The sequence below is a fragment of the Phytoactinopolyspora limicola genome, from assembly GCF_011320225.1.
GTDB lineage: Bacteria > Actinomycetota > Actinomycetes > Jiangellales > Jiangellaceae > Phytoactinopolyspora > Phytoactinopolyspora limicola.
Map to the genome: position 1 here is coordinate 1 of NZ_JAAOEN010000009.1, position 57,671 is coordinate 57,671.

Annotated in this window: 52 protein-coding genes, 1 tRNA gene, 2 pseudogenes and 1 CRISPR repeat array (1 of these 56 running past the window's edge); of the genes and pseudogenes, 39 read left to right on the plus strand and 16 right to left on the minus strand. The window is 66.2% G+C overall.

The annotated features are described in order from the left end of the window. Positions 1–644: IS30 family transposase (locus G8760_RS19350; protein WP_166354221.1), on the minus strand; the 644-nt coding region annotated here is incomplete at its 3' end. A 1,223-nt stretch (positions 645–1,867) separates the two neighbouring features. On the opposite strand from G8760_RS19350, the gene cas3 reads away from it, so the two are divergent. From cas3 to cas2e, 8 genes are read left to right on the plus strand one after another with little or no spacing between them, the layout of a single operon-like run. Further along, positions 1,868–4,732 (plus strand): CRISPR-associated helicase Cas3', encoded by a 2,865-nt coding sequence (cas3, locus tag G8760_RS19355; protein WP_207782520.1) that lies wholly within the window; start codon positions 1,868–1,870, stop codon positions 4,730–4,732. After that, a complete protein-coding gene (gene casA, locus G8760_RS19360) occupies positions 4,719–6,401 on the plus strand; it encodes a type I-E CRISPR-associated protein Cse1/CasA (protein ID WP_207782521.1) in 1,683 nt (560 codons plus the stop codon). Before cas3 ends, casA begins: the two co-directional genes overlap by 14 nt. Continuing rightward, a complete protein-coding gene (gene casB, locus G8760_RS19365) occupies positions 6,398–7,066 on the plus strand; it encodes a type I-E CRISPR-associated protein Cse2/CasB (RefSeq protein ID WP_166354223.1) in 669 nt (222 codons plus the stop codon). Before casA ends, casB begins: the two co-directional genes overlap by 4 nt. Positions 7,067–7,077: 11 nt before the next feature. Next, entirely contained in the window at positions 7,078–8,196 is a 1,119-nt protein-coding gene (gene cas7e, locus G8760_RS19370; protein ID WP_166354225.1) for a type I-E CRISPR-associated protein Cas7/Cse4/CasC, read from the plus strand. Continuing rightward, positions 8,196–8,954 (plus strand): type I-E CRISPR-associated protein Cas5/CasD, encoded by a 759-nt coding sequence (cas5e, locus tag G8760_RS19375; protein WP_166354227.1) that lies wholly within the window; start codon positions 8,196–8,198, stop codon positions 8,952–8,954. Before cas7e ends, cas5e begins: the two co-directional genes overlap by 1 nt. 1 nt (position 8,955) lies before the next feature. Continuing rightward, on the plus strand, positions 8,956–9,636 hold the full coding sequence (gene cas6e / locus G8760_RS19380) for a type I-E CRISPR-associated protein Cas6/Cse3/CasE (protein ID WP_166354229.1): 681 nt from the start codon (positions 8,956–8,958) through the stop codon (positions 9,634–9,636). Beyond that, a complete protein-coding gene (cas1e, locus tag G8760_RS19385) occupies positions 9,633–10,586 on the plus strand; it encodes a type I-E CRISPR-associated endonuclease Cas1e (RefSeq protein WP_166354231.1) in 954 nt (317 codons plus the stop codon). Before cas6e ends, cas1e begins: the two co-directional genes overlap by 4 nt. Further along, positions 10,583–10,993, plus strand: a complete 411-nt coding sequence (cas2e, locus tag G8760_RS19390) for a type I-E CRISPR-associated endoribonuclease Cas2e (RefSeq protein ID WP_166354233.1) — start codon at positions 10,583–10,585, stop codon at positions 10,991–10,993. The genes cas1e and cas2e overlap by 4 nt, the downstream gene beginning before the upstream one ends. Positions 10,994–11,070: 77 nt before the next feature. After that, a CRISPR array of direct repeats spans positions 11,071–13,721; the repeat unit is 28 nt; unit sequence GTGCTCCCCGCGGACGCGGGGATGATCC. 628 nt (positions 13,722–14,349) lie between these two features. Here the strand turns inward: cas2e and G8760_RS19395 are convergent. Beyond that, positions 14,350–15,132 (minus strand): metallophosphoesterase family protein, encoded by a 783-nt coding sequence (locus G8760_RS19395; RefSeq protein ID WP_207782522.1) that lies wholly within the window; start codon positions 15,130–15,132, stop codon positions 14,350–14,352. A 160-nt stretch (positions 15,133–15,292) separates the two neighbouring features. Here G8760_RS19395 and G8760_RS19400 point away from each other — a divergent pair, with 160 nt between their 5' ends. The 3 genes from G8760_RS19400 to xerD all read left to right on the plus strand — a co-directional run bounded on the left by G8760_RS19400 (position 15,293) and on the right by xerD (position 18,299). Beyond that, positions 15,293–15,928, plus strand: a complete 636-nt coding sequence (locus G8760_RS19400; protein ID WP_207782523.1) for an NUDIX domain-containing protein — start codon at positions 15,293–15,295, stop codon at positions 15,926–15,928. 326 nt (positions 15,929–16,254) lie between these two features. Then, a complete protein-coding gene (gene ald / locus G8760_RS19405) occupies positions 16,255–17,370 on the plus strand; it encodes an alanine dehydrogenase (RefSeq protein WP_166354237.1) in 1,116 nt (371 codons plus the stop codon). Beyond that, positions 17,367–18,299, plus strand: a complete 933-nt coding sequence (gene xerD, locus G8760_RS19410; RefSeq protein ID WP_166354607.1) for a site-specific tyrosine recombinase XerD — start codon at positions 17,367–17,369, stop codon at positions 18,297–18,299. Before ald ends, xerD begins: the two co-directional genes overlap by 4 nt. A 36-nt stretch (positions 18,300–18,335) precedes the next feature. Here the strand turns inward: xerD and G8760_RS19415 are convergent, their stop codons facing one another. Beyond that, on the minus strand, positions 18,336–18,692 hold the full coding sequence (locus G8760_RS19415; protein WP_166354239.1) for a hypothetical protein: 357 nt from the start codon (positions 18,690–18,692) through the stop codon (positions 18,336–18,338). 69 nt (positions 18,693–18,761) lie between these two features. After that, entirely contained in the window at positions 18,762–19,502 is a 741-nt protein-coding gene (locus tag G8760_RS19420) for a dTMP kinase (protein ID WP_166354241.1), read from the minus strand. Positions 19,503–19,588: 86 nt separating this feature from the next. Here G8760_RS19420 and G8760_RS19425 point away from each other — a divergent pair, with 86 nt between their 5' ends. Next, positions 19,589–20,104, plus strand: coding sequence for a pyridoxamine 5'-phosphate oxidase family protein (locus G8760_RS19425; protein WP_166354243.1), 516 nt, complete (start codon positions 19,589–19,591; stop codon positions 20,102–20,104). Positions 20,105–20,123: 19 nt separating this feature from the next. On the opposite strand, the gene G8760_RS19430 is transcribed toward G8760_RS19425, so the two are convergent. Both G8760_RS19430 and G8760_RS19435 read right to left on the minus strand, forming a co-directional pair. Then, positions 20,124–20,663: a GNAT family N-acetyltransferase gene (locus G8760_RS19430; RefSeq protein WP_166354245.1), complete on the minus strand. Its 540-nt coding sequence runs from the start codon at positions 20,661–20,663 to the stop codon at positions 20,124–20,126. Between the two features lie 44 nt (positions 20,664–20,707). After that, positions 20,708–22,300, minus strand: coding sequence for an MFS transporter (locus G8760_RS19435; RefSeq protein WP_166354247.1), 1,593 nt, complete (start codon positions 22,298–22,300; stop codon positions 20,708–20,710). Positions 22,301–22,448: 148 nt separating this feature from the next. Between G8760_RS19435 and G8760_RS19440 the strand changes: the two genes are divergently transcribed. Next, positions 22,449–23,312, plus strand: a complete 864-nt coding sequence (locus G8760_RS19440) for a LysR family transcriptional regulator (protein ID WP_166354249.1) — start codon at positions 22,449–22,451, stop codon at positions 23,310–23,312. Positions 23,313–23,507: 195 nt separating this feature from the next. Continuing rightward, positions 23,508–24,329 (plus strand): SDR family NAD(P)-dependent oxidoreductase, encoded by an 822-nt coding sequence (locus tag G8760_RS19445; RefSeq protein WP_207782524.1) that lies wholly within the window; start codon positions 23,508–23,510, stop codon positions 24,327–24,329. 5 nt (positions 24,330–24,334) lie between these two features. Here G8760_RS19445 and G8760_RS19450 read toward each other — a convergent pair whose 3' ends face one another. Continuing rightward, positions 24,335–26,281, minus strand: coding sequence for a propionyl-CoA synthetase (locus G8760_RS19450; RefSeq protein ID WP_281355170.1), 1,947 nt, complete (start codon positions 26,279–26,281; stop codon positions 24,335–24,337). Positions 26,282–26,385: 104 nt separating this feature from the next. Between G8760_RS19450 and G8760_RS19455 the strand changes: the two are divergent. Beyond that, positions 26,386–26,868: pseudogene (locus tag G8760_RS19455) on the plus strand (GNAT family N-acetyltransferase); the annotation flags it as partial. Between the two features lie 101 nt (positions 26,869–26,969). Next, positions 26,970–27,443 (plus strand): GNAT family N-acetyltransferase, encoded by a 474-nt coding sequence (locus G8760_RS19460; protein ID WP_166354253.1) that lies wholly within the window; start codon positions 26,970–26,972, stop codon positions 27,441–27,443. An 84-nt stretch (positions 27,444–27,527) separates the two neighbouring features. On the opposite strand, the gene G8760_RS19465 is transcribed toward G8760_RS19460, so the two are convergent. Then, the gene (locus G8760_RS19465; protein ID WP_166354255.1) at positions 27,528–29,045 is read right to left on the minus strand and encodes a CBS domain-containing protein; all 1,518 of its coding nucleotides are present in this window, start codon (positions 29,043–29,045) and stop codon (positions 27,528–27,530) included. 263 nt (positions 29,046–29,308) lie between these two features. Here G8760_RS19465 and G8760_RS19470 point away from each other — a divergent pair, with 263 nt between their 5' ends. The 5 genes from G8760_RS19470 (at position 29,309) to G8760_RS19490 (ending at position 33,986) form a co-directional block, all read left to right on the plus strand. Beyond that, positions 29,309–30,880, plus strand: coding sequence for a hypothetical protein (locus G8760_RS19470; RefSeq protein ID WP_166354613.1), 1,572 nt, complete (start codon positions 29,309–29,311; stop codon positions 30,878–30,880). Continuing rightward, complete coding sequence (locus tag G8760_RS19475) at positions 30,877–31,512, plus strand: TetR family transcriptional regulator (protein WP_166354257.1); 636 nt, start codon at positions 30,877–30,879, stop codon at positions 31,510–31,512. The genes G8760_RS19470 and G8760_RS19475 overlap by 4 nt, the downstream gene beginning before the upstream one ends. 171 nt (positions 31,513–31,683) lie before the next feature. After that, positions 31,684–32,292, plus strand: coding sequence for a dihydrofolate reductase family protein (locus G8760_RS19480; protein ID WP_166354259.1), 609 nt, complete (start codon positions 31,684–31,686; stop codon positions 32,290–32,292). A gap of 92 nt (positions 32,293–32,384) precedes the next feature. Next, the gene (locus tag G8760_RS19485) at positions 32,385–32,732 is read left to right on the plus strand and encodes a YciI family protein (protein WP_166354261.1); all 348 of its coding nucleotides are present in this window, start codon (positions 32,385–32,387) and stop codon (positions 32,730–32,732) included. A gap of 33 nt (positions 32,733–32,765) precedes the next feature. After that, positions 32,766–33,986, plus strand: a complete 1,221-nt coding sequence (locus G8760_RS19490) for an RNA polymerase sigma factor (protein ID WP_166354263.1) — start codon at positions 32,766–32,768, stop codon at positions 33,984–33,986. Positions 33,987–34,064: 78 nt separating this feature from the next. Here the strand turns inward: G8760_RS19490 and G8760_RS19495 are convergent, their stop codons facing one another. After that, positions 34,065–35,021, minus strand: a complete 957-nt coding sequence (locus G8760_RS19495) for a DNA polymerase domain-containing protein (protein ID WP_166354265.1) — start codon at positions 35,019–35,021, stop codon at positions 34,065–34,067. A gap of 103 nt (positions 35,022–35,124) precedes the next feature. Continuing rightward, positions 35,125–36,369 (minus strand): acyltransferase family protein, encoded by a 1,245-nt coding sequence (locus G8760_RS19500; protein WP_166354267.1) that lies wholly within the window; start codon positions 36,367–36,369, stop codon positions 35,125–35,127. A gap of 178 nt (positions 36,370–36,547) precedes the next feature. Between G8760_RS19500 and G8760_RS19505 the strand changes: the two genes are divergently transcribed. The 16 genes from G8760_RS19505 to G8760_RS19580 all read left to right on the plus strand — a co-directional run bounded on the left by G8760_RS19505 (position 36,548) and on the right by G8760_RS19580 (position 50,237). Then, on the plus strand, positions 36,548–37,480 hold the full coding sequence (locus G8760_RS19505; protein ID WP_246222618.1) for a ParA family protein: 933 nt from the start codon (positions 36,548–36,550) through the stop codon (positions 37,478–37,480). Continuing rightward, on the plus strand, positions 37,477–38,358 hold the full coding sequence (locus G8760_RS19510) for a segregation and condensation protein A (RefSeq protein WP_246222619.1): 882 nt from the start codon (positions 37,477–37,479) through the stop codon (positions 38,356–38,358). Before G8760_RS19505 ends, G8760_RS19510 begins: the two co-directional genes overlap by 4 nt. After that, positions 38,351–39,112, plus strand: coding sequence for an SMC-Scp complex subunit ScpB (gene scpB, locus G8760_RS19515; protein WP_166354271.1), 762 nt, complete (start codon positions 38,351–38,353; stop codon positions 39,110–39,112). Before G8760_RS19510 ends, scpB begins: the two co-directional genes overlap by 8 nt. Next, positions 39,105–39,845 (plus strand): pseudouridine synthase, encoded by a 741-nt coding sequence (locus G8760_RS19520; protein ID WP_166354273.1) that lies wholly within the window; start codon positions 39,105–39,107, stop codon positions 39,843–39,845. Before scpB ends, G8760_RS19520 begins: the two co-directional genes overlap by 8 nt. A 390-nt stretch (positions 39,846–40,235) precedes the next feature. Beyond that, complete coding sequence (gene aroH / locus G8760_RS19525; protein WP_166354617.1) at positions 40,236–40,604, plus strand: chorismate mutase; 369 nt, start codon at positions 40,236–40,238, stop codon at positions 40,602–40,604. Next, positions 40,604–41,725: a prephenate dehydrogenase gene (locus tag G8760_RS19530; protein ID WP_166354276.1), complete on the plus strand. Its 1,122-nt coding sequence runs from the start codon at positions 40,604–40,606 to the stop codon at positions 41,723–41,725. Before aroH ends, G8760_RS19530 begins: the two co-directional genes overlap by 1 nt. 81 nt (positions 41,726–41,806) lie before the next feature. Beyond that, complete coding sequence (cmk, locus tag G8760_RS19535) at positions 41,807–42,508, plus strand: (d)CMP kinase (protein WP_246222620.1); 702 nt, start codon at positions 41,807–41,809, stop codon at positions 42,506–42,508. Then, a complete protein-coding gene (locus G8760_RS19540; protein WP_166354281.1) occupies positions 42,505–43,170 on the plus strand; it encodes a lysophospholipid acyltransferase family protein in 666 nt (221 codons plus the stop codon). Before cmk ends, G8760_RS19540 begins: the two co-directional genes overlap by 4 nt. A gap of 24 nt (positions 43,171–43,194) precedes the next feature. After that, entirely contained in the window at positions 43,195–44,556 is a 1,362-nt protein-coding gene (der, locus tag G8760_RS19545) for a ribosome biogenesis GTPase Der (RefSeq protein ID WP_166354283.1), read from the plus strand. Between the two features lie 46 nt (positions 44,557–44,602). After that, positions 44,603–45,916 carry a hypothetical protein gene (locus G8760_RS19550; protein ID WP_166354285.1) on the plus strand — a complete coding sequence of 438 codons (1,314 nt, stop codon included), beginning with the start codon at positions 44,603–44,605 and terminating at the stop codon, positions 45,914–45,916. A gap of 207 nt (positions 45,917–46,123) precedes the next feature. After that, positions 46,124–46,540 (plus strand): GntR family transcriptional regulator, encoded by a 417-nt coding sequence (locus tag G8760_RS19555; RefSeq protein WP_166354287.1) that lies wholly within the window; start codon positions 46,124–46,126, stop codon positions 46,538–46,540. Then, positions 46,537–47,418 carry an ABC transporter ATP-binding protein gene (locus tag G8760_RS19560; RefSeq protein WP_166354289.1) on the plus strand — a complete coding sequence of 294 codons (882 nt, stop codon included), beginning with the start codon at positions 46,537–46,539 and terminating at the stop codon, positions 47,416–47,418. Before G8760_RS19555 ends, G8760_RS19560 begins: the two co-directional genes overlap by 4 nt. Then, positions 47,415–48,170 carry a hypothetical protein gene (locus tag G8760_RS19565; RefSeq protein ID WP_166354291.1) on the plus strand — a complete coding sequence of 252 codons (756 nt, stop codon included), beginning with the start codon at positions 47,415–47,417 and terminating at the stop codon, positions 48,168–48,170. Before G8760_RS19560 ends, G8760_RS19565 begins: the two co-directional genes overlap by 4 nt. A 57-nt stretch (positions 48,171–48,227) precedes the next feature. Next, a complete protein-coding gene (locus tag G8760_RS19570; RefSeq protein ID WP_166354293.1) occupies positions 48,228–49,160 on the plus strand; it encodes an ABC transporter ATP-binding protein in 933 nt (310 codons plus the stop codon). A 5-nt stretch (positions 49,161–49,165) separates the two neighbouring features. Then, the gene (locus tag G8760_RS19575) at positions 49,166–49,957 is read left to right on the plus strand and encodes an ABC transporter permease (protein WP_207782527.1); all 792 of its coding nucleotides are present in this window, start codon (positions 49,166–49,168) and stop codon (positions 49,955–49,957) included. A 206-nt stretch (positions 49,958–50,163) separates the two neighbouring features. Further along, a tRNA-Pro gene (locus G8760_RS19580) sits at positions 50,164–50,237 on the plus strand. Between the two features lie 41 nt (positions 50,238–50,278). Here G8760_RS19580 and G8760_RS19585 read toward each other — a convergent pair. The 4 genes from G8760_RS19585 to G8760_RS19595 all read right to left on the minus strand — a co-directional run bounded on the left by G8760_RS19585 (position 50,279) and on the right by G8760_RS19595 (position 55,663). Beyond that, positions 50,279–51,499, minus strand: coding sequence for a tyrosine-type recombinase/integrase (locus tag G8760_RS19585; RefSeq protein ID WP_166354298.1), 1,221 nt, complete (start codon positions 51,497–51,499; stop codon positions 50,279–50,281). Then, complete coding sequence (locus tag G8760_RS30620; protein WP_281355171.1) at positions 51,499–51,621, minus strand: hypothetical protein; 123 nt, start codon at positions 51,619–51,621, stop codon at positions 51,499–51,501. Before G8760_RS30620 ends, G8760_RS19585 begins: the two co-directional genes overlap by 1 nt. Before the next feature lie 1,098 nt (positions 51,622–52,719). Continuing rightward, positions 52,720–53,940 (minus strand): chymotrypsin family serine protease, encoded by a 1,221-nt coding sequence (locus G8760_RS19590; protein WP_166354300.1) that lies wholly within the window; start codon positions 53,938–53,940, stop codon positions 52,720–52,722. A 151-nt stretch (positions 53,941–54,091) separates the two neighbouring features. Beyond that, a complete protein-coding gene (locus G8760_RS19595; protein WP_166354302.1) occupies positions 54,092–55,663 on the minus strand; it encodes an IS1634 family transposase in 1,572 nt (523 codons plus the stop codon). A 194-nt stretch (positions 55,664–55,857) separates the two neighbouring features. Here G8760_RS19595 and G8760_RS19600 point away from each other — a divergent pair, with 194 nt between their 5' ends. Then, on the plus strand, positions 55,858–56,139 hold the full coding sequence (locus G8760_RS19600) for a nucleotidyl transferase AbiEii/AbiGii toxin family protein (RefSeq protein WP_166354304.1): 282 nt from the start codon (positions 55,858–55,860) through the stop codon (positions 56,137–56,139). Next, the gene (locus tag G8760_RS19605; protein WP_166354305.1) at positions 56,096–56,470 is read left to right on the plus strand and encodes a nucleotidyl transferase AbiEii/AbiGii toxin family protein; all 375 of its coding nucleotides are present in this window, start codon (positions 56,096–56,098) and stop codon (positions 56,468–56,470) included. The genes G8760_RS19600 and G8760_RS19605 overlap by 44 nt, the downstream gene beginning before the upstream one ends. A 508-nt stretch (positions 56,471–56,978) precedes the next feature. Here G8760_RS19605 and G8760_RS30920 read toward each other — a convergent pair. Beyond that, a pseudogene (locus tag G8760_RS30920) lies at positions 56,979–57,299 on the minus strand (hypothetical protein); the annotation flags it as partial. A 49-nt stretch (positions 57,300–57,348) separates the two neighbouring features. Beyond that, a protein-coding gene (locus G8760_RS19615) for a DUF6112 family protein (RefSeq protein ID WP_246222621.1) crosses the window boundary here: on the minus strand, positions 57,349–57,671 show its 3' portion. 10 nt of this gene lie beyond the right edge of the window; only the last 323 of its 333 coding nucleotides appear in the window; its start codon lies off the right edge, out of view — the gene reads right to left on this strand; the stop codon is at positions 57,349–57,351.

Here is a 57,671-nt window from a genome sequence, read left to right on the forward strand (position 1 = left end):
CCGGTGCCGCTGGCGCCAAGCACGCTGTCGGCCTCCCAATGACCGAACTCGGCTCGGTCCTCGATCACCGCGGGGCGCTGGTGGATCGGGATCCGGTAGCGGATCTGGGGTGCTCGGCGGACCTTGCGGGCGGGTCCTCGCTTGCGACGTTTGCGCTGTCCACGTGCCAGGTATTGCCACAGGGCCAGCCCACGTTGGACTGGTGAGTAGATCCACGCATAGAGGGTTTCGTGGCTGACCCTCATGACCGGATCATCGGGAAACGCCAGTGGTAGTCGCCCGGCGATCTCCTCGGGCGTCCAGCCTCGACGCAGGTGGTCGTGGACGTAGTCGACGAGCCGGTCATGGCGCATCCGTCGAGCCTGATGGGACCGCCGCGCAGCCCGGTCAGCATGACCTTGGGCGATCGTGGCCCGGTACTGACGCTTGGTCTGCTCACCAGCGCGCAGCGATGCCTGCCGGTAGGGCGTATAGGCCGCTGAGGTGTTCGAGGGACGCCATGACCGCCGCTTGACCTCCCGGCTGATCGTTGACCGAGACCGCCCCAGCCGACGCGCGATCTCAGCCTGGCTCCGGCCCAGATCGAGCAACTTCTCAATCTCTACCCGCTCCGCCAACGACACATGCTTGTACTGTTTGGACAAGGAAGCGCAGCTCCTTCTTCTCGGCGTGAACTAGACATCCACACCGTAAAGACCGGTGGCTGCGCTTCCGCGCATCTAACGGGCTACGTGTTGCGCTTCAGATTTGAACCCGGGTAGTGGTTGCTGGTCCGGCCGAAGTGTTAAACTCAATGATGCCAAGGGCAATAGCCCGTGGAAGTGGACCCCGCAGCCAGCCGGACGACTGGTGAGCGGGGTTTCGCGCATCTAGAGGGCCGTCTCGCGCGTGTATGCGCTCACCTGATCGCGCCAACGTCCGCCCTTTGCCCAACACCAGGCGACCGCGTCAGGTACCCCTAGCAACAGGTCTTCATGAGCTTTGAGATGCACGTACTCCAACTGTTGCGTGTGTGGGCGGATCAGACTTGCCAGAGTGCGTCGATCGAACTGGACCAGCGAATCGTCACGCTCGATAACGACCCTCCTTGCTCCCGTCGCGACCAGGTCTGGGACCATCTGAGTCAGACATGTTTCCCGCGCTTCTCGGCGATTCTTGGTGACGTACACGCTAGCGGCAAGGTCGAGCGTGGACATACTTGCCAGCACCTGAAGTTTCCGTTCGCTTCGCTCGTCGTTGAAGTGGATCCGGCGTTGACGCGGCCTGAGTATGCCCCGAAGTGCCGAGCGCGCGGGATTGACCTCGTTCGCTGGCACGAGGACGACAGCCAGGATGTAAGCGTCGGCGAACGACTCATCGACGAATGCGTGCTGCGGTCCACCTTGCCTCGCCACGCCGGCCCCTCTGTTCGTTCTCCGTCTTGTGCTTGTTTAGGGGTGGGGCAGCATCCTGCCCCACCCCTTTGCTGTCGCCCCGCCTGCGCGGGGATCACGAGAAACCTCTGAGTCGACGTGCGTGCGACTCTCGGGTCATCCCCGCCTGACATGCGGGGAGCGCGCCGATCTTTAACGCTCGCGATGGTAGCATCTCTCAAGAGAGTTGCACGTAAGTTCACTCAAAACACTCTACTTGACTTGAACGAAATGAGCTTGGCATGAGTGCCACGAAGCACGCAAGAGACCAGCGTCCCTTCCCTGACAACGTGATCATGGGCCAGGGTAGGGCGCCATCACGACCCGGATCGCGACGAACAGCGGGTTGTGTCCGGGGTGGGAGCTAGCTTTAGCACCGGGTCGTTTCGGGTGGGACCGAACGCGCGACCCGTGTGGGCCGCCAGAACGGCGGCTGGAGCGCGAGGAGGGGCAACGTGGCCGGTCAGTTGAGTGACGCAGCACGGTCGGCGTGGGCGAAGTCGCCGAACGACGAGCGAGCATGGCTGCCGTTGTGGCAGCACATGGACGATTCGGCGGACGTCGCCGACATGTTGTTCGACCAGTGGCTTTCGCCGAACGTCGTCCGCCTGATCGCGGCCGAGTTCGGTGGTGACGTCCGGTCAGCCCATACGGCAGTCCAGTTACTGGCCGGGCTGCATGACATCGGCAAAGCTACCCCGGCGTTCGCCGTGCAGAACACGGAGCTGGGCCAGCGCATGAGTAATCTCGGGCTCTACACGCCGCCTCACAAGAACGACCTTCCGGACCGCCAGAAGGCGCATCACACCATCACTGGCCACCACATATTCCAGCGCTGGCTGCTTTCGCAGGGGTGGGACCCCAAAGCGGTGAACGCGTGGGCGGTGGTGATCGGCGGTCACCATGGGGTGCCGCCGGATGCGATGATCCTGAGGGAGGTCACCCCGGACGGATACCCCGATCTCTACAGCTCGGCGCGCTGGGACGACGTCCGGAATGAACTGCTGGAACGCCAGGCCGAGCGCACGGGTGCTAGGCCCTTCTTCGGCTCCTGGTCCAGCATCAAACTGTCCCAACCGGTTCAGGTCTTGCTGACGGCCGTGGTGATCGTCGCGGACTGGATCGCAAGCAACGACTGGCTTTTCCCGTTCCATGCTGCCGAACTACCTGAGGTCGCTGATGATGGTTCGCGGGTGCGGCGTGCGTGGAAGATGCTGCGACTGCCATCACCATGGCGGGCGCGGGCGGATGGTGCAGACGTCGCGTCGTACTTCAGCGCCCGATTCCAGTTCCCTGACGGCGCGGCACCGCGGCCGGTCCAGAGTGTGGCCGTAGACGTTGCGGCCAACACCTCCACGCCCGGGCTCATGATCGTCGAGGCGCCCATGGGGGAGGGAAAGACTGAAGCCGCCCTTGCCGCCGCCGAGATCCTCGCCAGCCGGTGGGGCATCGGGGGGTTGTGTGTCGCCCTGCCGACGCAGGCGACGAGCGACGCGATGTTCACGCGTGTCGTCCGCTGGCTGGACGCGATAGGCGACGACGGCCAGCAGGTCGGCGGCTCGATCACACTCATGCACGGCAAGAAGCAGCACAACCGGCTCTATCAGGGCATGATGCCCGACGGCCGACCGACCGGCGTAGATCCGGAGCACGACGATGGCCACCAGCACGCTGTACTGGCGCACTCCTGGATCAGCGGCCGGAAGAAGGCGTCGCTGGCCAACTTCATGATCAGCACCATCGACCAGTTGCTCTTCGCGGGCCTGAAGTCCCGCCATCTCATGCTGCGCCACCTTGGCCTGGCCAGCAAGGTCGTGGTGATAGACGAGGTACATGCCTACGACGCGTTCATGAACTCCTATCTGACCAGGGTGCTGACCTGGTTAGGCGCTTACGGGGTGCCGGTGATCGCGTTGTCCGCGACGCTACCGGCTGATCGTCGCCGGGAGCTCGTGGCGGCCTACCAGCGCGGGTGGGCAACGACACCAACCGCCGGCGACGGGCACGACGACGGCGTAACAAGAGCTGACACAGCAGCCGACCTCGATGGAGACATCGGGTACCCGGTTCTGACCTGGACTGACGGCGGTCGCGTCCGTACCCGGGTGACTGAACCGTCAGGACGTGCGACGACGGTCCACCTTGACGCACTTGATGTGGACGAGAACGGCGACGACACCGACGCGTTAGTCAGCGTGCTACGCGATGCTCTCTCCGACGGTGGGACGGCGTTGGTAGTGCGTAACACGGTACGACGGGTCACCGAGACCGCGCAGCGGCTCGAGCAGGAGTTTCCCGGCGAGGTAACGGTCGCGCACTCGCAGTTCATTACCGCGGACCGGCTGCGCAAAGATCAGGAACTCTTGAACAGTTTCGGCCCGCCGGAGCGTGCGACGCGCCGCCCGCAGCGGCACGTCGTCGTCGCGTCGCAGGTGGTTGAGCAGTCGCTCGATGTCGACTTCGACGTCCTCGTCACCGACCTGGCGCCTGTCGACCTCGTGTTGCAGCGGATCGGCAGGCTGCACCGGCATCAGCGTGGCCCAAGTCAGGCAGAGCGCCCGTCCAACGTCAGAACCGCCCGTGCGTACGTCGGCGGGGCGGATTTCACCCAGAATCCGCCCGGTCTTGAATCGGGGTCGGAGCGGATCTACAAACCGCACGTGCTGTTCCGGGCAGCTGCCGTGCTGCGTGACTACTTCGGCGGCGCAGTCGAGCTGCCGGTCGATATCGCGCCGCTGGTCCAGCGGGCGTACGGGGCCGACGCCGTTGGCCCGACCGACTGGCAGGAAGCCATGACGGCGGCCGAGGAAGCGTGGCTGAAGAAGGCCGACGAACGGCGCGCCAAGGCCGACGATTTCCAGATCCGGGACCCGGCCAAACCCGGAAAAGCGATTGTCGGCTGGGTCAACGCGAACGTGGGCGACGCCGACGATGAGGCCCAGGGGCAAGGGCAGGTGCGTGACGGGGCGCCGACGCTGGAAGCGATTCTCGTGCAGGCGGCACCGGACGGGCGCTGGCATACACCGTCGTGGCTAGCCGACGGCCAGCGCGATCTGAACATTCCGCGCGACGAGGCACCGTCCGACGAGCTAGCGCTGATCATGGCGGCGTGCGGGATCCGGTTGGGCTTGAGGTTCTCTACAGAGGCAGCCGAAGACGAACTATGGGCCGCGACTCCGCCGGCGTGGGAGTCGTCGTCACTGATTTACCGCCTGCCGGTGCTCGTCGTTGACGAGGACGGGTGGGGTGAACTGGACGGCCGCCGTGTCCGCTACACGGCACAGAGGGGGTTGGAGGTGTTCAACGTTGACCATCAGTGAGGAGGATTTCAACCTGCTTGACGAGCCGTGGATCGTGGTGCTTACACCACACGGCGACGAGAAGCAGGTGTCCATCCTCGAACTATTCGAGAAAGCGCCGGACCTGGTGACCATCGGGGGAGAGGTCCCGACGCAAAGCTTCGCGATCACGAGATTGCTGCTGGCATTCCTGCACCGGGCGATCGACGGACCGGACGACGCCGAACAGTGGGCCGAGCTCTGGGAAGCCGACGCGCTGCCCATGGATCGAATCAACCGGTACGCCGATGAGGTACGGCATCGGTTCGGCCTGTTCGACGCGGTGGCGCCGTTCTTCCAGGTCCCGGGCTTGCGCACAGCAAAAGGTGAGGTCAGCGGCCTGGAGAAGATTGTCGCCGACGTGCCCAACGGTGCGCCATTCTTCACGACGCGTTCGGCGGCCAGTCTGGAACGGATCGACGTGGCTGAGGCCGCCCGCTGGCTGGTGCACACGCATGCGTATGACGCGTCGGGTATCAAGTCGGGGGCAGTTGGAGATCCGAACGTGAAGGGAGGCAAGGGGTACCCGATCGGCACCGGGTGGAGCGGCCAGATCGGCGGGGTCTTGCCGGAAGGGCGAAACCTGCACGAGACCCTACTGCTCAACCTCATCGCACGGGATGCTGAGAACTACGTGCGCATCAATGGTGAACACGATGCGCCGCCATGGGAACGCGACGTCGACGGACCGAGGTGGGAGGAAGACCGTCCACTCACCGGCGCGATCGACCTATACACATGGCAGACCCGGCGGGTGCGCCTGGCCGGTGACCGCCACGGCGTCACGGGTGTCCTGCTCGCCAATGGCGACAAGATTCTGCCGCAGAACCGGCACGTCCACGAACCACACACGGCGTGGCGCTACAGCGAGCCGCAGACGAAGAAGTACGGCCGCGACGTCTACATGCCGCGGATGCACGACCCGTACCGGTCGGTGTGGCGTGGCCTGGAGGCCATGCTGCCGTCGATCTCCGGGCGTGGCCGTGGCGACAAGCAGCCGTTCCTGGCGCCGCGGGTATTCGAGTGGATCAGCTCCCTGGTCTTGGACGGCCATCTCCCTGATTACTACGTCGTGCGCACGAGAGTGATCGGCGCCGAGTACGGCCCGCAAAGTGCGACGTTCGCGGAGATCGTCGACGACCGGCTGGCGATGGCGGCCGTCGTCATCAATGAGCAGAATGTGGCGCTCGGCAACACCGCCAAGGGAGCGGTTGACGACGCTGAACAGGCAGCCGGCGCGCTGTGGCGATTCGCTGAGAACATCGCGCAGGCAGCTGGGGCGGAGCCGAAGTCCGGTGCCGGTGGCCAGGCCCGGGAAACGCTCTATGCGGCCCTGGACAAGCCCTACCGCGACTGGCTGTTCAGGCTGCGATCCACAACAGATACGGCTGCTGCGCGTGCCGAATGGCAGCGGCGGGTCCGAGTCGACTGCCGCCCGATCGTCGCCGAGTTGATCCAGGCTGCGAGCCCGGCGGCGTGGCGCGGCCGGGAGATCAACAACCGCCTGGTCAACGTCGCGGTGGCGGAGGCCTGGTTCAACGCGAGACTGCGTCAGGTGCTGCCCGCGGCGTTCAGCAACGGTGAGCAGGCGCCGGACAGCCCTGCCGGTACCGACGCGGTAACCACGGTGAATGCGGAGGGACAGTCATGACAACCGAGACAACGCCCAAACCCGAACAGCGCAAGCGCCGCCTCGACCCGTTGGGCTTCGCGCTGGAGCGCAAGATCAAGAAACTTCAGGACGACTATCTGGCGAACAACTCCGCAGCCCGTGCGGACCTGGCCCGGCTGCGCCGCGGTCTGGGCAAGCCGGCCGGAAGTGTTCCGGAGATCTGGGAACGCACGGTTGGTGCCGTGCCCGCCTCCTTGAGCTGGGATCGCGACGATCCGAGCCCGGCCGAGCAGGCGGCGCACATCACGTTGACCCTGTACGCAGTGCACCAGCAGTCCCGGCCCGGCCCGATGCACGTCGCCGATGTGTCCTTCGGACAGGCGGTGCGGCGGCTGGCCCGGCGGACCGATGCCAGCGAGGACGCGGTGTCGCGGCGTTTCATGGCGGTGGCTACGGCGCAGACCGTCGACGAGATCCTCGTCCACGTCCGCGGATTGGTGACTCAGCTGAAGGCGAACCACATCAGCCTTGACTACGCGCAGTTCGCCGATGACGTGTTTGGCCTACTCACACCCGGCCGGGCGACGTCTGTCCGACTGCGGTGGGGCCGCGAGTTTTACCGCGTCGATTCATCATCCGACGACGTCGCGGCGGACGACGTCGCAGCAGACAACCACCCGTCCACGGACACCTCTGACGAGTAGGAGCATCCATCATGAGCCGCACCATCATCGACGTTCACATCCTGCAGACCGTCCCGCCGTCCAACCTGAACCGGGACGACACCGGCAGCCCCAAGACCGCCGTCTACGGCGGCGTGCGCCGGGCCCGTGTTTCTAGCCAGGCCTGGAAGCGGGCAACTCGAGTCCACTTCCAGGACACACTTGATCCGTCCGAGCTGGGGGTGCGCACCCGCCGCGTCGTCGACCTGTTGGCCGAAGAGATCGGCAGGCAGGCGCCTGAGCTGGGTGAGCGTTCCAAAGAGCTGGCGGTTGCGACGTTCAAGGCGATCGGCATCGTCGTCAAACCGCCGAAGAAGGACGAAACCGAGGAATCCGGATATCTCGTCTTCCTGAGTCGACGCCAAATCGAGAGCCTGGCGGCCGCCGCCGTCGAAGCCGCCGAGGCGGACGACGTCGTGAAGGCGCTCAAGGACGCCGACGCCAAGGCGCTGGCCGACCGCGACCACGCGATCGCCATCTCGTTGTTCGGTCGGATGGTAGCTGACCAGGCCGATCTCAACGTCGACGCGTCCGCGCAGGTGGCGCACGCCATCAGCGTCCACCCGGTGGAGACGGAGTTCGACTACTTCACCGCCGTCGACGACACCAATCCGGAGGAAGACACCGGTGCCGGCATGATCGGCACGGTCGAGTTCAACTCGTCCACGCTGTACCGGTACGCGACCGTCGACGTGAATCGGCTCGCGGACAACCTCGGTGACGTGGCGGCGACGTCGCGGGCTGTGCGGACGTTCGTCGAGTCGTTCATCCGGTCGATGCCCACGGGCAAACAGAACACGTTCGCGAACCGGACGTTGCCGGAGGCCGTCGTCGTCATGATCCGTGATACCCAGCCGATCAACCTGGTCGGAGCGTTCGAGAATCCAGTTCGGGAGTCGGAGATCGACGGCCGGATCAAGCGGGCGTCGGATGCGTTGCGCGACGAGGCAAAGGAGATCGAACGTGCGTACTCCGAGTCGCCGTTGACGGTCTGGGTGACGCGGGTGGGCGACGACACAGCCAGCCTTGACGACCTAGGCAGCAACGTCCCACTAGCGGACATGGTGGCAGGACTCGGCACACTGGTCGACTCCCGTCTCGGAGCGCAGTGATGGCCGTCGTCGCACTCAGGCTATCCGGGCCGCTGCAATCGTGGGGTTCGGGCAGCAAGTTCGTCCGACGAACCACCGAGACGGCGCCGACCAAGAGTGGCGTGCTTGGCCTTGTGGCGGCGGCCAAAGGGATCCGGCGTACCGAACCGCTCACCGAACTCCTCGGGTTGACGTTCGGAGTCCGGGTCGATCAACCGGGCCAACTGGTCCGCGACTTCCAGACCGCGCAGCGGCAACGGAAGGAACGGGACGGTTCGACCACATGGCGATCTCTGCCGCTGTCTTACCGCTACTACATGAGCGACGCTGCCTATGTAGCTGTGCTCGAAGGGGACCGGGCGTTACTCGACGGTATCGACGCCGCTGTGCGTAGCCCGGTGTTCCCGCTGTATCTGGGTCGGCGTTCGTGTCCGCCCGCCGGGCCGATCGCGCTCGGTGTCTTCGACTACGACGCGGCGACGGCGCTGGAGCAGCTGCCATGGCGGGCGAGCGTGCAGCACCAGCGTCGTCGGCGCGGTGAAGCCCAGGTGCCGTTGGAGACGGTCCGCGACGCGACGCCGGGGGAGCCGGAAGCAGAGACCATCCATGACGAACCGGTCAGCTTCGACCCCAACCGTCGCCAGTACGGGTGGCGGTCGGTAGTCCGGGGCACCGTCGTCGTCGACAATCCCCAGGCGGACGGTTCGGACCGGGCCGACGCGCCCGGGACCGGTGCGCCCGTCGAACACGATCCGATGTCAGTACTGCCGGGAGGCTGACATGTTCCTGACCAGAATGCCGATCAACCCGGCCCGTCGTGGCGCGCGTCGCCTCATGGCGTCGCCGCAGGCCATGCATGCGGCGGTGTTATCCGGCTTCGCCGACGACCCGAACCCGTCGGTGGGTCGAGTGCTGTGGCGGCTCGACACCTACGCCCAGCGCCGCGTGTCGTTGTTCGTCGCAAGCCCTGACAAACCCGACTTCACTCACATCATCGAGCAAGCCGGTTGGCCGACGACTCAGACGTGGGAGACCAGATCGTACGAACCTCTCCTCGACTCGCTCAAGCCCGGGCAGCGGTGGCAGTTCCGGCTGACCGCGAACCCGGTGCACTCAGGGCGCCGCGAGGACTGGGCCGACACGAAACCGCTGGGACACGTCACGGTGAAGCAGCAGGAGACATGGCTGCTCGACCGGGCAGACCGGTGGGGTTTCCAAGTGCGCCCGAGTCTGGTGGGCGACGACGAGCCGGATCTGGCCGTGGTCGACCGGTCGGTCCGTCGGTTCGACCGCAAGGGCGCCCAAGTGACGCTGGCGGTAGCGACGTTCCAGGGCCAGCTGGAAGTGCGAGACGCTGATGCGTTGCGGCACACGTTGACGCACGGAGTAGGCCGGGCGAAGGCTTACGGCTGTGGGCTGTTGACTCTTGCGCGGCCCCCGTCGAGTCCGTCGTCGTCGTGAACACCATCGGCTACCGGCCCACTGGGCCACGTGAGCTGGTCCGCGCCGTCGACCGGGTGTCGTTCATCTACCTGGAGCGGACCGTCGTCAACCGGGACAGCAACGCGATCACCGCGACCGACGAACGCGGCACCGTACACATCCCAGCCGCGTCAGTAGGTGCGTTGCTCCTCGGACCAGGGACGACGATCACCCATCAGGCGATCACGCTCATGGCCGACAGCGGATCCACCGTCGTCTGGGTGGGGGAGCGAGGCGTGCGGTACTACGCACACGGCTCATCTCTCGCCCGGTCGGCGCGGATGCTGGAGGCACAGGCGACAGCGGTAACGAACCGTCAAGCCCGGCTGCGCGTAGCGCGGGCAATGTACGCGATGCGATTCCCGGGCGAGGACGTGTCGCGAATGGCGATGCAGCAGCTCCGCGGTCGTGAGGGAGCCCGAGTACGGCGGGTATACCGCGACCACGCCGAGCGCACCGGCCTGGAGTGGACTCGACGGAACTACAATCCGGAAGACTGGGACGCTGGTGACCCGGTCAACCAGGCGCTGTCAGCGGCGAACTCAGCTTTGTACGGCGCGGTCCATGCCGTGATCGTGGCCCTAGGGTGCTCGCCCGCACTGGGATTCATCCACACCGGGCATTCGCGGTCGTTCGTCTACGACGTCGCCGACCTATACAAAGCCGAACTCACCATCCCGATCGCCTTCGACGTCGCGGCGGAGCAGGAAGGCGACATCGGCCCATTGACGCGGCGAGCTGTCCGGGACGCGCTGCACGACGGGAAGCTGCTGGAGCGATGCGCGCGAGACATCCGGACGCTGCTCTTGCCCGACGAGGATCCGTCGACCGACGAGATCACCAGCGGCCAGGATTTCGACGACGTGGCGCTGTGGGACGAGTACGTCGTGACCGTACGTGGAGGAGTGGCATATGGAGACGCATCATGACGGTCGTCATCCTCACCGCAGTACCGCCGGGACTGCGTGGCCATCTGACACGGTGGCTACTTGAGATCAGCCCAGGAGTGTTCGTCGGGTACATCTCGGCCAGGGTGCGCGAACATATGTGGGAACGCGTCGTCGAATTCGTGTCCGGCGGACGAGCACTGATGGTGCATTCGGTCCGTGGCGAACAGCGGTTAGCTTTTGAAGTGCACGGACACGACTGGGAACCAATCGACTACGACGGCATCACCCTGATGCGGCGCAGCACCGTGCCCGACTACGTACCTGCGCCGACCGCTCCCATCCGGAAGACCGGGGCGGGTGCGCCGTCGGAGGACGTGGTGTGGCGGCGACGCAACGCGCGAAAGAAGTTCCGGAAGAAGGAGGAAAAGCGGGGCGATGGTGGGTGATGGCGATTCTCGTTAGCGTCTTTGGAGAAGTGAACAAGATTCGCGGATCACCGAGGTAACTGCACTGGTCAACAAGCGTGCTCCCCGCGGACGCGGGGATGATCCTTAGTTGAATTAGCTGCTGACTACTATCAAGACGTGCTCCCCGCGGACGCGGGGATGATCCGCTCGCGAAGATCCTCGAAGACTCGAAGGTGTCGTGCTCCCCGCGGACGCGGGGATGATCCCAACCAAGGGGCAACGCGAAGCCTCTGGGCCTCGTGCTCCCCGCGGACGCGGGGATGATCCTTTTCTTCGGCATTTTATCGGGTGTGTTTTGGCGTGCTCCCCGCGGACGCGGGGATGATCCCCTCTCCCGCTCGACCCCAGAAACGAACACGCCGTGCTCCCCGCGGACGCGGGGATGATCCTGGATCGCTGGCCCGACGTCCAGGTGGACAGCCGTGCTCCCCGCGGACGCGGGGATGATCCGGTCACGGCGATGAACATCGTCCGCGCCACCCAGTGCTCCCCGCGGACGCGGGGATGATCCGACCGCGCGGTGCTGCGCAACCTCTACAAGGTCGTGCTCCCCGCGGACGCGGGGATGATCCGGAGACGCGCCGTGACTGACATCCAACTCTTCAGTGCTCCCCGCGGACGCGGGGATGATCCCACGTCACCACAATGAGCCCATGCTATCTGACAGTGCTCCCCGCGGACGCGGGGATGATCCGTGGGACCTGCCGTTCCGCGAGGCGGTCGCGACGTGCTCCCCGCGGACGCGGGGATGATCCCGACACTGCACCGTCGACCAACGCCGCCATCTCGTGCTCCCCGCGGACGCGGGGATGATCCTGTGTTTGTGCCGAGTCCGTTTTGCGGCTTCATGTGCTCCCCGCGGACGCGGGGATGATCCGCGGTGCAGCGAGTTCTTGTCGGCCGCCGTGGCGTGCTCCCCGCGGACGCGGGGATGATCCGGAGGGCCCGATGGCGGAGTGGATCACGGTCTACGTGCTCCCCGCGGACGCGGGGATGATCCCGTACCCAATCCCCGTACAACAGGTCGGGGTCGGTGCTCCCCGCGGACGCGGGGATGATCCCCGGGCATTGTGCGCCACGCGCTTGCCGAAGCAGTGCTCCCCGCGGACGCGGGGATGATCCGCGGCGGCGAGTGAGACACGGAATTTGAACTGAGTGCTCCCCGCGGACGCGGGGATGATCCTTCGGCACACCGCCAGAAGCGTTGACTCCTACCGTGCTCCCCGCGGACGCGGGGATGATCCCTCGCGGCACAGCTTCACGGCGAAGTTGAGAACGTGCTCCCCGCGGACGCGGGGATGATCCGTCGCCATGAATACAGAAGGGTTGTTTGAATAAGTGCTCCCCGCGGACGCGGGGATGATCCGCACATAGCCCGGTGGAACCCTGCCCGTGGTGCGTGCTCCCCGCGGACGCGGGGATGATCCTAGTCCCCTCCAGGGGGTTGTGGAGCCTGGCCAGTGCTCCCCGCGGACGCGGGGATGATCCGAATATGTCGAGCGGCTCGATCCGCTCGGAAGCGTGCTCCCCGCGGACGCGGGGATGATCCACGCCGCCCATCACCAACGAGCAGGCCGAGGCTGTGCTCCCCGCGGACGCGGGGATGATCCTAGCCACTGAGATGGAGGCCAGCATTAACGCCCGTGCTCCCCGCGGACGCGGGGATGATCCATCTGGACTCTGGCCGTCGCTGGGCACAGGTGAGTGCTCCCCGCGGACGCGGGGATGATCCCTCGGATTACAGTTTCTGATGACGAAGCCTCCGGTGCTCCCCGCGGACGCGGGGATGATCCGGTTAACAAGATCAACGCCATTCCATCTAATGAGTGCTCCCCGCGGACGCGGGGATGATCCCTTCTCGAACACGCCGGGGACGGTCTCGATGCCGTGCTCCCCGCGGACGCGGGGATGATCCTCAACCAACCGAAAGGGAGAGCACCATGACCATGTGCTCCCCACGGACGCGGGGATGATCCGGTCCGCGATCGCGTGATCGTCATTACCGGATGGTGCTCCCCGCGGACGCGGGGATGATCCGATCCGTGAGTGGACCTACGCCGCCATGGCGGCGTGCTCCCCGCGGACGCGGGGATGATCCCCACCACGCCCTGGTCATGCGGAACAACTCGAGCGTGCTCCCCGCGGACGCGGGGATGATCCCTCCTCCACCCACACGTCCCGGCCGAAAACGGGGTGCTCCCCGCGGACGCGGGGATGATCCCTCCTCCACCCACACGTCCCGGCCGAAAACGGGGTGCTCCCCGCGGACGCGGGGATGATCCTAACGATATCCGCTGCCGCATTTCCCCATGGCTGTGCTCCCCGCGGACGCGGGGATGATCCGACACACCCCCGCACTGCCGCCACCGCTCGCGGGTGCTCCCCGCGGACGCGGGGATGATCCCAGCGTCCGGGCGGATCCGTCAGGCAGCTCCACGTGCTCCCCGCGGACGCGCGGATGATCCTGTAAGCCAGAGCTTACATATGGTGCTACTGGTGCTCCCCGCGGACGCGGGGATGATCCTGCAGGTGCGGGCCAGTTGAGTTCCCGGTCGAAGTGCTCCCCGCGGACGCGGGGATGATCCCCTAGGCCGCGTCTCCCTCTACCTCTATGCGGTGTGCTCCCCGCGGACGCGGGGATGATCCGGGCAACGACACTAACAAGTTGTGGCATTAACAGTTCTCCCCGCGGACACGGGGATAACCCATATCGGCTGCCGTCATCTTGAACGGCGACGACTGTTACTTGCTCAGGCGAGTCGAGGCGGGTTCCGTCGGGCACGTGCTCGGGGTTCGATCGTCGGCTGTGAAGGACCATCCGCGCCGCCGACGGCCAACTGGTCGGTGGATCAGGGTGCTTGCTGGCTTGAAGTTGCGGATGTGGTGGGTTTGGGGGTGGTGGTGCGCAATTTGAGGCCAGGAAGTGGTGAGTGGGGTCGTTGTTCGGGTGGGTTCGCCGGTGGAGGTTGCGTGGGCCGTGCATGTTCGCGCCGTAGGCGGGTTCCGTTGGGTGTGGGCGGGGGTGTGGCGGGTCAGGTGCTTGCTGGCTTGAAGTTGCGGATGTGGTGGGTTTGGGGGTGGTGGTGCGCAATTTGAGGCCAGGAAGTGGTGGGTCGGGGCCGTTGTTCCGGTGGGTTGGCCCGTGGAGGCCGCCCGCGCCGCCGACGGCCAACTGCTAGGTGGATCAGGGTGCTTGCTGGCTTGAAGTTGCGGATGTGGTGGGTTTGGGGGTGGTGATGCGCAACTTGAGGCCAGGAGGTGGTGAGTCGGGCTGTTGTCCCGGCGAAGTTCGCCCATGAAGGCTGGCTGCGCCGCGTCACACGTATGTCGGCGCGTCAAATGGGCGCGGTGGTGTCGAGGGTCAGGCCGAGTTCGGCGTGTCGGCCTCGGTACACCGCCGTACGCAGCTCGACGGCATATTCAGCCAGCGCGGGCATGCCGAGCGACGTCGCCGCTGACACCTCGGCTTCGATGTCGTACGGCACTCGGACGAATTGCACCCCGAACGGGTCGGATAGCGTACCTCCGCGAACACCCTCCATGATCACGTATGACGCGGTCGGCTCGTCCAGTGGGTTTCCGACGCTGCCGACGTTGAACAGGGTCTTGCCGTCGGACACTTCGAGGTAGGCGTGGTGGATGTCGCCGTATCCGACGACGGACGGGGCCGGGCCGTCGCCGGTGAACTCCGTCGTCGCGAACATGCCGGCGAACTGATCCTCGGTGTGGCGGAAGAACACCCGGGTGTAGACGCTCTCCGCGGAGGCGTGAAAGAGCCGGATGTGTCGTCCGCTCAGCGTGAGGTCGTGCACCAGCGGTAGGTCCCGCAGCCATTCCAGATCGTTGCTGGTCAGCTCACGGCGCCACCATCGGACCGCCTCGTCGTCGGGCGCGGCGTTCTCGTTGGGTAGGAAGTCGTCCCAGTTGCCGAGGACGGTGACCGCGCAGCGCTCACGGGAGAGCCGCACACACTCCGAACCACGCGGCCCCTTCCCGGCGACGTCTCCGAGGTTGACGATCGTGTCGATTCCGCGGGCGTCGATATCGGCCAGGACCTGGTGGAATGCGGTCGCGTTGCCGTGGACGTCGGAAACGATCGCCAGCCGTTCGGTACTCACCGGCTCACCCCGCCCTCGTGCCACCCGCTCCGGCCGGCGCGCACCTCGTCGAACGTCTACCCTCCAAGAACTATCACGTGCAGGTGGCCCAACCACTGGCGGCGGGTGCGGCCGGCTGCCGGGCGGTGTGCGTGACCCCGCGGCGCATACAGTGTGGGGCGTGAGTGATGCGATCGCCGACCGCCGGGAGCAATGGCCCGTAGACACGTCCAAGACCATGTTCGAGGGAAAGGTGGTCGCGCTGCGGCAGGACATCGTCCGTTCGCCGGTCGACGGTGCGACGTTCGCCCGCGACGTCGTCGTACATCCGGGCGCCGTCGCCATCGTCGCGTTGGACAAGCAGGATCAGGTTTTGGTCGTGTCGCAGTACCGGCACCCCGTCGGGCATCGCCTCACCGAGCTTCCCGCAGGGCTGCGGGACGTCGAGGGGGAGCCCCCGTTGCTGGCCGCCCAGCGTGAGCTGTACGAAGAAGGGCATATCCGGGCCGCGGACTGGCGGGTTCTCGTCGACGTCTTCAGCTCGCCTGGTATGACCGACGAGGCGGTCCGGGTCTACCTGGCCCGCGGCATCACCCACGTACCCGACGACGAGCGGCATCAAGGGGAGCACGAAGAAGCGGACATGCCGACGTCGTGGGTGCCGCTCGCGGAGCTGGTGCGGGCCGTGCTGTCGGGGAAGGTGCAGAACGCCTTGTTGAGCGTCGGCGTGCTGGCGGCCTGGTCGGCCCATCACGACGGCGGCTACGACGCGTTGCGGGGGCCGGATGCGGCTTGGTCGGCCGTCGAGCCTTCCTGAAGTTCGACGGCACCGATGCGCCACAAGCGGTGGTGGCGCCTCGCCGCACCACATGCTCTGAACTGTGCGTCAGCACTGGATAACGCTGGGTGATGGGCGGCCACGACGCACCACCCGGCCGGGCGGTTGACGGTGTTCGAGACGGGTGGGAGGGCGTATCGTTGATGATCATGAACGTGGGGGTTCGTCCCGTTATCCGCGGCCGGCTGCCTGTGCCCGCCGCTCGGCCCGGCACGTCCTGTCAGCATGCTGTTCTAGACTTCGGCGCGAGGGCCTCCAGACAGTCGCGCGGCAGCGTCGCCGGGCGGGACAGTAAGGGGACATAAGTGCTGGTCGGCATTCCCACCGAGATCAAGAACAACGAGTATCGCGTGGCGATCACCCCCGCCGGGGTGCATGAGTTGGTCCGGCACGGCCACGAGGTGGTGGTCCAGGCGGGGGCCGGCCTGGGGTCGTCCATTCGGGACGACGAATATCGGTCGGCGGGGGCGCGTATCGCCGACTCAGCTGACGACGTCTGGGCCGACGCGGAGCTGATCTGCAAGGTCAAAGAGCCGGTGGCCGACGAGTACCACCGGATGCGACGCGGCCAGGTGTTGTTCACCTACCTGCACTTGGCGGCCTCGCGGGAGTGCACCAACGCGCTGCTGGAGCGGGGTGTCACCGCCGTCGCCTATGAAACAGTGCAGACACCCGACGGCCACCTTCCGCTGCTGGCGCCGATGAGCGAGGTCGCTGGCCGGATGGCCACCCAGGTCGGCGCACACGTGCTGGAGCGTGGCCAGGGCGGACGCGGTGTTTTGCTCGGCGGGGTACCGGGTACGCAGTCGGCTAAGGTGGTGGTCATCGGCGCCGGGGTAGCCGGCATGAACGCCGCGGTGATCGCCATGGGCATGCTGGCCGACGTGTGGGTGCTGGACAAGAACGTCGCCCGGTTGCGTGAGGTCGAGGCGATGTACGGCGGGCGCGTGCAGACCATCTCGTCGAACCTGTTCGAGGTCGAGAGCGCCGTGCGGGACGCCGATCTGGTCATCGGTGCCGTGCTGGTGCCGGGGGCGAAGGCGCCGACGCTGGTGTCGGATGATCTCGTGGCCCGGATGCGTCCAGGTAGCGTGCTCGTCGACATCGCCATCGACCAAGGCGGCTGCTTCGAGAGTTCGCGGCCCACCACCCACGACAACCCGACCTTCAAGGTCCACGAGTCGATCTTCTACTGCGTCACCAACATGCCCGGCGCTGTCCCGCACACGTCGACGTACGCACTGACCAACGTCACCCTGCCGTATGTCATCGAGCTGGCCAGCCGGGGCTGGCGGGACGCCATGCGAGCCGACGCGGCGTTGGCCAAAGGCCTGAACACGTACGACGGGCAGGTGGTGTATGCCCCCGTCGCCGACACCCACGAGTTGAGCGCGGTCGACCTGGACGAGGTGCTGAGCTGAGCGGAGACACAGGGCTGGAGAAAACGGCACGGGCCTACCTGGACCACCTCGCCGTGGAACGTGGGCTGGCGGCCAACACGTTGGCGTCTTACCGGCGAGACCTGCGTCGATACATGGGATTCTTGGTCCAGCGGGGACGGGTGGAGCCCACCGACATCGTCGAGTCGGACGTGACGGCGTTCCTGCGCAGCCTCCGTGAAGGCGACGACGAGTTCCCCGCGCTTAGCCCCAGCTCCGCGGCGCGCACGGTCGTGGCGGTCCGTGGACTCCACCGGTTCTTGTGCCGCGAGGGCATCACCGACGTCGATCCGGCCGGCGCGGTCCGACCACCCACTCCGCCGCGGCGATTACCGAAGGCGATCCCGGTGGATCAGGTGGAGCGGCTACTGTCGGCCGCTTCCGTGGGTGACGGGCCGCGGGTACTGCGTGATCGTGCGCTGCTGGAGTTGCTGTACGGGTGTGGGGCACGGATCTCCGAAGCGGTCGGTCTCGACCGTGACGACATCGATCTCGAGTCCGGGACGGTAGTGCTGCGCGGCAAGGGCGGCAAGACCCGCATCGTCCCGATCGGCACGTACGCCTGTGCCGCGGTCCAGGCGTATACGGTGCGTGGCCGGCCGGCCCTGGTGGCGGCTGGCGCCGGGACGCCGGCGTTGTTCCTCAACGCCCGCGGCGGCCGTCTATCGCGGCAGAGCGCGTGGACGGTCCTGCGCACGGCGGCCGAACGGGCCGGGTTGGGAGCGACGGTATCACCGCACACGTTGCGGCATTCTTTCGCCACACATCTGTTGGACGGCGGCGCGGACGTCCGGGTGGTGCAGGAGCTGCTCGGCCACGCGTCGGTCACCACTACGCAGGTGTACACGTTAGTGACGGTGGACCATTTGCGTGAGGTCTACGCCGCCGCCCATCCGCGGGCCCGCGGCTGAGCTTGCCGAGTTGTCCGACGTGACAGGTCGGCAAAGTTATTGGCCGTAGGAGAAGCGGAGGTCGGCGAAGAGCAGGACGTTGAGCCGTCGCCGCAGATGGCCGGTCTGGCTCTCGTCGGGGTACTCAGCAGCGGTCCGCAGGGTGAAGCGCAGCAGCGTCTCGTCGGCGACGGACTCGAGTTCGAGCAGTATCTCGTCGTCCGGGCGGTGCGGCCACAACGAGGACCACAACACCCGGGTGGGCTCTTGCGCCTCGAGCACACGTGGTGCGACCTCGTCGTCGAGCAGGTTGAGCCATGGCCGGGTTCCCGGGGCGTCCGGATGTACCAGTGACGCCCAGACGATATGTGGCGGAGCAGGTAGTTTGCGGGCTCGGGAACCAATCACGTTCACACCGTGAACTGTAGCGACAGCCGCACAGGGAGCACCCACGAATTATGTGGGGTTCCGCATCACGAGGTCTCAGTGCCGTGCGCGGTGGTCGGGGCGAGCCGGCGGGGCGACGGTGATCGCGTCGTAAATACGTTCGGCGACGACGGACGGTGGTGCCGCTGCGTCGATCCGGCGCACCACGGTCCGGTCCAGGCGTCGAGGCGGGTTGGCCAGCACATACTCGTACCGTCGGAGAAATGCCGTCAGTGCCGCCCTGTTCTCTTCCGGGCCGACGTCGCCCCGAGTCTCGACCCGGCGGATGGCCTCAGCGACTGGGACGTCGAGAAGAATCACCAGGTCGGGTGCATGTCTGGGTTCGACGAGGTCAAGGAACCACTCTGGCACGCGGCCGATGTGGCTGGCGTAACCGGTCAGGACCGACCGGTCCGACAGCAGAATGTCCGCCCTACGGTTGCGCCCGAGCAGGTTGGCCCTGGCGTTGACGGCAAAGACGATCGTCTGCAACGGGCGCCACCGCCGCAGCAGCGCCGACCACCAGCTCGGGGCGTGTTCGGGCTGGTAGAGCCGCCGGATGACAACACCCGAGAGCCCGGCGGGCGCCGTGTAGTTGACCGTGGTGACCGTCTGACCCGTTGCCCGAAGGGCCGCGGCCACCAGTGGTACGAGGGTGCTCTTGCCGCTACCGTCGATTCCTTCGAGGGCGATGTGCTGCGAGTTTCGCCCGACCAGCCGCAGCCTGGTTCGACGGAACTGAGCTGGCGGCGGGCATCGCCGGTCCGGAGCTGGCGGCAGGCGTCGAGGGTCTGTCATGTGGTCTCGCGGGTTCGGGCGATGAGTTTAGCCGCGCCGCCGGGTCTACACCGGTGACTGACGGATGAGAGCGAAAGGACACCCTGATGGGCACTGTTGCACCGGCGACGACGTTGGACGAGCGTTTCAGCGACCCGGACGCCCAACCGGTGACTTGGTCGGAGGCGCTGCGGGCGGTGGCCACCGCCGAGCTGTCGTGGATCTCCACAGTGCGTTCCGACGGCCGCCCGCATGTCACGCCGCTGCTGACCGTCTGGCATGAGGGTGGGCTGCATTTCTGTACCGGACCGGGCGAGCAGAAAGCGATGAACCTGCGCAAGAACGCCGCCGTCACGTTGACGACGGGTACCAACACCCTGCATGGAGGTCTCGACGTGGTGGTGGAGGGCACCGCGGTACGTATCACCGATCGGGCAACCCTGTCGGTGCTGGCGGAGGAGTGGGTCACCAAATACGGCGAGGAGTGGCGATTCGAGGCGGATGACGCCGGGTTCCGGCATCCGGCCGGCCCGGCGTGGGTGTACGTGGTGCACCCGGTGACGGCTTTCGGCTTTGCCAAGCAGCCGTACGGTCAGACTCGATGGCGGTTCGGCAGCCGCTGACCAGCGTCGTTCATGAAGGTCAGCGGGATGGGGCGGATCGTTGATGTTCCATCTCCAGCTCGGTATAGCGGGGATCGGGTGGGTACGACATGGTGCCTCCGGTAGGGGTGAACCCCATGCGCCGGTAGAAGGCCAACGCTCGGGTGTTGTCTTCCAGGACGAACAGCCTCACGCGATCGGCCCCGGCGTCGGAATAGGCCCACTCGACGGTACGGGTCATCAACTTCTCCGCGACCTGCCCGCCCCGGGCCGACGGAGAGACGTAGACGCCGATGACGTGGGCCACCACTGGGTCGGTGGCGTCGGTGTCGATGAAGCAGCTGGTTTTCCCGACGAACGTGTTCGCCGCACCTTCGCCGTCGAGCACGGCGGCGAAGGTGCTGAACAACGGATCCTGGGCGCCCCGCCGCACCCGGTCCTGCCAGAAGCGGTCGGGTTGGGCGAGGGCGTCGTCGTACTGCTCGACGAACGCCAGCGGTGAATCCTTCAGCGCTTCGAGCCGTAAGGCCCGATATTCGCGCCATTCGTCGTCGCGCACCCGGCGCACCTGGACCTGCATGACGACTATCTTGCGCGAGACGACCGACAAGAGCCAGTGATTACTTACCGATCCTCGGGGCTAGAGGGGCTGCTGGCGCTGGTCACAGGTGGGGCGTCCAGGGTGGTGCGTCGAGGCGCGGTGCGTCGAGGGGGCGCGCCGCCTCCGACGGCGTGCCGGGGAGCCGGTCGGCCCGGTGGATGCCGCCTGGTCGTCGTCGCGGACGGCATGGCCACTCTGGGACGACGCAGCCGGGCCGGCCGGATTCGGGCCGCCCACCACGCGGCGGGTGCGCGATGCCGGCGGGCGTAGCGGGTGCGCGGCACGATGTACACGAAGCCACGCCCGGGCCGGTCGCGGAGGATGACCCGAGGCCGCAGGCGCCCTCGCCGCGCCAGCGCGATGCCGATCACCAGGGCACCGAGCAGCGGGCCGATGCCGCAGGCCGCCATCGCCACCTGGGGGCTGAAGGTGGACGCGATCCAGCCGATCAGCACTCCGGAGAGCGCTTGTGCGCCGAGTAGGACCACGATGTATAGCGCCATCACCCGCCCGCGCATGGTCGGCGCGGACGTCGACTGCACCAAGGCGTTGCTCGACGTCAGATACATCAGGATGGCCATACCCACCGCGACGAGGACCATCGAGAAGGCGACTTTGTGGCCCATCGTCGCGGCCATGATCTCCAAGACGCCGATGACGGCCGCGCCGAAGACGAGCTGGCGGAGCCGGGCGTGCCGCTGGGTGGTGGCCAGCGAGCCCGCGATGGCGCCCACCGCGACCATGGCGCTGAGCATGCCGTAGCCGCCCGCGCCGGACTCGAAGACCTCGTCGGCGTACGCGGTGAGCACGGTGGCCAGGTTGATGCCGCTGATCGCGACGAACCCGACCAGCACGGTCGGCCAGAGCAGCCGCGGATGCCGTCGTACTCCGGCCAGGCCCTCCCGGAGCTGCCCGCGGGAACGTGAGACCGCTGGTGGTGGGTTGAGTTCCCGTCTGCGCATGACAACGAGGAGCACGACGGCGAGCATGCAGGCACCGGAGTTGGCGACGAACGCGAAGCCTTCACCGACCAGCTCGATCGAGACGGCCGCGAGCATGGGCCCGACGAGAGCGCCGAGCTGGAACACCGACGCGTTGAGGGAGATGGCCGCCCGGAGGTGGTTCAGCCCCACCAATTCAGGGACGAACGACTGCCGCGCGGGGTTGTCGACGACGGTGGTGACACCCAGCAGCGCGGCCATGGCCAGCACGTGCCACGGCGCGACCACCCCGGTCAGGGTGAGCAGCCCAAGCGTCAGCGCCACCACACCCATGATCGACTGCGTGATCATGAGAATGCGGCGTTTGTCGTACCGGTCGGCGATGACCCCGCCGAACAGCCCGAAGGCCAAGATCGGGGAGAACTGGAGGGCGACGGTGAGGCCGACCATGGCGACGTCGCCGGTCAGGGTGAGCATCAACCAGTCCTGCGCGATGCGCTGCATCCAGCCGCAGGTGTTGGTCAGGATTTGCGAGGAGACGTACAGGCGGTAGTTGCGGATCCGGAACGCGCCGAAGGTGGCCCGGAGTCCGGAGCGTTGTGAGGGGGCCGGCGATGGTGGGTTGGCGGAGGGTTGGTCGGGGACAGGGCTGGGCTCGGCGTTGGCCGTGGTCACAGTGGTTCCTGGTCAGCATCGTGGCGAGTGTTTCCCCTTTACGCTAATGACGGTGATTGGATTCACAAAACGAATTCCTGCTATTAATGTCATTGCAAAGCTCAATAAGAGGGTCTGACGTGCGACGAGTCCGGATTGGTGATGCCTGATGTTCGAGCCGTTGCATCTACGTACGTTCCTCGCCGTAGCGCGCACGCTCAGCTTCACCCGCGCCGCCGCGGAACTCGGCATCAGCCAGCCAACCGTCAGCCAGCACATCCGCCGGCTCGAAGAGAGCGCCGGTCGACAACTGCTCAGCCGCGACACGCGAACCGTCGCCCTCACTGACAACGGCCAGGCCATGGCCGGCTTCGCCCGCACCATCCTGGCCGCCCATGACGAAGCGGTCAGCTACTTCACCGGCTCGGCTATGCAGGGCCGGTTGCGTTTCGGCGCGGCGGACGACCTTGCCATCGCGCAGCTGCCACGTGTCCTGCGCGACTTCCGTCAGCTGCATCCGCGGCTCAACCTGGAGCTCACCGTCACTCAGACCGCGACGCTGCAACGGCGCCTGCTCGCCAACCAGCTGGACCTGGTGTTCATCAAGGAGCCACCCGGCCAGACCGAGGGCCTGGTGGTGCGCCGCGACCGGCTGGTGTGGATCGGCTTGCCGGGCACCCAGCTCGCCCCCGACGAGCCGATCCCACTGATCACCTACGCCACCCAGAGTCTCAGCCGCGCCACCGCCGTGCGGGTGCTAGCCGACGCCGGCCGGAGCTGGCGGGTGACCTGTAAGACCCGTCAGGTCAACGGGGTGTTGGCGGCCGTTCGGGCCGGCATTGGCATCGCCGTGTTCCCGGCCAGCCTGATCCCCACCGACATCGAGGCGCTGCCCGCGTCGCTGGAGCTACCGGAGTTGGGCGATATAGACATCACCCTCGTGTCCAACCCGCAAGCGCCGCGGGCTCCGGTGCAGGCCCTGATCGAGGCTATCGTTGGTGGTGCAGCCGTCGCCCGTCCGAGCACCTCATGATCCAGCCGCGGTCGCCTCTCACCCAGTGATCGTCAGCAACATCCTGCTGCTATGGCGACACGATCCCGGCGACGATCACCGGTGGTGCAGGTTGGATCGTGGACGGGCCAGCGGCTATATGTTGCGGCGGTGCCGATGAGTCCGGTGTTGTTTCCCGGTCAACACCGATGACAGCGCACGATCGAACCGGGAGTCATGATCATGCTTCTTGCGGGCAAGACAGCCATCGTCTACGGCGCGGCAGGTTTCGTCGGCGGCGCGGTTGCGCGCGCATTCGCCGGTGAAGGCGCGACGGCCTATCTGGCCGGACGGACGAAACGAACGCTGGACCAGGTGGCCGAGGCGATCCGGAGCGCCGGCGGCGCCGCCGAGGTCGCCCAGGTGGACGTCCTCGACGAAGCCGCCGTCGATCAACATGCCGCCGACGTCGTCGCGGCCAGCGGCGGCATCGACATCGCGTTCAATGCCGTGACCTTCGGCGACGTTCAAGGGGCTGCACTCGTCGACATGCCGTTGACGCACGCCACCCAGCCGGTGATCAACGCATTGCGCGGCCAATCCATCACGACGAGGGCGGTGGCGCGTTCGATGGTGGAGCGCGGCCAGGGCGTCATGATGACGTGCACCGGTTATGGCACGCCGAGCCCTGATCTTGGCAGCACCATGGTGGCGTGGACCGTCGTCGAGGGTCTCTACCGGCAGCTGGCCTGCGACCTCGGTCCGAAAGGGGTGCGGGTGGCATGGCTGCGCACAGGTGGCTTCCGCGAGTCCATTCTGGGCGCAACCGAATACGACTCGCTGCACTACTACTCCGACGGAGACATCACCGCGGTGGGCGACGCGGAGACGGACGAGTCGGTCCGGGAGACATTGGGCCTGCTTGAAGATGGCACCATGCTCAAGCGGTTGCCGACTCTCGCCGAGGCCGGCGCGGCAGCCGTGTACCTCGCCTCTGACCACGCCGGGGGCGTAACCGCGACGGCCATCAACTTGACGGCCGGCGCGACCGTCGATTGAGCCCGCTACCGGGGTGCGGCCGGGTAGCCGGCCTTCCGCAGGGATCCGGAGATCTCATCGAGGATGGCGGGATCGTCGATGGTGGGGGGAGTGGTGTACTCCCGGCCGTCGGCGATCTTCCGCATCGTCGCCCGCAGGATCTTCCCGGAACGGGTTTTCGGCAGCCGGGCGACCACGGCGGCGGTCTTGAACGCGGCCACCGCGCCGATACGATCGCGCACCAGCTGGACGGCCTCGGCGACGATCTCCTGGTCCGGACGGTCGACGCCGGCCTTCAGGACCATCAGCCCCACCGGTAGCTGACCTTTGAGGTCGTCCGCCGCCCCGATCACGGCACATTCGGCGACGTCCGGGTGCTGGGCGAGGACCTCCTCGATGGCGCCGGTGGACAGCCGGTGACCAGCGACGTTGATGATGTCGTCGGTGCGGGCCATCACGAACACGTATCCGTCGTCGTCGACGTATCCGGCATCGGCGGTCTGGTAGTAGCCGGGGAACGCTGACAGGTACGTCTCGCGGAAGCGTTCGTCGGCGTTCCAGAGTGTCGGCGCCGCCCCCGGAGGCATCGGTAGCCGGACCACCAACGCGCCGGTCTGGCCGGCGGGGAGGTCGGCGCCTCGGTCGTCGAGAACCCGGACGTCCCAGCCGGGGACAGGCCGGCCGGGGGAGCCCGGCACCACAGGGGTGTGCTCGATGCCTAGGCAGGTAGCGACGATGGCCCAGCCGGTCTCCGTCTGCCACCAGTGGTCGATCACCGGGACGGCGAGTTTCTCCTCGGCCCAGCGCAGCGTCTCCGGATCGCAACGTTCACCGGCCAGGAACAGAGCCCGCAGGGTCGACGGGTTGTGCCGGGTGATGTGGGTGCCGTCGGGGTCCTGTTGGCGGATGGCCCGGAACGCCGTGGGTGCGGTGAACATCACCCGGACCCCGTGCTCGGCGATCACCCGCCAGAACGCCCCCGCGTCGGGAGTGCCGACCGGTTTGCCCTCGTAGAGCACGGTGGTGCACCCGGCCAGCAACGGCGCGTACACGATGTAGGAATGCCCCACCACCCAGCCGACGTCCGAGGCGGTCCAGAACACCTCGCCGGGTTCCACCCCGTACACGTGCCGCATGGACCAGTGCAGCGCGACCGCGTGGCCGCCGTTGTCTCGCACGATCCCTTTCGGCTGGCCGGTGGTGCCCGACGTGTACAGGATGTAGAGGGGGTCGGTGGCCTCGACGGGGACGCAGTCTGCCGGCGGCACCCCGGCGATCGCGTCGAGCCAGGAGATGTCGCGTGGCTGGTGCAACTCGGCGGTCAGTTGCGGGCGTTGCAGAATGATGCACCGACGAGGTTTCACCTCCACCTGCTCGATGGCGGCGTCGAGCAGGGGTTTGTATTCCACGATCCGGTTCGGTTCGATCCCACACGACGCGGAGACCACGACGACGGGCCGGGCGTCGGCGATCCGCTTGGCCAGCTCGCTCGCGGCGAACCCGCCGAAGACGACCGAGTGGACGGCACCGATCCGGGCGCAGGCGAGCATCGCGATCGCGGCCTCCGGCACCATGGGCAGGTAGATGACGACGCGGTCCCCACGCCGCACCCCTTGGGCGTGCAGGGCCCCGGCGAACGTGGCGACGGCGTCGCGCAGCTCCCGGTAGGTATAGGCCGCCGACGTTCCGGCGACGGGGGAGTCGTAGATCAGCGCGGTCTGGTCCGCGCGCCCGGCGTCTACGTGCCGGTCCAGCGCGTTGTAGCAGGTGTTCATCTGGCCCCCGGCGAACCACCGGTAGAACGGCGCGCTGGTTCTGTCCAGGACGTCGTCCCAGGGGCGATCCCAGTGGATGCCCGTAGCGGCCGCGGCCCAGAAACCCTCCGGGTCGTGGAGCGAACGCCGATAGACGTCGTCGTACTCCGTGCCGGTCGCCATAGGCGCCTCACCCTCCCCATCGTCGTTGATGGTCATGGTCTATCGGCCCACCGTAAACGGACCTGGCGGCGGAGGGAACGCCGAACGGTCCACCGAAACGTGGTTGTTTCTCCGACGCCGCGATGGCTACCGTTCGGTCCGTGGAAATCCGCGAGTTCACCGACCCTGATTGGTCGCAGGTATGGCCGATCATCCGCGACGTCGTACAAGAGCAGGAGACCTATCCGTACGACCCCGCGATGACAGCCGACGACGCCCGCACCACCTGGATCGAACCGGCGCCCGGGCGCACCGTCGTCGCCGTCGACGGAGACCGCGTTCTGGGCACCGGAAAGATGGGCACCAACCGGCCGGGTCCGGGCTCGCATGTGTCCACCGCCAGCTTCATGGTGGCAAGCACTGCCCGCGGCCGCGGTGTAGGAACGGCGTTGTGCCGGTACGCGTTGGCCTGGGCCCGCGGCCAGGGTTATGCCGGCATGCAGTTCAACGCGGTAGTGGAGACGAACCGATCCGCCATCGCGCTGTATGAGCGGCTGGGGTTCCGGGTCGTGGGGACGGTGCCGGGCGCGTTCGAGCATCCGGCGCAGGGCCGGGTCGGACTCCACGTGATGTACCACGAGTTCGCCGGCGCACGAGCGGCCCCAGCACGCGCGGAGGCGGATCACACACGCGACCGTCATGGCGACGAAACACCCAGGTGACATCAGCCTGGCATCGTGCCGTCATGCCGGTCACCATCGCCACGGAAACACCGCTGCAAGATGACGTACGTCTGCTCATTGCCCAGTTGAACGAGTACCTGCGGCCGCTGTCGCCGCCCGAGTTCCAGCACCAGATGACCGTCGAAGAGATGGCCGGGCCGGATACGACGGTGTTCGTCGCACGAGCCGACGACGGTATGGCCGTCGGTTGCGGAGCGTTGAGGGTGCACGACGACGGGCTAGGCGAGGTCAAACGGATGTTCACGGTGCCCGAGTCACGTGGTCTTCGGGTCGGATCGCTACTACTCGACGCGATCATCGAGCGGGCCAACGCGGAAGGTCTGGGCTGGTTGATGCTGGAGACCGGGGTAGGCCCGGGGTTCGCCCCGGCGTGGCGGTTGTACCGCAGCAAGGGATTCCGGCCGCGCGGACGTTTTCTGGACTATCCCGCCAGCGACTGGTCGACGTTCTTCGAGCTGAAGCTGTCAACAACCTGACTTCGCTACCGCCAGATGGTGCTCAGGCCCTTGTAAGGCGCCGAACACCATCTGACGGTAGCGAAGTCGAGGGTGAATGAGGGGTCATCCGTCGCCGTCGACGGTTCGCAGCATCGACACGAAACCTTCGATCGCTTCGATGTCGCCGGCTGGCAAAGTGTCCTGCGAGAAATGCATGAGTTCGTTCCGGATCTTGCGGACCCTATTGACCAGATCGAGAAAGGTCTGATGGTCGAGCGGCCACTCGAGTTGTGCGAAGAGTTCGGAATCCTCGAGGAGCTTGCCATACTGGCCAAACGTCGGTACCCCGTTGCTCCATCGATGGGTGATCTTCTCGACTCTGTCTGCCGGCAACGACCGGATGACATGCCGCCGCAGCCGCAGCTCCGCCTCTTCGACCAGGGAGAACGGCCTGGCCAAGACACCGAACTGGCGAGCGAGGTCATGGGCGGTGACGATGCCTACCAGCGACCGTCGGTCTTCCCCGCGGACCAGGACGTAGCCGCGACGTGAGATCTCATCGATCTGGGCGAAGAGGTCGTCGTCGTAGTCGACCACTCGAACCTGGACCGTGGCATCGGCGAGAGTGGCGTCGGGATTGGACAGCCGGGCGCGGCCGATCGACTCCCACGTCACGGCACCTTGGTAGTAGCCATGCTCATCGACGACGGCTAGCTGCGAGTAGTTCGTCGCCAGCATCCGAGTGACGGCCACGGACAATGGACTGCCGATGACCACCGACTCCACCGTCCGGTCGGCCGCGAGCACGGCACTGACCCGCCATTTCACTGGAATCTCGTCGGGATCCGGGGTGCTGTCTATAGCGGGAGAACCGGTCGCTGCCTCGGACGCGGTGTCGGGCTCAGCGATAGGCACCAACTCGACGACGGAGTCCAACCGGACGGTGGACAGCGATGGCTGAACGGCGATGCCGTCATCGGCCAGCTCGGACTGGATGACCGCTAGGGACGTCGCGGTCCGACGGCTGAAACCCCACATCGCCAACAGGCCGCGGGCTGTCAGGCGGACAGGTTCCTGACCGTCTGAGACGGCCTCGAGGAGATCGGTCCTGGTGGCGTCGGGCTCGAGACTGGCCGAACTGTGACTCCAGCCCGGATCGGGCTCGTGTCGGGCAATCTGTTCGATCCGGGCAGGTGCGTCGTGCCGGGTGAGTTGGCAGACCGTGAGCAGCGAGCCCATGCTGGCGCGCAGGTCAGGTTTAACTTCGCTCCGGCTGATGTCGGTTCGCAGCCACTTCACCGGGCGGACGTGGCGGAAGCCGGGCGGGGCTTCGGCGCGGAACTGGTACGTGCCGGTGACCTCACCGATGGCGAGTCGGGGTGGGTTCTTCAGGGGCATGACAACGAGGTCGCCCACAGCGATCTGACGGGTGAATCGCCAGAGCTGACCGGTCCAGTTGCCGATGAGATATGCCGATTTATCCGGATAGACGCTGGCGAGTTCCTGGCGCAGCGCTGCCCTGGTCTCATGCTGCCCGATGTCTGGGACGTTCTCCCAGCCGGCGATGATAAGCCCCTCGTCGAGTGCGACGTCCTGGCGTTCGCCGTGGCGTCCGGCCCGTACTTGCCATGCAGATCTCATCCATCCACCCCTGGCGCTGGCAATCCGTGGCCCAGAGGCTAGATCAAGATCGCCTTCTTGGCTAGGACCAACGTTCCGAACGGGGGTTTTCCCGACTGCGCTACCGCCAGATGGTGTTCGGGCCCTCGCAAGGCGCCGAACACCATCTGGCGGTAGCGAGGTCGAGAAAAGCCGCGCTAGGCTGGATTTGAGCGAGTGCTCAAACCTGCTGGCGGTGGACGAGAGGTCCACGGGTGGCGGGCGACGGAACGGTGGTGGCGACGATGCCGGACTGGACATATCACCCGCTCCGGGGGATGGCCTCGAGACTTCTGGGAACTCGTCGTTCACAACGTCTGGCGCTGCGGACCATGGCCACCGTTGGGTCGCTACCTGGTGGCGGCTGGCTGATCGCACGCGCGTTCGGGCATCGTCATCCGCCGTCGCACCTGGCCGGTGTCGTCGCCGGTGTGCCGGTGCGGACCCGGCTCGGCGCCGTGGTGCCACCCCATGTGGCGGCGGCTGCCATCCGGGCGTTTCCACTGCTCGGCGCCGGGTTCGTCGAGGTGTCGCCGGCGGGGTTGGCGGACGTCGAGCAGATCCGGGCGGCCAGTGCGCGACGCCGCGTCCCGATCATCGTCCACCCGGGTGGCGCCGACGCTTCGGCGGTGGCGGACACCTTGAAGGATCACGTCGATGCCGTACGCGTCGGCGACGACCCCGCCCTCGTCTACACGCCGGACGGCGACGTACCCGAGACCGCACGTATTCTGTCCGCGGATCGCGCGGCCACGGTGCTCGCCACTCCGGCCGTGCTGATCAGGGAGGGCCCGGGCTGGTTCGCGCGGGTGACGGAGGCGGCTACCACCACCTACCCAGCGCCGACGCTGAGATCGGTGGGCCGCCACCCGCGTAGCTGGCCGCCCTGGTTCTGGGGACTACTCGTCGGCCTCGGAATGATCGGCGCCGGGATCGGTGCGGCCGCGATCACCCTCGGGCCGGTCCTGCTCTGGTATGACCGAGACTTCCTCGGCCTCGACGTCGACCAACTGCATCACATCAACCACCACCTGGTGCATTTCCTGCAACACGACCGGATCACCATGGCCGGCACCATGGTCGCCATCGGAGTGCTCTATGTCGGCCTCGCCCACGGCGGCATCCGACGAGGCTGGCCGTGGGCGCGCGACGTGTACCTCATCTCGGGGCTGGTCGGCTTCCCGAGCCTGCTCTACTTCCTTGGGTTCGGATTCGTCGAGCCGTTGCACACCGCCGTCACCGTCGTCCTCTTCCCGATGTTGCTGCTCGCTACCTGGCGCCGTCCCGGTCAGCCGCGATGGACACTGCTCGGCACCGGGCCAGTTCGGCAGTGGCATCGGGCGCTGGTCGGACAGCTGTTGATGATCTGCACCGGTGTCGGCCTGTTCATCGGCGGTGTTGTTGTCTCGGTGGTCGGCCTCACCGGGGTGTTCGTGCCGAGCGACCTGGCGTTCTTGGGGGCCGGGGCGGCCGAGCTCGACGCGGCGAACAGCCGACTCCTCGACTTCGTCGCCCATGACCGGGCCGGCTTCGGTGGTGCGCTGATGGCGGCGGCCACCGCGATCGTCCTGCTTAGTGCGTGGGGCTGGCGACGCGGCGAGGCGTGGGTGTGGTGGTCGTTGCTGCTGGCCGCGGCGGCTGGTTTCCTGCCGGCGGTCGTCGTCCACGGCGCGATCAGCTACACCGATCTTCTTCACCTCGCACCGGTGTACTTCGGCATGCTGTTGACCGCCGTCGCGCTCGCGCTGGCCCGGCCGTACCTGTGTGCCCACCGCGAACCGGCCCGTCAACCACAGCACGTACGGTCGTCGTTATGACTGACACCCGTCAGCGTTTGATCGATGGCGCGATCCAGACCATCCGCGACCATGGCGTGGCGGGGGCGTCGGCCAGGACCATCGCGGCGGCCGCGGGAGTGAACCAGGCGCTGGTCTTTTACCACTTCGGCAGCGTGCATGAGCTGCTGGAGCAGGCTTGCCTGGTCGCCACCGAAGCGAGAGTGGCGCCATTCGTGGCCGAGTTGGAAGAGGTCCGCGGGCTCCGGCAGCTGCTGGACCTGGGCCGCCGCATGCACGCCGAGGAACGGTCGTTGGGCAACGTCACGGTCCTGGCGCAGATGCTGGCCGCCGCGCAATCCGATCGCCGCCTGGCCGGCCCGACCGCGACCGCCCTGCACTTGTGGATCGCCCCGATCCAGCGGACTCTCGACCGCGTTCTCATCGGCTCACCGCTGGCCGAGCTGGTGGACACGGCCGGTCTGGCCCGCGCGGTGAGCGCGGGGTTCATCGGCCTGGAGTTGTTCGAGGGGGTCGATCCGGCCGGTGCGGACGCCGCGATGACGGAACTGGAACGGCTAGCCGTGATCGTGGAGGCGCTGGACGATCTCGGACCGGTCACCCGGCGGTTGCTGCGCAGCAGGTTGCGTCCGCTGACCACCCAGGGGAACTGACCGGCACCGCCTCGCCCGGTTGAACGCCCGCGGCCATCTGGCGGGGCGCAATACAACCGTTACCGGTGTCTCCCGATATTTCGTGACGGCCGGGAGGTCCCTGTCGATTTCAGACCCGGCCGTTCGTGTAGGGGGTGAAACCAACCGTCAATCGAAGAAGGATGGCTGTCGATGGGGAACGTCGTCGTATTCAACAACCTCACGTTAGATGGCGTCATGCAGGCGCCGGGCAGGCCAGATGAAGATCGCCGGGGCGGATTCGCGCACGGCGGCTGGTCGCCGCCGTATGGAGACGAGGTGATGGGCCGCGTCATGGCCGAAGGCATGGCCGAGGGGGGACCTATCTTGCTCGGGCGTCGGACCTATGAGGACTTCTTCTCCTACTGGCCGAAACAGCAAGACAACCAGATCAGCGACGTGCTCACCAAAACACCCAAATACGTTGCGTCACGGACGCTGACCGAGCGGTTGCCGTGGGAGAACTCCACGCTGGTTGCCGATGCCGTCGCCACCGTGCCGCGGCTCAAGGCTCAGGAGAGCAAGGACATCACCGTGCTGGGCAGCGGGAACCTGCTGACGTCGTTGATGCGGCACAACCTGGTGGATCGGTACATACTGCTGATCCATCCCCTCGTGCTGGGGTCCGGGCAGCGCATGTTCGGTGAGGGTGACCTGGCGCGGCTGCGATTGGTGGATTCGGTGTCGACAACCACCGGCGTCATGATCGCCACCTATGAACCCGTGAGCGGGACCGGCGGTGCCCGTGCGGTTCGTCATTGAGCCACGTGTGGCCCGGAAGGTCCGGTATCTGTTCAGGCAGTGAGAACGGCGCCGCAACGGTAACGTCGCGGTGCACAACAAAGGAGTTCGTTATGGCCCAGTACCTGCTGAGTGTTTACCAACCCGACGGCCCGGTGCCGCCGCCGGAGATGCTCGAGCCCATCATGCGGGAGTTGGACACCCTCAACCAGGAGATGAAAGACGCAGGTGTGTGGGTGTTCGCCCGGCCTCTGCATCCACCGAGCACCGCGACCGTCCTCCGGGCGCAGGGCGACGACATCGTCACCACCGATGGTCCGTTCATCGAGAGCAAGGAGCACCTTGGTGGGTTCACCATCGTCGAGGCGCCGGACTTGGACGCCGCCTTGGTGTGGGGGGCCAAGCTGGCCCGGGTCACCACGCTGCCGATCGAGGTCCGCCCATTTGTTGGCGACGAATGACAACGGCCAGCTCTCAGGGGAATGATCGGCGGCATGGCGGTCATTCCCACTGAGGAGATAGCCCGCGTCTTCCGCGAGGAGTACGGCCGGGCGGTGGCTGTCCTGACCCGCCACTTCGGTGACATCGGCATAGCGGAGGAAGCGGTCCAAGACGCTTTCGCCACGGCGGTGCAGCGGTGGCCGGAGGCCGGACTGCCGCCGAGCCCGGCCGGCTGGATCATCACCACTGCCCGCAATCGAGCCATCGATCATCTGCGACGTGAGGCAACCCGCGACCAGCGGCATGCCCAGGCGGCAGTGCTGCATGCAGGCGACGAACCAGCGGAGGAGGGGCCCGTGCGGGACGACCAGCTCCGGCTGATCTTCACCTGCTGCCACCCGGCGTTGGCCACCACCGCCCAGGTGGCGCTGACGCTGCGCTTGCTTGGCGGGCTGACAACCCCGGAGATCGCCCGGGCGTTCCTCGTTCCGGAACCGACGATGGCGCAGCGGCTGGTGCGGGCCAAGGGGAAGATCCGGGACGCTCGGATCCCGTACCGAGTGCCGGGTGATGCCGACCTACCTGATCGGCTGCCGCCGGTGCTCGCCGTCGTCTATCTCATCTTCAACGAGGGGTACACCGCCAGCGGCGGAGACGGCTTGGTCCGCGCCGACCTGTGTACCGAGGCGATCCGGTTGGGGCGGCTGCTGGCCGAGCTGATGCCCGACGAGCCTGAGGCGATCGGGCTGCTGGCGCTGATGCTGCTGTCCGAGTCCCGGCGGGCGGCTCGGACGTCGGCCGACGGTGGGCTGATGCTGTTGGCCGAGCAAGACCGCACCCTCTGGGACCAGGATTTGATCGCGGAAGGGCAGCACCTCGTCCGGCAGTGCCTGCGGCGTGGTCAGCCTGGGCCGTACCAGATCCAAGCCGCGATAAACGCTGTGCACAGCGACGCGCCGAGTATCGACACCACCGACTGGGGCCAGGTGCTCACTCTGTACGACCAGCTCATGGAGATTGCGCCGACGCCCGTGGTGGCGCTGAACCGGGCGGTGGCCGTCGCCGAGGTAGACGGTGCGGAGGCAGCGTTGCGCCTGGTCGACGAGCTGGCCCTCGACCGGTACCACGTGTTCCACGCCGTACGCGCCGACCTCCTACGTCGGTTGGGCCGGGCGTCTGAGGCGATCGAAGCGTACGACGCGGGTATCGCCCGCACCAACAACGCCGCGGAACGCCGCTTCTTGGCGGCCGTGCGCGCCGAACTCGCGACGTGAGCGCCCCTTGCGTCCTGCAAGGTGTGCGCTGGGGCGCTCGGGGCGCAGGACGTTGCGGGTAGCGCTGGGGGCGGCGGGCTACCCGCCCTGCTGGCGTCGCTCGCGGGCGCGGCGTTTACCCTCGTGCATCGCCTGGACCCGAGCAACCGGGATGTCGTGTCCCTCCGCGACCAGATCGGCTGGCAAGTCCTGGGGCTGGGGCATCCGCTCCGTCCACGGGTCGGCGGCACCCAGCAATTCGAGCGCGTTTCTGATGTGGAAGTCCGCTGGTGTGATGTCGTCGAGCTGGTCCCATGCGACGGGGAAGGACACCGGCGTGCCCGGCCGGGCCCGCGGGCTGTAGGCGGCGATGACCGTGGCACCGCCGGACCGGGTCGAGTCGAGAAACACCTTCCCCTGTCGATCGTCGCGGATGTACGCGGTGGTCGCGAGATCCGGATCGAGGCGTTCGGCCCGGGCGGCGAGCGCGCGGGTAGCGGCGGCGACGTCGTCGTGCGACGCGGGGGTGACGGGGATGAAGATGTGCATACCTTTCGCACCGCTGGTTTTGACCGCACCGCCGAGCCCGGCGTCGTCGAGTGCCCGGTGGACGAGCCGGGCCGCGCCGACCACGACGGCGAAGTCCCGGCCCTCCGGCGGGTCGATGTCGATGATCATGTGTGTGACGTGGTCGAACTGGCCAGCTCGCACGAGGGTGGGGTGGTATTCGATCGCGCGCTGATTGGCGAACCACAGCAGGGTGCGACGGTTGTTGCAGAGCGCGTAGGACACCTCGCGCTTCGAGGCTTCGGCCCACACGGGCACGGTTTCGATCCAGTCCGGAGCGTACTTCGGCAGGTTCTTCTGCATGAAGGGCTTCTGACCGCGCAGCATCCGGATCACCGACAACGGACGATCGTTAAGTTCTGGCAGCAGACGGTGTCGGACGGCGTCCAGGTAGTCGACGAGATCTCGCTTGGTGGCGTCGGCGTCGGGGGACAGCGGCTGGTCCAGGTTGGTGAGCGACACCCCGTCCCGCTCCTCGTCCGCACTCATGATGTCACCCTGGCCGAGGGGTAGAGGGAAGTCAACGGCGCCAGCCACCTCGTTGCGTCCTGCGGGGTGTGCGCTGGGGCGCTCGGGGTGCAGGACGTTCCGGTCAGGTGGGGCGCATGCCGAACAGGAAGCGGGAAAGCCGGAAGCGTCGTACGAAGAGTTCGTAGCCGGCGACGGTGATGACGAACGACGCGCCGACGATGATCACGAACTTGACCGCCATCGGCAACTCCCACTTCACCACCTCGAAGGCCACGGCGACCACCACTGGCTGATGCAGGACGTACAGCGGCAGCACGGCTGGTCCGATGTAGGAGTACCACCGGCGCGCCCATCCATAGCGTGAGGGCACCGTTGACGCGCTGGAAGTCTCGGATATGCCCGACGTAGGCGTCGGCTGACGCCGCATCCGGCGTTGGTCGAGCAACCCCAGAATCGCCACCAGCCAGCACCAGCCCGCCGCGCCATACGCCACCCGGGTGGCGAGGGCCAGCGGCGTCATGTCGGTGAACGGGTCGTCGGCGAGCAGGATCCCAGGCAGCACCGCCAGGAACAGGGTCGCGCCGATCACCGCGGCCAGCTTGGCGTCGCGAAACATCGCGGCCCGGAATCGTCCGTCGGTGGCCAAGAGCAGCCCGTAGAGGAAGAACAGCAAGTAGGCCCAGCGATGCCAGGCCGCGAAGTCGGTCTCCATCCCGAGACCAGCGGTAACGGCGGCCACCGGTACCGCCGGCAGCAGGATCACTCCGCGGTGCCGCACGGCGGCGGCCATCCGGTCGTGGGCGCTGGCCAAAGCGCGTGACGGCAGCCAACGCGCCGCACCGGCCACCAGCAGCGAGAACACCAGCAGCAGGACGACGAACCACAAGTGCCCGGACTCGAAATAAGAACCTCGCAGTACGAACGGGAAGTTCTCCGGTGCGAATCGGACGTTGAAGAACCGCGGCCAGAACTCGAGGTACGACTCCTCATACGTGGGATCGGCGCGCTGCCGGTACCACTGGGGGAGCGGAAGTAGTGCGACGGTGGCAAACAGGAGCGGCACGCCGAGTCGGCGCAGGCGTTCGGTGGCCAGCCCCGCCGGCCCGCGCCGACGCAGTGAGTGCCAGGAGCCGAGACCACCGATGAGGAAGAGCATCGGCATCGCCCAGATCACCGCGAAACCGCCCAAGATCAGGATCGCGTCAGTCGTCTCGTCGTTCTTCACGTAGAAGTCGTCGTCGGTGGCGAATACCAGCGCCGAGTGGAAGACGAACAAGCCCAGCACTACCAGCGCTCGGATGGCGTCCAGCTCTGGACGCCGCCCGGCGGGGACCACGCTTGGGTTGCCCCGCTGACTGGCGGTCATGGCGCCTCCGCCCCTCGGATGCCGGCTGGTGTAGTCCGCCCAGTCGGTCAGGTACACACGATCATGGACATTGCCGGTGCGGCTACCATAGCCCCCACCCTGGAGCGAGTAGGCTCGCTTGAGGATTGGTACGCCGCCGAGGTCGAACGACCTCCGACACCGAGGAGCTCTGAAACCCGTGCCACCGTCGAGTCAAGACGCCGCGGCCGGTGTGTTGCCGCTCGAAGGCGTCGGTGCGGCGCCGCCCACCGGGACCGCGTCCGACGATGCCGAGCACGACCTCGGCCCCACCCAGCGCCCTCGAGTCGACTTTCCGAAGCCGGTGCCGGTCGACCGCCACGGGCCCGCGCGGATCGTGGCGATGTGCAACCAGAAGGGTGGTGTCGGCAAAACCACCAGCACCATCAATCTGGGCGCCGCGCTGGCCGACTATGGCCGCCGCGTGCTCCTGGTCGACTTCGACCCTCAGGGCGCGTTGTCGGTCGGGCTCGGCCTCAACCCGAACGACTTCGAGCTGTCGATCTACAACGTCTTGATGGACAACCAGCTCAACGCCGGCGACATCCTCCAGAAAACGCCCATCGACGGCATGGACCTGCTGCCGGCCAACATCGATCTCTCCGCCGCGGAGATCCAGCTGGTCACCGAGGTGGGCCGGGAGCAGGCGCTCAGCCGTACCCTGCACCCGCTCGTACCGCATTACGACATCATCCTGATCGACTGCCAGCCGTCCCTGGGCCTGCTTACCGTCAACGCGTTGACCGCCTCCGACGGTGTGATCGTGCCGCTGGAATGTGAGTACTTCGCGCTGCGCGGGGTGGCCCTGCTCCAGGAGACCATCGAGAAGGTCCGCGACCGGCTCAACCCGCGGCTGGAGATCGAAGGCCTGCTGGCCACCATGTACGACTCCCGCACGGTGCACGGACGTGAGGTGCTGGCCCGGCTGATCGAGGCGTTCGGGGACCGCGTGTTCCACACCGTCGTCGGACGCACCGTCCGGTTCCCGGAGACGACGGTGGCCGGCATGCCGATCACCTCGTTCGCGCCGTCGTCGCCGGGCGCCAAGGCGTACAAGCAGCTGGCCCGCGAGGTCCTGGCGAGGTGGACGTGACCACCAGCGACACCGAGCCGTCGCTGCTGTTCGACGTCGAGCTCGACGAGCCGGCCGGCGACGACGAGTCCAGCTCCGGGTTCGAGGTTCATCTGGTCAACTTCGAGGGCCCGTTCGACCTCCTGCTCACCCTGATCGCCAAACACAAACTCGACGTCACCGAGCTGGCGTTGCACCAGGTCACCGACGAGTTCATCGCCTACATCAAGGACGTCGACTGGGACCTCGACGAAGCCAGCCAGTTCCTGTTGGTGGCCGCCACCCTGCTGGACCTGAAGGCGGCGCGGCTGCTGCCCAGCGGCGAGGTGGAGGACGAGGACGACCTCGCCCTGCTGGAAGCGCGGGATCTACTGTTCGCCCGGCTGCTGCAATACAAGGCGTACAAGGAGATCACCGCGGTGTTCTCGGCCCGGCTGGCCGAGGAGTCGCTGCGGTACCCCCGCGCGGTGGGGCTCGACGAGCGTTACGCGAGTTTGTTGCCGGAGGTCGTGGTGGGTCTGGGCCCACACGAGCTGGCGCAGCTGGCGGCCAAGGTGCTCACGCCCCGGCCGGAACCCACGGTGGGGTTGACCCATCTGCACGAACCGCGAGTGAGCGTGCGCGAGCAGGCGGTCGTCGTGGTCGACCGGCTGCGTGCGTCGAGGCAGCTGACGTTCCGGGCGTTGGCTGCCGACTGCCCGTCCACCACGTATGTCATCGCCCGCTTCCTGGCGCTGCTGGAGCTGTACCGTGAGCGGGTCATCGCCTTCGAGCAGCTGACCCCGCTGGGTGACCTCACCATCCGGTGGACCGGCGACGACGATGACGACGCGCCGATCGGCGTCAGCGACGAATTCGACACACCCAATTTGGCCGCGGGGGAGACCACGGATGACTGAGCACCTGACCCAGGCCGCTCATACCGGTGAGCAGACTGGCCCTGGGCCCGGCGAGCCAACGCTGTCGGCATCGATCGAGTCGATCCTGCTGGTGGTGGACGAACCCATCGACGAGGTCACGCTGGCCCAAGTGCTGGAGACACCCCGGGAGGACGTCGCGGCGACGCTGCGCCAGCTATCGGCCGAATACACCGAGGCCGGGCGCGGGTTCGACCTTCGCAACGTGGCCGGCGGCTGGCGGTTGTACACCCGCCCGGAATGTGCCGCCGTCGTGGAGCGGTTCGTGCTCGACGGCCAGCAGGCCAAACTCACCCAGGCGGCGCTGGAGACGTTGGCGGTCGTGGCGTATCGCCAGCCGGTGAGCCGGGCCCGGGTGTCCGCGGTGCGCGGCGTGAACTGCGACGGCGTCGTCCGTACGCTCACTACCCGTGGGCTGATCGAGGAGGCCGGCGTCGACACCGAGTCTGGCGCGACGTTGTACCGCACGTCGTCGTACTTCCTCGAACGCCTGGGAATGACATCCTTGGCAGAGCTGCCACCATTGGCGCAATACCTGCCCGATGTCGACGAGATCGACGCTGAACCGGAGCCGGTGGACCGGCGGGCCCGGCAGCAGGTTGAGCTGACCGCGGACGACGCCACTGACACCGACGCGGACGACGCCACTGATGACGACGCCGGCGAACCTGGTGGCGCCGATGACGGCGGCACCGAGGTATCCGGTGTGACCCCGGTGGCGACACCGGATGAGTGACGCGGACGACGGTGTCCGGCTGCAGAAGGTACTCGCCGGGGCCGGCGTAGGCAGCCGGCGAGCGTGTGAGGTGCTGATCGCCGCTGGCCGGGTAGAGGTAGACGGCGAGATCGTGCGCACCATGGGTCTGCGGGTCGACCCCGCGGCGGCCGTCATCAAGGTCGACGGGATGCGGATCACCACGGCGGAGGCCGGTCTGGTGCATTTGGCGCTGAACAAACCCCGCGGCGTCGTCAGCACCATGAGCGACCCCGAAGGTCGGCCCAGTCTCGCCGATTACCTCGGTGGCCGGAAGGAGCGGCTGTTTCACGTCGGCCGGCTCGACGCCGACACCGAGGGGTTGATCCTGCTGACCAACGACGGCGAGCTCGCCCACAGGCTGGCCCACCCGAGCTACGAGGTGTTCAAAACCTACGTCGCCGAGGTGCCGGGCCCGGTGGCGCCTGCGGTCGGCCGGCAGCTACGCGACGGCATCACCCTGGATGACGGGCCGGTACACGTGACGTCGTTCCGGGTGGTCGACCGCGTGGGCGCGCGGGTCATGGTGGAGGTCGTGTTGCACGAGGGGCGTAAGCACATTGTGCGGCGCCTACTCAAGGAGGTGGGCCATCCGGTCCATCGGCTGGTCCGGACCCACGTCGGGACCGTAGCGCTGGGTGACCTACGCCCGGGTAAGTCCCGGCCGTTGAATCGTGAAGAGATCGCCGGTCTGTATCGCGACGTCGGCCTCTGACCACGCGCCGGATCAGCCTGCCGGGTCCGGCAGCGGCTGCCACCCCGTTGCCGGCGGCTACCGGACCCTCACAGCTGGCAGCCACCATCCCGCAGCTGGCCATAAGGAGGCTTGTTGTCGCTATGGCGACAGTAAGGAAGCTTGTTAGGCGGCGGGGTGTGGCCGTAAGGAGGCTTGTTGTCGCTATGGCGACAGTAAGGAAGCTTGTTGCGCGGCGGGGTGTGGCCGTAAGGAGGCTTGTTGTCGCTCTGGCGATCGCGCGGCGGTGGGCTAGGCCGTCGGCCGCACGGTCGATTCGGGCGGACAATAGGAGACCAGGTACGGTGCACTGTTGTAAACGTGCCGGGAAGCGAGTCATCGGATGATGTGCGCGGTGAGAACGGGGGAATGGTGACCATCAGGGCGGTGCGGGGCGCGACGCAGCTCGACGTCGACGAGGTCGAGCACCTGCTGGAGCGGACGGCCGAGCTGATGCAGGCTGTCCTCAAGCGCAACGACTTGACCTCGGACGATGTGATCAGCATCTTCCTCACCGGCACCCCGGACGTGCGCTCGGCGTTTCCCGCGGCGGCGGTGCGTGCTCTCGGGATCACCGACGTCCCGCTGATGTGCGCTCAGGAGCTCGACGTCGAGGGGGCGATGCCCCGCGTCGTGCGATTGATGGCCCACATCGAGACGGACCGGCGGCGAGACGAGATCCGGCACGTGTATCTGCATGGCACCACGGTGCTCCGTGACGACCTCGCTGAGGACGATTGATGACCGGCGCAGCGTCGCCCCCCGGAGGATCCACCGGCAACGGCTTGAGCGCCTTGGCGGGTGGGGTGCTGGTGGTTGGCACCGGCCTGCTCGGCACGTCGGTGGGGTTGGCGCTGCGGCGGGCCGGCGTCGACGTCCGGCTGCGCGACACCAAAGCCGAGGTGTTGGGGGAGTCGGTGCGGATGGGGGCCGGCCGGGTCGAGGAGCCGGGGGAGGGCCCGGCGGCGCTGGCCGTGGTCGCGGTGCCGCCGGAGGCCGTCGGGCCGGTGGTAGCCGACGTCCTGGAACGTGGTGATGCCGACTATGCCACCGACGTCGCCAGTGTGAAGAGACTCCCGGCCGAGCAGGTTCGGGCCCGGCTCGGAGATTCGGGCCGTTACGTCGGCGGGCATCCCATGGCTGGGCGGGAGATCTCCGGGCCCAGCGGCGCGCTGGCCGACCTGTTCGACGGCCGGCCGTGGGTGTTGTGTCCCGGTGAGCACACCGATCAACAGGCGGTTACCCGGGCGTTGGCCGTGGCCCGACTGGTGGGTGCCGCACCGGTGACGATGACCGTCAACGACCATGACGACGCCGTCGCCCTCGTCTCCCACACCCCACACCTGGTGGCGGCGCTCATGGCAGCCAGGCTGGCGGATGCCCCTGCACACGAGGTGCGGCTGGCCGGCCCCGGTGTGGCCGACGTGACCCGGGTGGCGGCCGGCGATCCAGCGCTCTGGACGGAGATTCTCGCGGCCAACGCCACGGCCGTGCGGGCGGTGCTCACCGATCTGCGCGGTGACCTCGACCGGCTGCTGGACGCCCTGGAGGGCTCGGAGCCGGGGCGGTCGGACCTTTACCAGATCATGCGCAGCGGTGTCGACGGACGGGCCCGGCTGCCCGGCAAACACGGTGCCGCCCACACCGAGTTCGTCACGGTCGCGGTCATGGTGGACGATCGGCCAGGTCAGTTGGCGCAGCTGTTCGCTGACGTCGGTGCGGCTGGAGCCAACGTCGAGGATGTCCGTATCGACCACAGCCCGGGGCAGCCGGTGGGCCTGGTCGAGATCGACGTCCGCGCGGGTGCCGATCAGCCGTTGCGGACCGCCTTGGTGGAGCGCGGCTGGCACGTCCATGCCTAAGAGGCCGCGGTGGAGGGGCGAGGCACGCCGGAAGGCAGGGGCAGCTACATGATTGGCCCCGGACGGATTACCCTTCTCGACGTGCCCTCCGATTCGACCGATTCGTCGCCCAACCTTGTCGTGGCCATCGACGGCCCGTCCGGATCCGGCAAGTCCAGCGTGGCTCGCCGCGTCGCGGCCGCATTACATCTGCGCTACCTCGACACCGGGGCCATGTATCGCGCGGTCACGTGGTGGCTGCTCGAGCAGGGGGTTGATCTCACCGACACTCGACGTGTGGGGCAGTTGGCGCCGCAGGCGCCGGTGCGGGTGGGCTTGGACCCGGTGACGCCGACGGTTCACGTGGGCGACGTCGATGTCGCTGCTGCCATCCGGGAGAGCCGAATCTCGGCCGAGGTGAGCAAGGTCGCCACCAATCTGACCGCGCGTGCCGACCTCGTCGCCCGCCAGCAGCACGTCGCCGCGCAGGGCGGTGTCGTGATCGAGGGACGCGACATCACCACGGTGGTGGCTCCCGACGCTGCGGTGCGGGTGCTGCTGACGGCGAGCGAGGAGACCCGGCTCGCCCGTCGAGCGCAGGAGTTACATGGCACGGTCGACGCCGGCGCCCTCGACGCGACGCGTGACCAAGTGGCCCGCCGGGACGCCGACGATTCCACGGTGGCCCGGTTCCGTGAGGCAGCCGACGGCGTCGACGTCGTCGACTCGTCCCAGTTGACGTTGGATGAGACCGTGGGGGCAGTACTGGAGCTGGTGGAGAAACGGACCGGGATCACACCATGAAACCAACGTCAGGCGTGCCCGGCAGACTGGGCGCCGCCTTCGGTCGCCGCCTGGCTGCGATCCTCGCCCGCCTGTTCTGGTCGGTGCGCCGGTATGGGACGGAGAACCTGCCGGAGTCTGGGCCGGTGATCTTGGCCCCGAACCACACCGGGTTTCTCGACGCGCCGTTGTTGATGGCGACGTGCCCCCGGCCGATCCACACCCTGACCAAACAGGAGCTATTCCGTGGCCCGATCGGCTGGGTGTTGCGCAGCGTCGGGCAGATCCCGCTGGACCGCGACGAACCCGGCCGCAACCTGCTCGAGGCTGGCCTGGGCGTGCTCGAGGACGACCGCGTGCTCGTCGTGTTCCCCGAGGGCACTCGCGGCGCCGGAGACTTCAGCCAGATGCGCACCGGGCTGGTGTGGTTCGCTTTGCGTTCCGGCGCGCCCGTAGTGCCCGTCGTCATCGGCGGTACCGGGTCCCGTGGGCGTACCGTGGCCGGTCTGCCCCGGCCGAGGGCGAAGCTCGACGTCGTGTTCGGCGCCCCGATCACGTTGCCGGACGCGGCGGGGCGACGGACCAAGTCGGCTCTGGAGGCGATGACGACGCAGCTGCGCGATGTGATGCTCGCTCATCGCGAGTCGGCGTACACGCTGCTGCGGAACAATCGGAAGAAGTAATGAGCCCTATGACGAGGAGACGCCGTGACTGAGCCCACCGAGGCGACCGACCACCTGGACACGTCCGGTCCGTTGCCGGTCGTGGCCGTGGTCGGCCGGCCCAACGTGGGAAAGTCGACGCTGGTCAACCGGATTCTTGGGCGGCGTGAAGCCGTCGTCGAGGATGTCCCCGGGGTCACCCGTGACCGGGTCGCTTACGAGGCGGCCTGGGCCGGTCGAGCGTTCACTCTCCTCGACACCGGCGGCTGGGATCCCGAGGGCGAAGGTATGGCCGCGCGGATCACCGCCCAGGCCGAGGTGGCGGTGGCCGCCGCCGACGTCGTCGTTTTCGTGGTGGACTCCGTCGTCGGCGCTACTGATGCCGACGAGGCCGTTGGCCGGGTGCTCCGACGGGCGGGTAAGCCGGTGATCCTCGCCGCGAACAAGGTCGATGGTCCGTCCGGCGAGGCCGACGCCACGGCGCTGTGGAACCTTGGCCTGGGGGAGCCGCACGCGGTCTCGGCGCTGCACGGACGGGGCAGCGGCGACATGCTCGACGCCGTCCTGGCCGCGATGCCCGACGCCCCGGCGGAGAGTTTCGACGTGGAGTCCGGACCCCGGCGGGTCGCGCTGGTGGGTAAACCCAACGTCGGCAAGTCCAGTCTGCTGAACAAGCTGGCGGGGGAGGACCGCGTCGTCGTCGACTCCGTGGCGGGGACCACCGTCGACCCCGTCGACGAGATGGTGGTCCTGGGCGATCGGGAGTGGCGGTTCATCGACACCGCCGGAATCCGCCGCCGGGTCCGGGAAGCGTCCGGCGCCGAATATTTCGCGTCGTTGCGCACGGCCACCGCGCTGGAACGCGCCGAGGTCGCCGTCGTACTGGTCGATGCCAGCGAACCCCTCGCCGAGCAAGACCTGCGGATCATCTCCATGGTGGAAGAGGCCGGCCGGGCGCTGGTGCTCGCCTACAACAAGTGGGACCTGCTCGACGAAGAACGCCGCGAGACCCTGGAACGGGAGATCGACCGCCAGCTGGTGCGGGTCCGGTGGGCGCCGCGGGTGAACGTGTCCGCGCTGACCGGCTGGCACGTCGATCGGCTGGTCCGGGCGATGGACACGGCCCTGGAAGGATGGGGCACCCGGGTGCCGACGGCGCGGCTCAACTCGTTCCTCGGCGAGCTGGTGGCGGCCAATCCGCATCCGTTGCGGGGCGGCAAACAACCACGCATCCTGTTCGGCACCCAGGCCGACGTCCGCCCACCCCGGTTCGTGCTGTTCACCAGCGGGTTCCTCGAGGCGTCGTACCGCCGGTTCATCGAGCGGCGGCTGCGTGAGGAGTTCGGGTTCGCCGGCACCCCCATCGAGCTGTCGATGCGGGTGCGGGAGCGCCGGTCTCGCCGCTGAATCACTGGCGCGGGGCCGTCGGACTGGTGGGGAGGAGAGGCGCGCGGTGTTCGGCAAACGGTCGAAGAGGAGACAACAGCAGAGTCGGCAGGCGCTCGAGGCCGGAACGGAGGCGTTGTCGCGTGGCGATATCGGCGGTGCCATCCACCATCACCGCGTAGCCGCGGATGCGGTACGCGAACGGATGGCTGCTGAGCCGGCCGACGCCCACCATCCGTTGGAGCTGGGGAGCGTTCTCTCCATGCTCGGTGAGCTGTTGATGGAGGCCGGCGCATGGGGCGACGCGGTGGACGCGCTCGACGAGGCGCATGAACACCTGGTGGCGGCCGACGCGGATCAGCCACAGGTGGCGGATGTGCGGATGCGGCGTGCCCGGGCGCACACCCAGCTGGGTCATCGCGCGTCCGCCCTGGTCGACGCCCAAGCGGCGGTGGTCGTCTACCAGGAGCACTGCACCGAGGACGACGTCGATCCGTTGGCGCTCGACCTCGCGCGGGTGCTGGCACAGTGCTCATTGGTGACGCTGACTTATGGCGACCCAGACGCGGCGGCGGCCGCGGCGGACCACTCGATCCGGATCTACCTGGAGCGTTCGGACGAGGCCAACGCCGATGCGTCCACGCGTGCCCTGCACGGGGCGATGTTCCGCCTGGCCGCAGAGGTGTCTGAGTCGATCCACCACGCGTACGGGCGGACGGAGATCGCCGAGGCCGCAGGTGGCCTGGCGGCTCAGGTCAGGGAGGCGAGCACGGCGGCCGCCCGCGCGTCCGGCGATCCGGCGGCGACGGCAGAACGGCTGAACTTGCCCGGCCCGGACCACATCCGGGCCAACCTGACGTTGGCGGAGGCCCTCGACCGAGTCGGTGAACACCAACTTCGGGGGCTGTTGACCAAGCCGGCGCAGGACGGTGCGATCGTCACGGCCGCCGACCGGATCTCGATCGAGCTCGCGCCCGGCATCGGTGCCCATCTGGCCGAGATCGTGGACCGGGTCATCGACCACGACGAGTGGACGGCGATGCGGATCGCGTTGGAGGCGCACGCGTTGCTCGCGTTGGCCTCGGAGGAGGGCGTCTCGCAGCTGCGCCTCCAGCTCGCCGAGTTTGGTGTGCCGTGGGCACGGATGCTGATGCGGTGCTCGCGCGCGACGGAGATCGCCGGGTTTCGAGGCTGTGCGCTGGACTTCGCCGGCTGGATGGCGGCCGTCGTGAGTGGGCTCATGCCACACGCGATGGTGGATCAGGACGTGCGCCTGGAGGCGTTGCATTGTCTTAGCTGGCACGCCGAGCTGCTGACCAGCGCCGGCGACGTGGAGGGTGCGCAGCACGCCCAGGCTGCCGCGGCTCAGCTCTCCGTTTAGTGCACCGCCCACTTAGCCTCCATCGTTAGCTAGTTCGTCCACGGCTGTTGAGGCCGTTCCAACGCCGACGTGTGGTCACTACGCGGCCGATCAGGCGACAACCGCGGCAGCGTTGCGTACTAGAGCCCCCTTGGTGCTATGGTTCATTAGTCAAGTAATGAACCGAGTAACTAGCGGTTCGAGGCGAGCCTCGCAGAAGGGGGTGTCATGTTCGACGATCGGAGCCCGATCTACTACCAGATCGCGGAGGCCATCAAGAACGACATCCTCAGCGGTGCGCTAGGAGCGGACGATCAAGTCATGTCCACCAACCAGTACGCGGCCTTCTACCGGATCAATCCGGCCACCGCGGCCAAGGGTTTCGCCCAATTGGTCGATGAGGGTGTGCTCTACAAGCGGCGGGGGATCGGCATGTTCGTCAGCCCGGACGCACGGCAGCGACTGCTGACCGAACGCCGGGAACGGTTCTTCGCCGAGGTCGTCGACCCGATGGTCGACGAGGCGCGGGTCATCGGTATTCCGCTCGAGGAGATCGTCGACCGCATCCAGGCCGGCCCGCAGCACAACGGCGAGGAGACCACGGGCACCCAGGTGCCGGAGGACACACGGGGAGGAGCGCAGTGACGCATGGCATCGATGTCCGCAACCTGACCGCCAGGTTCGGCGACGTGGTCGCTCTCGACAATCTGTCGTTCAGCCTCACCGGCGGCAAGATCTACGGCCTGCTCGGCCGCAACGGCTCGGGCAAGACGACCCTGCTGTCGATCATCGCGGCCTTTCGCGCGGCGGACGACGGGATTGTGCTGGTTGACGGTCGGGAGCCGTTCGAGAACGGCCGGGTCACCGAGCAGGTCTGTTTGATCCGCGAGGCCGGGAACGTCGTGGACGGGGCAAAGGTGCAAGACGTGCTGAAGATGTCGTCGAACTTCCGGCCGCATTGGGATGCCGAGTATGCCGAGCGCCTCGCCGACATGTTCGAACTGCCGATGAAGAAGAAGGTCAGCTCGTTGTCGCGGGGACAGCAGTCCGCGGTCGGGATCACCGTTGGGATGGCCACCAGGGCACCGGTGACCATGTTCGACGAGTCCTACCTCGGCCTGGATGCGCCGTCGCGCTACGCCTTCTACGACGAGCTGCTGCGGGACTACATGGAGCAGCCGCGGACCATCATCATGTCCACCCACCTGATCGAAGAGGTGTCGAGGCTGTTCGAGGAAGTCCTGATTCTCGATCAAGGCCGGCTGGTGGCCCACGATGAGACGGACACGCTGCTCCGGCGTGGCATGAGCGTCACAGGCCCGGCATCCAGCGTCGACGAGTTCACCTCGGGCCTGACCGTCCTGAACCACCAGCAGCTGGGTGGGACGAAATCGACCACGGTGTTCGGTCAGATCGACGAAGACAAGCGAGCCAAGGCGCGCGCCGCCGGGGTCGAACTGGGTCCCGTCGGACTACAGGACCTCTTCATCCACCTGACCAACGGCGGAGGAGAGCAGCGATGATGACAACACTCGTGGCAACCCGCCGCCGCTACCGGCGTGAACTGCGGTGTGCGCGTGAACTCGGCCAGTTCATGACCTACGTGACGTTGGGGTTCCTGCTGGTCATCGTCTTGATCTTCATCGCCTTCGGTGTCTTCCAGGCCATTGTTGACGGCATGGGCGACGACGGCGCGTGGGCGAGCGTCTGGGAGTTCTCGGAGCAGCCGATGAGGTACTTCCCGATGTCTATCGGAGTCATGCTGGTGCCCGCGCTGCTACCTGCCTACGTGGCGAACGGCGTCACCCGGCGAGAGTTCACCGTTGGCGCCGCTTTGATGATCACTGGTGCGACGTTAGGCCTGGCCGTCGTAGGGGCGATTGGTCTCGTCGTTGAGAAGTGGGCCTACAGCTGGGCCGGGCACGTACCCACCTATACCTTCCCGCACCTGTTCGACGGCCCGGAGAACGTCGTGGCGGTCGTCGGCGAGTTCGCCATCCTCATCTCGAGCCACATGGTGGCCGGATGGCTGATCGGCTACACCTATTACCGCTACGGCGGCTGGATCGGCACGTTCCTCCTGCCGCTCACCGTGCTCCCGGCCCTGGCCGTCGAGGCCCTGACGTCGGTCTCCTGGATCGGCGGCTTGCTGATGGACAACACCGGCTACGAACGGCTGCCGCTCCCATTCGTGATACCCGCTGTTCTGGCGATCATGGCCGGAGCGGTGTTCCTCATCTACTTCCTGACCCGGCGTCTGGCCATCAAACAATAAACGGCCTCATGGCCTCTGAATACGACGAAGTAACTACGACGACGCAAGGGGATAACGATGACCATCATCGAGGTCGAGAACCTGCACAAGCGCTATGGGGAACACGTCGCCGTCGACGACGTCTCGTTCTCCGTAGACAAGGGCGAGATATTCGGCATCCTTGGACCTAACGGAGCCGGCAAAACCACCTCCGTGGAATGTATCGAAGGACTACGCCAGCCTGACGGAGGCACGGTACGCGTGTTTGGCCTGGATCCGGCACGTGACCGAACAGCACTCACTCAGCGTCTCGGGGCGCAGCTGCAGGAGAGCGCTCTGCAGGAGAAACTCAAGGTCGCTGAGGCGATCGACCTTTATTCCTCGTTCTACGAGAACCCGGCAGACGGAGACGAACTGATAGAGCTCCTCGGGCTCGCAAGTAAACGCGACACCCAATACCGGAAGCTCTCCGGTGGTCAGAAGCAGCGCCTGTCGATCGCGCTGGCGTTGGTCGGCAACCCGGAAATCGCCGTGCTCGACGAGCTGACAACGGGCCTGGACCCGCAGGCACGCCGCGACACCTGGGCGCTGATCGAAAGCGTCCGTGACCGCGGGGTGAGCATCGTGCTGGTGACGCACTTCATGGACGAAGCGGAGCGGCTGTGCGATCGCCTGGCGCTGATCGACCGGGGCCGCGTCGTCGCAATAGACACGCCCGACGGTCTGGTTCAGCAGGTAGGCGGCGAGCAGAAGATCCGGTTCCGGCCATCGTCGCGTCTCGACGAATCCGTACTGGCCGCTGTACCCGGCGTCAGCAGTGTGACGTGGGACGGCGACTACCTTGTGGTCGCCGGCGCCGGCGACGTCGTGCCGCTGGTTGTCACCGCGTTGAACAACGCACAGGTGGCGCCGATCGACATGCGGGTGGACCAGGCCAATCTCGAAGATGCCTTCGTCGCGCTGACCGGGTGGCAATTCGACGCGGCAGACCAGCAGAAAGATCAGGGGTGAACACGATGTCCACGACCACAGCGCAACACACAGCGAGCAAGATCCGTTACCCGTCCATCCTCACCAAGGTCACAGCGGTTGAGTCGAAGCTCTTGCTGCGCGACCCGGCGACGATCTTTTTCGGGCTGATCTTTCCGACGCTGCTGCTCGTCGGTCTCGGTTCGCTCATGCCGGATTTCCGGGAGGCGGATCCCGATCTGGGCGGGTTGCGCCCGGTCGACGTGTATGCGCCAGTAGCTTTGACGCTGGCCATCGTCACCGTCGCCATAGCTATCCTTCCCGCCTACCTGGCCGCCTACCGGGCCGAAGGCGTGTTGCGACGGCTTGCGACCACCCCGGCGCCACCCTCTGTACTGCTGAACGCGCAGCTGATCGTGAACATGGTCATCCTGGTCATCGGCTCGGCAGTGGCCATCGCCGCAGCCCTGCTGGTCCTCGATGTGGAACGGCCGGGGAACATCGGTGGCTCGCTCGTGGCCTTCGCCGCTGGAACCGTCGCGTGCTTTTCTGTGGGGTTGCTGATCAGCGCTCTCGCGAAGAACGGCAAGGCCGCCAATGCCATCGGCATGAGCACGTACTTCCCGTTGCTGTTCTTCGCAGGTGTCTGGACGCCCGGCGACACGATGCCGTCGGGTGTGCGGGCCATCGCCGACTTCACGCCCACCGGCGCGGCCGTCGAGGCGTTGTCCGAAGCCTGGATTCATGGCGGTTGGCCGAGTGCGCTGCACCTGGCCGTGCTGGTCGCATGGGCCGTCGTCGTTGGCTTCATTGCCGCCCGTACCTTCCGCTGGGAGTGAGGGGCCTCCTCACCACCTCACCCCGCCCCGCCGGTCCGCCATCACTCGCCGCACCCGCGTTGATCATGGGCACGTGCCGCCTTTTCGGCGTCCAATAGGCGGCACATGCCCATGATCAACGGCAGGGCGGGGGCCGCGGCTCCGCTTCGCGGTGGCCGGCCGTGCTGGTGTAGAGTTCTCGATGGTCCCGGCGATACGTCGGGCCGCGGGCTGTGGCGCAGCTTGGTAGCGCACTTGACTGGGGGTCAAGGGGTCGCAGGTTCAAATCCTGTCAGCCCGACGTTCTGAAATTGCCTCGCTGGCACAGGTCAGCGGGGCAATTCACATCTCTGGGGTCTCACTCTTGATCAGTCGCAGCCCTGGCTGTTGGGGACCAGATGGGGACCACCAAGTAGAGAACGCGTCGCCTGCAGCGGCTAGTGCTCGATGGTCGGGATGTAGATAGCGCGATGTCACGGCAGGATCTCGGTGGCCAGCGACGCGTTGCAGGATATGGAGATCAATGCCCGCATCTGCCATCCAGGTCAGCGCCGTGTGCCGAAGGCCGTGACGTACGAGTGCCGGGTAGCCGAGTTCAGTGACCACGGTGTCCCAGTCGGTGGCGTCGCGCAGGGTTGCTGTGGTGATGGTGCCACCCCGAGGTCCGTGCACGAGGCGGTCTTCGGCGGTGCGGCCTCGTGTCAGCCGTTCGAGGGTCGGGACTAACGGCGTGATGATGGGTACTTGCCTTCGTCTGCGGCCTTTGGTCGGTTTGGTCACTAACCCACCACGGCCGGGATAGGTTTGGCGTTCAATGTTGATGAGCATTTGTTTCCAGTCGATATCGCCGACGCGTAGTCCCGCAATTTCGCTGATCCTTGCTGCGGTGGTGGCCAGCAAGGTCGCCGTGTCGCCCCAGCTTTGGTGGTGACCTTTTTCGATGAGGGCCGCGACAAGCCGGTCAAGATCGGTCGTGTCGCGCAGTGCGAGATCGCGTGGATTGGGCGGTTCACTGTCATGCTGCGCCGATCTGCCGACGTTCGTCCGTCGGGCCCGATCCTTGGCGGGGTTTCGATCGATCAGTCCGTCGCGTACTGCTTGATCGAGTACAAGCACGAGAGGGGCGATGGAGTTCTTCACTGTGGAGCGACCGTGTTGCTGTTCCCATTCATCGATGGCGCGATCAACGAGCCCGGCGGTGATCATGGCGACCGGCAGGTGTCCAAGCGTCGGCATCACACGCAGCCGCAAACCTGCCGAATACGGGTCATAGGTTGACGTTGAGTCGATCCCACGTGCCCACCGGTCACCGATGCTCTCCACGTAATCTGAGAGGCTTTGACCCGGATCAATTCCCGTTGTTGCTGTACGGCGCATGCGCTCGATCCAAGCCGCGGCGTCGCCCCGTGTCTCGTGCACACGCTTCGTGCCGTCGCGTCTGCCGCTCACCGGATCAGTCCAACGCACCCTCGCTTTGAAGACCGTTCCCTCGACCCGCGTGACCTCTTCGACATCGACTGTAAGTCGCACCCCCAGCGGGGGCAGCTTTTCCGAACGTGCCATCACACCGCCCGACCCGACAGGTTCTCGGCGATCCACGTTTCGAGGCCATCGGCGGGGTAGCGGTAGACGCTGCCGATCTTGAGGTACCGCGGCCCGACACCGTCGAGCCGCCAACGCCTCATCGGACAGACCCAGCGACGGGATTGCACCGACGGAAAACAGATACTCACCCCCGACAGGGTCTGGTGTTGAAGCGTGGGCCCGGCCGTTTAACGCGGCGCCTGTGAGGCGACTGATGCGCTGATTTATGCTGTGCCGCGTAGACGCTGCCATGGATCAGCGAGATGATTTGCGCCAAGCACCCCTGATCGGTGTGCACTGCTGTGCGTCCAGCCGATAGTGAGGTGGAGCAGCAAGGCGGTTAAGGAACCTCGCGGTATGATCGGGAACAGGTAGATTGGCTGTCTATCTCGCGTGCATCGGTAACTTCCGGTGCCTTTCCTGAGAGGTATTTGCGGGGCACGATGCAGCTAGTGGTAGTGCTGCACGTCGACGAAAAGCGCGTCTGGTGTGCCGGGTCGGACACAGCGGGAGCGGCCAATTCCAGGTCACGCAGCAATCCGAAGGCAATATTGAACGCGGTAACCGCCGTCTTGCTGAATAACAGTCCGGACGCAACGTCTCCCCGATCGAAACTCGATCGGGGAGACGCTCCAACGACATCAGTCGTTGGCGAAGTGAACGATAAACCGCGATGCCCTGTTAGCCGGTCAGCGCGCCCGCAAGGAGTTGCTCATCAAGCGTGCCGGTCAACCGTACCAGCGAAGAAATAGTCCTCGGTCAAGCACTCATGGTCCGGGTACTCTGCGTTGAGGTGCCCCGGCTCCATGTAGCCGCCGCCTAGCACGACTGACTCGCCAACCGTCAGCTTTAGACCGGCGACGTCCACGGTCCTGTTGCTCGAGTTCCAGGTTGCAGACGGGAAAACTACGGTCCAAGACTGGGCTCCTGCATCTGATGAGATGACTCGGAGACATCCATCTTCCAGAGCAAGAGTCCCGATGAGTTCGGCCCCGAGCGAGTCGGTGCTGGAAGGTTTATAGGTGAGTAGTGGCCCGTCAGCCTCGACTTCAATCGTATCCTCGCCTGAATCTCGATCTGGCTCGCCTGTTGGTGCAGTGCCACTGCAGCCTGCAAGTAGAAGGAATAAGATTCCTGTCGAAACTGCGTAGCGGAGTTGCATGGATACTCACTAAAGGTAGTTGCGGTTTGTGCGCTAGTTACATCAGTAGGCTAATGCCCAAGTTGAATGCATACTGAATCGGCATGTGAAACATGAAGTTGCAGTTACTGGCTGAGGTTCCTGAGCTTGACTGTCCTTTGTATATGCCATAAGCCGAACCGCCTAGCGCTACGGGACCGCCGCTGTCGCCTCGATAACAGCGCAGTTGTGAGCCGGCTGTGCGAACATACGTGTTGCTGCATGGCCCGTTGCAAATATTATTTCCCGGCGCATAGCTTGTATGATTGACCGTGCCGCAGCTATATCGGGTGGCCTTGCCCCGGTGGCAAACGTATTTGCCACCTTGGTTGCCGCGCATTGTGTACCCTGTTAGTGAAGTCGGGGTGCTGGTGCTGCTCATAAAGAATGAAGGAAAGACGGTCCTTCCGGATATCGAATGCCATTGCACGTCCGCATAGCCGTTGAATAGCTCCGAGCGAAACGTCGTGCTATGCCAGGTACTTGATCCGAAGAGTTGATAGGATTGACTTCTCGAACAGTGTCCTGCTGTTAGGAAGCCGCGGGTTCCAGCAGGGTTTCGCACAGTAAATCCACTTGTGCAGGAGGTCAGGCTCAGCCCTCCACGGTTCCCGTTTTCCGTCGGATCTGCATAACTTTCTATGGCTGTGGGGAGGCCCGTCTTCCGTGAGATGTCGTTCACCGAGGATTCGTGATCAAGAGTTCGCGGGCCGCTGTACTCGAGTATTAGTGTCTCGATCGTCTCATCGTAGTATATTCCATCTAAGTCTGGATGGGATTCGAATATGTCTGGAAGCATTGTTGCGAGATCGCGATTCACGTCGTCAGCTCTTCGGTGGTACCCATGTACCGTTCCGATCTTAATCGGCGAATCAACGATGATTTCGTCTGGAACATCGATTTCGTTGTTGCCGGTGAATCGAGCTACGAGTGCTATGTCGTCCTCGCTGTGCTCTAATCGAATGCTCACGAGCCTTTCTGGGGCCAGGGCCGCTAGTTTGTTCCACGTATCGTCTGCTGCCTCTTGTGCTTGGAGGCGGCGCAGGGCTTCGGTTACCGAAACATCATAGTCGGAAGCATACGATTCTGCGGCTGCGTGCAGGTCGTTATATTCATGTGTCGGCGCATGGGTGATTTCCGAATTGGGCACTTCATTTGTCTCGCCGTTTGCTGAAGTAAGAGCAACTGATGAGATGATTGTCGAACACAATACCGCAGAGACTGCGACAGTTTTTCCCACCATGTTTTGGTATCGCCCCTCCATGTCGGACCTCGTGTCCGACCCCTATGGGGGATAGTACGGTCTGTTAACAAATCTAGTCAAGTGATTTCGGAAGAATTTATCCCGTCTCGCAGCCTAGAACCGAGTGTTCGACCTGAGTTCCACAACTTTAGTACCCGGGGTCGATGCCGAGGGCTGTGAGGATGTGCGTGGCGGTGTCGCTGGTCTGGGGTGTTGCGGTGATCTTGTGTCCGTTGATGTTGATGGTGACATCGCGTAGTGGTCGGAGCGTTTGTATGATCTTGTTCAGGCTCAGGCCGGTGGCTGATTGCATGTAGCGCGCGATGGCTAGTGCGGTGAACACGATGGTCAGGTGCGCTTCGATGGCGTCTCTGACGCGGTGAAAGATCGGCCGGGCGCGCAGGTCACTTTTCGACATTCTGAACGATTGTTCGACGTGCCAGAGCTGGTGGTAGGAGGAGACCACTTCGGCGGCGGGCATGATGCTGGCTTCAATGTTGGTGCAGTATCCCTTCCAGCCGACGAGTTCCATCGCCCGGTCGTAGGTGGCCTGGTCGAACTCCCTGTCTTTGTTCGTCTCCTTGACGAAGCGGGCCTTCTTCGGTTTGGTCTGCCCATCGATGATCGCGATCGCCCGGTTGCGTTGCTTGTTCAGCGTCGATTGATCCTTCAGGGCCCGTTTGCGGCGGTACTGCCACACCGCTCGCCATTGGTCCGGGTGCTCGTGCGGGTCCCAGACCGGCTCGGCCCGTGTCATCGTCCGTTTCGCATCTGGGCGGCCGTGACGCATCGTGACCGTATCCACGGTCTGCCCGTCGTCGTGGTGGGTGCCGTGCCAGCGGAAATGCTTGGCCAAGTCCTGGGGTGCCTTGGTCGCCTTGGACCCGACGATGAACCGCATACCCGCGTCATCGAGAGCCTGAAGGTTGTCGGCCGAGAGCATCCCGGCATCAGCGACGACGACCATGTCAGCAATGTTGTGGCGTTGCTGGAACTCCTTCACCACGGGCACGATCGTGTGGGTCTCGGCCGTATTGCCCTGGTAGGAATGGATCTCTAGCGGAAACCCCGACCGGTCCACCAGGAGCCCCACAATGATCTGCGGATCGACCCGGCGTTGCTTGGAGTAGCCCACCTTGCGGTACTCGTCCTCGTGCTCAGCCTCGAAATGCAACGAGGTGACGTCGTACAAGCACAACGCCAGGCCACTCGTAGCCGCACTATGGGCGAAGCAGGCCTTGGCCACCTGGCCCCGGTAGTCACGGTCCCTGGCACGTTTGAGCGCGTTGAGCAGCGTGTTGTGATGCGCAGCGTCCAACCCGAGCTCGTCCAGCACCCGGATGCTGTCGAGTTTCGACGTCGGCTCCACCAGCCGAGCCAGCACCAGCTGGTAGAACACCTCATCACCGATCGCGTCAGTGAACCCGAGCCGGGCGTACGCGGTCCGGATCGTCTCGGTCAACATCCGGCTGGCCATCGACTCGACCACAGCAGACGCCGCGCCAGCGGTCACAGCCTCCAAGCCAAGATCCAAAGTGCCCTGACCAGGGTTGAGCCGAGCAAGCTCGTCATGGGCAACGAGGAGCAGCGCAGCTAGCTCTGCCTCGGTGTGAGCCGAACCGATGTGCTTGTGGATCTCGGTCCTGCCCCTCACCTTCTCCGCTATCTGCACCGCCGTCGCCCCGGACGCAGTCCTCACTCGACGGATATAGGGACGCACCAGCCCACCATAACCACCCCGATTAGTACCCCGTTCCCGGACGCCACAACTCCCTCACCAGCACAAACACCCGACACAACCCCCAACTAAACGATCAGTTGTGGAACTCAGGGGCGTTCCGCCGTGCTCTGGAGGATCGCCTGAAGGTCCGCGCTGGTGGGGACGGTGCGCGTGTCACGAGGGGCCGCAAGCGTGTGGTGTTCGACCGGTTCTTGGCTCGTCTTGTCGAGGTGGCGGCTGGGGAGTGGGTGCTCAAGGGAGGGCTCGCGCTCGATTTGCGACTGGCGGACCGTGCGCGCTCGACCAAGGATATCGATCTGGCGTGGCGGGGAGACGAGGACGAGTTGCTCGACGTTCTCATCGACGCAGCCGTCTACGATCAGGGTGACTTTTTCACGTTCGCCGTGGAGCGAACCGGCGATCCCGATCGCGGTGCAGGCGGCGGAGAAGCTGCACGCCTACAGCCGTACCTATGAGGGTGGGCGGGTCAGCAGCCGCGCCAAGGACCTTGTCGATCTCGCGCTGATCGCCCACTTGTTTACCCTCGATGCTGACCAGCTGCGGCGAGCGATCGAGGACGAGTTCGCCGCGCGTGCAACCCACAAAAAGCCACAGCACTTGCCGCCATCCCCTGAGCAATGGCGGGAGCCGTTTGGTCAACTGGCGGCGGCTGTCGGGCTCGATCGTGACCTCGATGTTGGCCGCGGTGCCGCAGCGGCGATGTTCGACCCGATCCTCAAGCATCAGATCCAGGCTGGCACATGGAGCCCAGAGACGCAGCAATGGACCAACATCACGACCAGCTGACGCTGCTTGTGCCAAATGCGGGCTCAAGTTGCCGCCAGTATCGAATGGGACGATGCATCGCCACAGGTCAGGTCACCGGTGTCGCGCATGCGGGGACAGCGCCCTGTCAAGGTGCTGGTTTGGAGCTCATGGTGGCGGCGTGAAGCCGGACTGACAGGGGGATTGGCATCGGGGGGAGTGCCGACTCGTCAGCGTCGGAACGAGGGTGTGAACTCGCCCATCGTTTTCCCATCGAATTCGACAGGAAACGATCCACAACGACCCGAAACGACCGGTTATCCTATTCATCATTGGAGTCAGCCGATTCCGATAAAACATGAGGTGACTCGTGGTTTTCCGAGACGACCGGAAATGTCGCCGCGCCGGCGGCGTACTTCAAGGGGTCGCAGGTTCAAATCCTGTCAGCCCGACCGTGTGATGTCTCAGGACATCGAGGACAGCCGGACCTACGATCTTGTAGGTCCGGTTTTCTGTGTTTTGGGTTGTGGGCCTGGGGGCGGCCGGTGCCCAGGACCTGCTCGACGACGGCGGCCGGGGTGGCGGCAGGTGAGGTCTTGGGGCGTCGGGAGCGGGGGGTGAACGCGGCCTCGCCGTCTGCTCGGTAGATCGCGACGCCGAACAGCAGGTTGTACACGGCGATGTACTCACCAGAAGTGACATCCACGCGGGTAGTGGTGTCGAACAGTCCCCAGAGTCCCTCGAACATCCACGCGGCGGCATTCCCGACGGCGTTGGCCACCCATTCTAACGGTGCGCTGACCAGCGTCGCGGCGGCTTCGCCGGCGATGTTGCACACGGTCGAGATCACGGGAACGTCGCAGACCGCCATGACGGCTCCTCCAGGCATCAGGGTTTGGTAGGCACGGGCGACGTGTGGGCTACACGCTCTGGCCGACACCCCAGAAGAAGTTGATCAGCGCCACCGACGCGCCGCAGATGATCGCGGCGCCGCACGAGACGAGCACCCCAGTCTTTCCCCGTCCGGAGAGGTGGGGATTCGACGAGTTCGACCCGAAGCCCCATACGATCGCGCTGACGATGAGCGCCAGAACGGACAGGATCAACCCGATCGTCATGACCGCACCGACGATCCGCCGCAACGCCCGGATACCCGGCAGCCCGCGTTCATTCGGGGTGATGTTGATCTGGGTCGGCGTCGCGTCGGCGATGGAAGTGAGTACCTCGACTGCGGCGTTGAGGG

What these genes read in the sequence shown, in the direction of transcription:
- casB (WP_166354223.1), top strand. Translation starts at nt 6,398, where the DNA reads ATGACAACCGAGACAACGCCCAAACCCGAACAGCGCAAGCGCCGCCTC.
- cas7e (WP_166354225.1), top strand. Translation starts at nt 7,078, where the DNA reads ATGAGCCGCACCATCATCGACGTTCACATCCTGCAGACCGTCCCGCCG.
- cas5e (WP_166354227.1), top strand. Translation starts at nt 8,196, where the DNA reads ATGGCCGTCGTCGCACTCAGGCTATCCGGGCCGCTGCAATCGTGGGGT.
- cas6e (WP_166354229.1), top strand. Translation starts at nt 8,956, where the DNA reads ATGTTCCTGACCAGAATGCCGATCAACCCGGCCCGTCGTGGCGCGCGT.
- cas2e (WP_166354233.1), top strand. Translation starts at nt 10,583, where the DNA reads ATGACGGTCGTCATCCTCACCGCAGTACCGCCGGGACTGCGTGGCCAT.
- G8760_RS19420 (WP_166354241.1), bottom strand. Translation starts at nt 19,502, where the DNA reads ATGACAGACCCTCGACGCCTGCCGCCAGCTCCGGACCGGCGATGCCCG.
- G8760_RS19425 (WP_166354243.1), top strand. Translation starts at nt 19,589, where the DNA reads ATGGGCACTGTTGCACCGGCGACGACGTTGGACGAGCGTTTCAGCGAC.
- G8760_RS19430 (WP_166354245.1), bottom strand. Translation starts at nt 20,663, where the DNA reads ATGCAGGTCCAGGTGCGCCGGGTGCGCGACGACGAATGGCGCGAATAT.
- G8760_RS19440 (WP_166354249.1), top strand. Translation starts at nt 22,449, where the DNA reads ATGTTCGAGCCGTTGCATCTACGTACGTTCCTCGCCGTAGCGCGCACG.
- G8760_RS19445 (WP_207782524.1), top strand. Translation starts at nt 23,508, where the DNA reads ATGATCATGCTTCTTGCGGGCAAGACAGCCATCGTCTACGGCGCGGCA.
- G8760_RS19450 (WP_281355170.1), bottom strand. Translation starts at nt 26,281, where the DNA reads ATGACCATCAACGACGATGGGGAGGGTGAGGCGCCTATGGCGACCGGC.
- G8760_RS19460 (WP_166354253.1), top strand. Translation starts at nt 26,970, where the DNA reads ATGCCGGTCACCATCGCCACGGAAACACCGCTGCAAGATGACGTACGT.
- G8760_RS19465 (WP_166354255.1), bottom strand. Translation starts at nt 29,045, where the DNA reads ATGAGATCTGCATGGCAAGTACGGGCCGGACGCCACGGCGAACGCCAG.
- G8760_RS19470 (WP_166354613.1), top strand. Translation starts at nt 29,309, where the DNA reads ATGCCGGACTGGACATATCACCCGCTCCGGGGGATGGCCTCGAGACTT.
- G8760_RS19475 (WP_166354257.1), top strand. Translation starts at nt 30,877, where the DNA reads ATGACTGACACCCGTCAGCGTTTGATCGATGGCGCGATCCAGACCATC.
- G8760_RS19480 (WP_166354259.1), top strand. Translation starts at nt 31,684, where the DNA reads ATGGGGAACGTCGTCGTATTCAACAACCTCACGTTAGATGGCGTCATG.
- G8760_RS19485 (WP_166354261.1), top strand. Translation starts at nt 32,385, where the DNA reads ATGGCCCAGTACCTGCTGAGTGTTTACCAACCCGACGGCCCGGTGCCG.
- G8760_RS19490 (WP_166354263.1), top strand. Translation starts at nt 32,766, where the DNA reads ATGGCGGTCATTCCCACTGAGGAGATAGCCCGCGTCTTCCGCGAGGAG.
- G8760_RS19495 (WP_166354265.1), bottom strand. Translation starts at nt 35,021, where the DNA reads ATGAGTGCGGACGAGGAGCGGGACGGGGTGTCGCTCACCAACCTGGAC.
- G8760_RS19500 (WP_166354267.1), bottom strand. Translation starts at nt 36,369, where the DNA reads ATGACCGCCAGTCAGCGGGGCAACCCAAGCGTGGTCCCCGCCGGGCGG.
- scpB (WP_166354271.1), top strand. Translation starts at nt 38,351, where the DNA reads ATGACTGAGCACCTGACCCAGGCCGCTCATACCGGTGAGCAGACTGGC.
- G8760_RS19520 (WP_166354273.1), top strand. Translation starts at nt 39,105, where the DNA reads ATGAGTGACGCGGACGACGGTGTCCGGCTGCAGAAGGTACTCGCCGGG.
- G8760_RS19530 (WP_166354276.1), top strand. Translation starts at nt 40,604, where the DNA reads ATGACCGGCGCAGCGTCGCCCCCCGGAGGATCCACCGGCAACGGCTTG.
- G8760_RS19540 (WP_166354281.1), top strand. Translation starts at nt 42,505, where the DNA reads ATGAAACCAACGTCAGGCGTGCCCGGCAGACTGGGCGCCGCCTTCGGT.
- G8760_RS19555 (WP_166354287.1), top strand. Translation starts at nt 46,124, where the DNA reads ATGTTCGACGATCGGAGCCCGATCTACTACCAGATCGCGGAGGCCATC.
- G8760_RS19565 (WP_166354291.1), top strand. Translation starts at nt 47,415, where the DNA reads ATGATGACAACACTCGTGGCAACCCGCCGCCGCTACCGGCGTGAACTG.
- G8760_RS19570 (WP_166354293.1), top strand. Translation starts at nt 48,228, where the DNA reads ATGACCATCATCGAGGTCGAGAACCTGCACAAGCGCTATGGGGAACAC.
- G8760_RS19575 (WP_207782527.1), top strand. Translation starts at nt 49,166, where the DNA reads ATGTCCACGACCACAGCGCAACACACAGCGAGCAAGATCCGTTACCCG.
- G8760_RS19585 (WP_166354298.1), bottom strand. Translation starts at nt 51,499, where the DNA reads ATGGCACGTTCGGAAAAGCTGCCCCCGCTGGGGGTGCGACTTACAGTC.
- G8760_RS30620 (WP_281355171.1), bottom strand. Translation starts at nt 51,621, where the DNA reads ATGAGGCGTTGGCGGCTCGACGGTGTCGGGCCGCGGTACCTCAAGATC.